This window comes from Methylomicrobium sp. Wu6 (assembly GCF_035916875.1).
In the GTDB taxonomy this organism is placed as follows: domain Bacteria; phylum Pseudomonadota; class Gammaproteobacteria; order Methylococcales; family Methylomonadaceae; genus Methylomicrobium.
On sequence record NZ_JAXUHN010000072.1, the window covers coordinates 1 to 57671 of the forward strand.

At 53.7% G+C, this 57671-nt stretch carries 55 protein-coding genes (1 of these 55 running past the window's edge); 31 read left to right on the top strand and 24 right to left on the bottom strand.

What is annotated here, in order from left to right; translation table 11 throughout:
- Window positions 1-127, bottom strand: a 127-nt coding sequence (locus tag U2W12_RS09230) for a transposase (protein WP_326500446.1), incomplete at its 3' end; no start/stop codon positions are given.
- Window positions 128-619: 492 nt separating this feature from the next.
- Here U2W12_RS09230 and lepA point away from each other — a divergent pair.
- From lepA to U2W12_RS09270, 8 genes are read left to right on the top strand one after another with little or no spacing between them, the layout of a single operon-like run.
- Entirely contained in the window at window positions 620-2419 is a 1800-nt protein-coding gene (gene lepA / locus U2W12_RS09235) for a translation elongation factor 4 (protein WP_326500385.1), read from the top strand.
- A gap of 41 nt (window positions 2420-2460) precedes the next feature.
- Entirely contained in the window at window positions 2461-3237 is a 777-nt protein-coding gene (lepB, locus tag U2W12_RS09240; RefSeq protein ID WP_326500447.1) for a signal peptidase I, read from the top strand.
- Window positions 3238-3280: 43 nt separating this feature from the next.
- Window positions 3281-3667 carry a DUF4845 domain-containing protein gene (locus U2W12_RS09245; RefSeq protein ID WP_326500386.1) on the top strand — a complete coding sequence of 129 codons (387 nt, stop codon included), beginning with the start codon at window positions 3281-3283 and terminating at the stop codon, window positions 3665-3667.
- The gene (rnc, locus tag U2W12_RS09250) at window positions 3664-4347 is read left to right on the top strand and encodes a ribonuclease III (protein WP_326500387.1); all 684 of its coding nucleotides are present in this window, start codon (window positions 3664-3666) and stop codon (window positions 4345-4347) included. The genes U2W12_RS09245 and rnc overlap by 4 nt, the downstream gene beginning before the upstream one ends.
- Window positions 4344-5225, top strand: a complete 882-nt coding sequence (era, locus tag U2W12_RS09255) for a GTPase Era (protein WP_326500388.1) — start codon at window positions 4344-4346, stop codon at window positions 5223-5225. Before rnc ends, era begins: the two co-directional genes overlap by 4 nt.
- Entirely contained in the window at window positions 5218-5925 is a 708-nt protein-coding gene (recO, locus tag U2W12_RS09260; protein ID WP_326500389.1) for a DNA repair protein RecO, read from the top strand. The genes era and recO overlap by 8 nt, the downstream gene beginning before the upstream one ends.
- Window positions 5926-5929: 4 nt before the next feature.
- Complete coding sequence (gene pdxJ / locus U2W12_RS09265; protein ID WP_326500390.1) at window positions 5930-6676, top strand: pyridoxine 5'-phosphate synthase; 747 nt, start codon at window positions 5930-5932, stop codon at window positions 6674-6676.
- 8 nt (window positions 6677-6684) lie between these two features.
- Window positions 6685-7425 (top strand): protein phosphatase 2C domain-containing protein, encoded by a 741-nt coding sequence (locus U2W12_RS09270; protein ID WP_326500391.1) that lies wholly within the window; start codon window positions 6685-6687, stop codon window positions 7423-7425.
- 59 nt (window positions 7426-7484) lie between these two features.
- Here U2W12_RS09270 and U2W12_RS09275 read toward each other — a convergent pair whose 3' ends face one another.
- The 3 genes from U2W12_RS09275 to pyrF all read right to left on the bottom strand — a co-directional run bounded on the left by U2W12_RS09275 (window position 7485) and on the right by pyrF (window position 9991).
- Window positions 7485-8447, bottom strand: coding sequence for a sigma-54 dependent transcriptional regulator (locus U2W12_RS09275; RefSeq protein WP_326500392.1), 963 nt, complete (start codon window positions 8445-8447; stop codon window positions 7485-7487).
- A gap of 12 nt (window positions 8448-8459) precedes the next feature.
- Window positions 8460-9185, bottom strand: a complete 726-nt coding sequence (locus tag U2W12_RS09280; protein WP_326500393.1) for a sulfite exporter TauE/SafE family protein — start codon at window positions 9183-9185, stop codon at window positions 8460-8462.
- 80 nt (window positions 9186-9265) lie between these two features.
- The gene (pyrF, locus tag U2W12_RS09285) at window positions 9266-9991 is read right to left on the bottom strand and encodes an orotidine-5'-phosphate decarboxylase (RefSeq protein WP_326500394.1); all 726 of its coding nucleotides are present in this window, start codon (window positions 9989-9991) and stop codon (window positions 9266-9268) included.
- Between the two features lie 672 nt (window positions 9992-10663).
- Here pyrF and U2W12_RS09290 point away from each other — a divergent pair.
- Window positions 10664-11608: a YfdX family protein gene (locus U2W12_RS09290; protein WP_326500395.1), complete on the top strand. Its 945-nt coding sequence runs from the start codon at window positions 10664-10666 to the stop codon at window positions 11606-11608.
- A 163-nt stretch (window positions 11609-11771) separates the two neighbouring features.
- Here the strand turns inward: U2W12_RS09290 and U2W12_RS09295 are convergent, their stop codons facing one another.
- The 3 genes from U2W12_RS09295 to U2W12_RS09305 form a co-directional block, all read right to left on the bottom strand.
- Window positions 11772-12329 carry a hypothetical protein gene (locus tag U2W12_RS09295; protein WP_326500396.1) on the bottom strand — a complete coding sequence of 186 codons (558 nt, stop codon included), beginning with the start codon at window positions 12327-12329 and terminating at the stop codon, window positions 11772-11774.
- 200 nt (window positions 12330-12529) lie between these two features.
- Entirely contained in the window at window positions 12530-12895 is a 366-nt protein-coding gene (locus U2W12_RS09300; protein WP_326500397.1) for a hypothetical protein, read from the bottom strand.
- A 47-nt stretch (window positions 12896-12942) separates the two neighbouring features.
- A complete protein-coding gene (locus U2W12_RS09305) occupies window positions 12943-13695 on the bottom strand; it encodes a VTT domain-containing protein (RefSeq protein WP_326500398.1) in 753 nt (250 codons plus the stop codon).
- A 303-nt stretch (window positions 13696-13998) separates the two neighbouring features.
- On the opposite strand from U2W12_RS09305, the gene trkA reads away from it, so the two are divergent.
- Together trkA and U2W12_RS09315 are read left to right on the top strand one after the other, a co-directional pair.
- Window positions 13999-15375 (top strand): Trk system potassium transporter TrkA, encoded by a 1377-nt coding sequence (gene trkA, locus U2W12_RS09310; protein ID WP_326500399.1) that lies wholly within the window; start codon window positions 13999-14001, stop codon window positions 15373-15375.
- Between the two features lie 13 nt (window positions 15376-15388).
- A complete protein-coding gene (locus tag U2W12_RS09315) occupies window positions 15389-16840 on the top strand; it encodes a potassium transporter TrkG (protein WP_326500400.1) in 1452 nt (483 codons plus the stop codon).
- Between the two features lie 33 nt (window positions 16841-16873).
- Here the strand turns inward: U2W12_RS09315 and xseA are convergent, their stop codons facing one another.
- Window positions 16874-18235, bottom strand: coding sequence for an exodeoxyribonuclease VII large subunit (xseA, locus tag U2W12_RS09320; protein ID WP_326500401.1), 1362 nt, complete (start codon window positions 18233-18235; stop codon window positions 16874-16876).
- 73 nt (window positions 18236-18308) lie between these two features.
- Between xseA and U2W12_RS09325 the strand changes: the two genes are divergently transcribed.
- A complete protein-coding gene (locus U2W12_RS09325) occupies window positions 18309-18680 on the top strand; it encodes a hypothetical protein (RefSeq protein ID WP_326500402.1) in 372 nt (123 codons plus the stop codon).
- Between the two features lie 35 nt (window positions 18681-18715).
- Here U2W12_RS09325 and U2W12_RS09330 read toward each other — a convergent pair whose 3' ends face one another.
- Window positions 18716-20668: a heavy metal translocating P-type ATPase gene (locus U2W12_RS09330; protein WP_326500403.1), complete on the bottom strand. Its 1953-nt coding sequence runs from the start codon at window positions 20666-20668 to the stop codon at window positions 18716-18718.
- Window positions 20669-20865: 197 nt separating this feature from the next.
- Here U2W12_RS09330 and U2W12_RS09335 point away from each other — a divergent pair, with 197 nt between their 5' ends.
- Entirely contained in the window at window positions 20866-21333 is a 468-nt protein-coding gene (locus tag U2W12_RS09335) for a hypothetical protein (protein WP_326500404.1), read from the top strand.
- Between the two features lie 76 nt (window positions 21334-21409).
- On the opposite strand, the gene rpiA is transcribed toward U2W12_RS09335, so the two are convergent.
- The 3 genes from rpiA to thpR are packed head-to-tail and all read right to left on the bottom strand — an operon-like array spanning window position 21410 to window position 23077.
- On the bottom strand, window positions 21410-22087 hold the full coding sequence (gene rpiA / locus U2W12_RS09340; RefSeq protein ID WP_326500405.1) for a ribose-5-phosphate isomerase RpiA: 678 nt from the start codon (window positions 22085-22087) through the stop codon (window positions 21410-21412).
- Window positions 22088-22138: 51 nt separating this feature from the next.
- A complete protein-coding gene (locus U2W12_RS09345; protein ID WP_326500406.1) occupies window positions 22139-22486 on the bottom strand; it encodes a phenylpyruvate tautomerase MIF-related protein in 348 nt (115 codons plus the stop codon).
- 6 nt (window positions 22487-22492) lie between these two features.
- Entirely contained in the window at window positions 22493-23077 is a 585-nt protein-coding gene (thpR, locus tag U2W12_RS09350) for an RNA 2',3'-cyclic phosphodiesterase (RefSeq protein WP_326500407.1), read from the bottom strand.
- 129 nt (window positions 23078-23206) lie between these two features.
- Between thpR and icd the strand changes: the two genes are divergently transcribed.
- Together icd and U2W12_RS09360 are read left to right on the top strand one after the other, a co-directional pair.
- Entirely contained in the window at window positions 23207-24517 is a 1311-nt protein-coding gene (gene icd, locus U2W12_RS09355) for an NADP-dependent isocitrate dehydrogenase (RefSeq protein ID WP_326500408.1), read from the top strand.
- 66 nt (window positions 24518-24583) lie between these two features.
- Window positions 24584-26236 carry a SulP family inorganic anion transporter gene (locus U2W12_RS09360; RefSeq protein WP_326500409.1) on the top strand — a complete coding sequence of 551 codons (1653 nt, stop codon included), beginning with the start codon at window positions 24584-24586 and terminating at the stop codon, window positions 26234-26236.
- Window positions 26237-26266: 30 nt separating this feature from the next.
- Here the strand turns inward: U2W12_RS09360 and U2W12_RS09365 are convergent, their stop codons facing one another.
- Window positions 26267-27433 carry a pyridoxal phosphate-dependent aminotransferase gene (locus U2W12_RS09365; RefSeq protein WP_326500410.1) on the bottom strand — a complete coding sequence of 389 codons (1167 nt, stop codon included), beginning with the start codon at window positions 27431-27433 and terminating at the stop codon, window positions 26267-26269.
- Between the two features lie 111 nt (window positions 27434-27544).
- Here U2W12_RS09365 and dksA point away from each other — a divergent pair, with 111 nt between their 5' ends.
- Together dksA and gluQRS are read left to right on the top strand one after the other, a co-directional pair.
- Complete coding sequence (gene dksA, locus U2W12_RS09370; RefSeq protein WP_326500411.1) at window positions 27545-27979, top strand: RNA polymerase-binding protein DksA; 435 nt, start codon at window positions 27545-27547, stop codon at window positions 27977-27979.
- Window positions 27980-27993: 14 nt separating this feature from the next.
- Entirely contained in the window at window positions 27994-28905 is a 912-nt protein-coding gene (gluQRS, locus tag U2W12_RS09375) for a tRNA glutamyl-Q(34) synthetase GluQRS (protein ID WP_326500412.1), read from the top strand.
- Between the two features lie 123 nt (window positions 28906-29028).
- On the opposite strand, the gene U2W12_RS09380 is transcribed toward gluQRS, so the two are convergent.
- Window positions 29029-29814: a hypothetical protein gene (locus U2W12_RS09380; protein WP_326500413.1), complete on the bottom strand. Its 786-nt coding sequence runs from the start codon at window positions 29812-29814 to the stop codon at window positions 29029-29031.
- Window positions 29815-30009: 195 nt separating this feature from the next.
- On the opposite strand from U2W12_RS09380, the gene U2W12_RS09385 reads away from it, so the two are divergent.
- The 3 genes from U2W12_RS09385 to U2W12_RS09395 are packed head-to-tail and all read left to right on the top strand — an operon-like array spanning window position 30010 to window position 33327.
- Window positions 30010-30432, top strand: coding sequence for an acyl-CoA thioesterase (locus tag U2W12_RS09385; RefSeq protein WP_326500414.1), 423 nt, complete (start codon window positions 30010-30012; stop codon window positions 30430-30432).
- Window positions 30429-31016: an outer membrane lipoprotein carrier protein LolA gene (locus U2W12_RS09390; RefSeq protein ID WP_326500415.1), complete on the top strand. Its 588-nt coding sequence runs from the start codon at window positions 30429-30431 to the stop codon at window positions 31014-31016. The genes U2W12_RS09385 and U2W12_RS09390 overlap by 4 nt, the downstream gene beginning before the upstream one ends.
- Complete coding sequence (locus U2W12_RS09395) at window positions 30991-33327, top strand: MMPL family transporter (RefSeq protein ID WP_326500416.1); 2337 nt, start codon at window positions 30991-30993, stop codon at window positions 33325-33327. The genes U2W12_RS09390 and U2W12_RS09395 overlap by 26 nt, the downstream gene beginning before the upstream one ends.
- A gap of 434 nt (window positions 33328-33761) precedes the next feature.
- On the opposite strand, the gene U2W12_RS09400 is transcribed toward U2W12_RS09395, so the two are convergent.
- The 3 genes from U2W12_RS09400 to metH form a co-directional block, all read right to left on the bottom strand.
- On the bottom strand, window positions 33762-34022 hold the full coding sequence (locus U2W12_RS09400) for a glutaredoxin family protein (RefSeq protein ID WP_326500417.1): 261 nt from the start codon (window positions 34020-34022) through the stop codon (window positions 33762-33764).
- A complete protein-coding gene (locus U2W12_RS09405) occupies window positions 34022-34528 on the bottom strand; it encodes a TIGR00645 family protein (protein WP_326500418.1) in 507 nt (168 codons plus the stop codon). The genes U2W12_RS09400 and U2W12_RS09405 overlap by 1 nt, the downstream gene beginning before the upstream one ends.
- Before the next feature lie 64 nt (window positions 34529-34592).
- Window positions 34593-38267 carry a methionine synthase gene (gene metH / locus U2W12_RS09410; protein ID WP_326500419.1) on the bottom strand — a complete coding sequence of 1225 codons (3675 nt, stop codon included), beginning with the start codon at window positions 38265-38267 and terminating at the stop codon, window positions 34593-34595.
- On the opposite strand from metH, the gene U2W12_RS09415 reads away from it, so the two are divergent.
- Window positions 38266-38547, top strand: coding sequence for a DUF2970 domain-containing protein (locus U2W12_RS09415; RefSeq protein ID WP_326500420.1), 282 nt, complete (start codon window positions 38266-38268; stop codon window positions 38545-38547). The two genes, metH and U2W12_RS09415, sit on opposite strands and share 2 nt — an antisense overlap.
- A 99-nt stretch (window positions 38548-38646) precedes the next feature.
- On the opposite strand, the gene U2W12_RS09420 is transcribed toward U2W12_RS09415, so the two are convergent.
- The gene (locus tag U2W12_RS09420; RefSeq protein WP_326500421.1) at window positions 38647-39072 is read right to left on the bottom strand and encodes a hypothetical protein; all 426 of its coding nucleotides are present in this window, start codon (window positions 39070-39072) and stop codon (window positions 38647-38649) included.
- Window positions 39073-39100: 28 nt separating this feature from the next.
- Window positions 39101-39478, bottom strand: a complete 378-nt coding sequence (locus U2W12_RS09425) for a hypothetical protein (protein WP_326500422.1) — start codon at window positions 39476-39478, stop codon at window positions 39101-39103.
- A gap of 709 nt (window positions 39479-40187) precedes the next feature.
- Between U2W12_RS09425 and U2W12_RS09430 the strand changes: the two genes are divergently transcribed.
- The 7 genes from U2W12_RS09430 to glpK all read left to right on the top strand — a co-directional run bounded on the left by U2W12_RS09430 (window position 40188) and on the right by glpK (window position 50384).
- The gene (locus U2W12_RS09430; protein ID WP_326500423.1) at window positions 40188-40568 is read left to right on the top strand and encodes a hypothetical protein; all 381 of its coding nucleotides are present in this window, start codon (window positions 40188-40190) and stop codon (window positions 40566-40568) included.
- A gap of 75 nt (window positions 40569-40643) precedes the next feature.
- Window positions 40644-41360, top strand: a complete 717-nt coding sequence (locus U2W12_RS09435) for a tetratricopeptide repeat protein (protein WP_326500424.1) — start codon at window positions 40644-40646, stop codon at window positions 41358-41360.
- A 107-nt stretch (window positions 41361-41467) separates the two neighbouring features.
- The gene (gene smc / locus U2W12_RS09440) at window positions 41468-44977 is read left to right on the top strand and encodes a chromosome segregation protein SMC (RefSeq protein WP_326500425.1); all 3510 of its coding nucleotides are present in this window, start codon (window positions 41468-41470) and stop codon (window positions 44975-44977) included.
- A complete protein-coding gene (locus U2W12_RS09445) occupies window positions 44977-45702 on the top strand; it encodes a cell division protein ZipA C-terminal FtsZ-binding domain-containing protein (protein WP_326500426.1) in 726 nt (241 codons plus the stop codon). Before smc ends, U2W12_RS09445 begins: the two co-directional genes overlap by 1 nt.
- A 27-nt stretch (window positions 45703-45729) precedes the next feature.
- Entirely contained in the window at window positions 45730-47646 is a 1917-nt protein-coding gene (locus U2W12_RS09450; protein WP_326500427.1) for a helix-hairpin-helix domain-containing protein, read from the top strand.
- 130 nt (window positions 47647-47776) lie between these two features.
- Window positions 47777-48895 carry a diguanylate cyclase gene (locus U2W12_RS09455; RefSeq protein WP_326500428.1) on the top strand — a complete coding sequence of 373 codons (1119 nt, stop codon included), beginning with the start codon at window positions 47777-47779 and terminating at the stop codon, window positions 48893-48895.
- Between the two features lie 4 nt (window positions 48896-48899).
- A complete protein-coding gene (glpK, locus tag U2W12_RS09460) occupies window positions 48900-50384 on the top strand; it encodes a glycerol kinase GlpK (protein WP_326500429.1) in 1485 nt (494 codons plus the stop codon).
- A 15-nt stretch (window positions 50385-50399) separates the two neighbouring features.
- Here glpK and U2W12_RS09465 read toward each other — a convergent pair whose 3' ends face one another.
- The 5 genes from U2W12_RS09465 to lptF form a co-directional block, all read right to left on the bottom strand.
- Window positions 50400-50615 carry a hypothetical protein gene (locus U2W12_RS09465; protein WP_326500430.1) on the bottom strand — a complete coding sequence of 72 codons (216 nt, stop codon included), beginning with the start codon at window positions 50613-50615 and terminating at the stop codon, window positions 50400-50402.
- The gene (locus tag U2W12_RS09470; protein ID WP_326500431.1) at window positions 50612-50824 is read right to left on the bottom strand and encodes a DUF4177 domain-containing protein; all 213 of its coding nucleotides are present in this window, start codon (window positions 50822-50824) and stop codon (window positions 50612-50614) included. The genes U2W12_RS09465 and U2W12_RS09470 overlap by 4 nt, the downstream gene beginning before the upstream one ends.
- A gap of 264 nt (window positions 50825-51088) precedes the next feature.
- Window positions 51089-51613, bottom strand: coding sequence for a DUF1097 domain-containing protein (locus U2W12_RS09475; RefSeq protein WP_326500432.1), 525 nt, complete (start codon window positions 51611-51613; stop codon window positions 51089-51091).
- A 159-nt stretch (window positions 51614-51772) separates the two neighbouring features.
- Complete coding sequence (gene lptG / locus U2W12_RS09480) at window positions 51773-52843, bottom strand: LPS export ABC transporter permease LptG (protein ID WP_326500433.1); 1071 nt, start codon at window positions 52841-52843, stop codon at window positions 51773-51775.
- Window positions 52840-54000 carry an LPS export ABC transporter permease LptF gene (gene lptF, locus U2W12_RS09485; RefSeq protein WP_326500434.1) on the bottom strand — a complete coding sequence of 387 codons (1161 nt, stop codon included), beginning with the start codon at window positions 53998-54000 and terminating at the stop codon, window positions 52840-52842. The genes lptG and lptF overlap by 4 nt, the downstream gene beginning before the upstream one ends.
- A 104-nt stretch (window positions 54001-54104) precedes the next feature.
- Between lptF and U2W12_RS09490 the strand changes: the two genes are divergently transcribed.
- The 3 genes in view from U2W12_RS09490 to U2W12_RS09500 are tightly spaced (at most 52 nt apart) and all read left to right on the top strand, a layout consistent with a single transcriptional unit that may run on beyond the window.
- Window positions 54105-55592 (top strand): leucyl aminopeptidase, encoded by a 1488-nt coding sequence (locus U2W12_RS09490; protein ID WP_326500435.1) that lies wholly within the window; start codon window positions 54105-54107, stop codon window positions 55590-55592.
- 18 nt (window positions 55593-55610) lie between these two features.
- The gene (locus U2W12_RS09495; protein WP_326500436.1) at window positions 55611-56039 is read left to right on the top strand and encodes a DNA polymerase III subunit chi; all 429 of its coding nucleotides are present in this window, start codon (window positions 55611-55613) and stop codon (window positions 56037-56039) included.
- A 52-nt stretch (window positions 56040-56091) separates the two neighbouring features.
- Window positions 56092-57671: the 5' portion of a valine--tRNA ligase gene (locus tag U2W12_RS09500; RefSeq protein WP_326500437.1), read on the top strand. It continues 1216 nt past the right edge of the window; only the first 1580 of its 2796 coding nucleotides appear in the window; it begins with the start codon at window positions 56092-56094; its stop codon lies off the right edge, out of view.

Consider the following 57671-nt stretch of genomic DNA (forward strand, 5'->3'; position numbering starts at 1 on the left):
TCTGTCGTACCAAGTCTCTGACTCGTTCCGCTACCTCACCACTCAGCACTTTGTAACGATACTTGGTTACCCAAACAAAATGGTACTCAATTTGGTAAACCGTATGGCTGCCGTATCTATAATCCATCGCCACCTCCTTGGCTCAATTATCGCAGCTAAAGCTGACCGGCTAAAGCCGGTGGTTTAAACCTTATGATGGAAAATTAACCGGAAAGAAAGCCGATAGCCTGAAGGGAGGAAAGGCGAGAGCCGAGAAGCTCACGCCGGAAGAAAGGTCGGAGATTGCGAGGAAAGCGGTAAAGAAGAGATGGAAAGAAGAAAATACCGATTAATTAGATGGCGCGTCTAAGTACAATGTAAACTGCACAGGGAAACGACCATAATGGGTTACTGCCGTGAGCGTGATGGCAAAGCAAAATGCCGACCCCGAGGGTTCGCGGTTTTCCGATGTCGCAAATTAGGGTTTGCAGCCAAAGTCAGGTCGCCGTCCACATGAATCTGTTATAATGCAGCGTTTATATTGGCGTGCGGTCCGGCTTGCTCCAAAATCGCTGGACAATCATGTTTCGGCGTATCCAGCCTTCCGTTCCTCGGCCTCATTGACAGACTAGAAAAAACAGTGGATTTAAAACATATCAGAAATTTCTCGATCATCGCGCATATTGATCACGGCAAATCGACGCTGGCGGATCGTTTCATTCAGATATGCGGCGGGCTCAGCGACCGGGAGATGTCCGCGCAGGTGCTCGATTCGATGGATATTGAAAGAGAGCGCGGCATTACGATCAAGGCGCAGAGCGTAACCCTGGATTACAAGGCGAAAGACGGCGAAACTTATCAACTGAATTTCATCGATACGCCGGGACACGTCGATTTCTCCTATGAAGTGTCCCGCTCGCTGGCCGCCTGCGAGGGCGCGCTGTTGGTCGTCGATGCGGCGCAGGGCGTCGAGGCACAGAGCGTTGCGAACTGTTATACCGCGATCGAGCAGGGTCTGGAAGTAATGCCAGTGCTGAACAAGATCGATCTGCCGTCCGCCGAACCGGAGCGAGTGATCGCCGAGATCGAAGATGTGATCGGCATTCCGGCCGACGAGGCACTAAAGATCAGCGCGAAGACCGGTTTGGGTGTCAGCGATGTGTTGGAACAATTGGTTACCAAGATTCCTCCGCCCGAAGGTAATGCCCAAGGACCTTTACAGGCTCTGATCATCGACTCATGGTTCGACAGTTACCTCGGCGTGGTGTCGCTGGTGCGCATCGTTCACGGCAGTATCCGCCGCAAACAGAAGATCACGATCATGTCGACCGGCAAGTCGTTTCTGGTCGAGAAAGTCGGCGTGTTTACGCCGAAACGTTTGGAGAAGGAAATCCTCGATACCGGCGAGGTCGGCTTTGTGGTTGCCGGCATCAAGGATATTTTCGGCGCGCCGGTCGGCGATACGATCACCTGGACCGATAAGCCGGCCGCCGAGCAGTTGACCGGCTTCCAGAAAGTGCAGCCGCGCGTGTTCGCCGGCTTGTACCCGGTCAGCTCCGACGATTACGAGGAACTTCGCGAGGCGCTGAACAAACTGAATCTGAACGATGCTGCCCTGCAGTTCGAACCGGAAACCTCGCAGGCTTTAGGCTTCGGTTTCCGTTGCGGTTTCTTGGGCATGCTGCACATGGAGATCGTTCAGGAGCGACTCGAACGCGAATACAATGTCGATCTGATCACGACCGCGCCGACCGTGGTCTATGAAGTCGTCACCCACGGCAATCAGATCATCATGGTCGATAATCCGGCCAAATTGCCGGAAGCGGGCTCGATCGAGGAAATCCGCGAACCTATCATTCGCGCGAATATTTTCGTGCCGCAGGATTATCTGGGCAGCGTGATCAATCTGTGCATCGAAAAACGCGGCGTGCAGAAAGACATGCAGTTCGTCGGACGGCAGGTTGCGATTCATTACGAGATGCCGCTCAGCGAAGTCGTGCTCGACTTCTTCGACCGGCTTAAATCGGTCAGCCGCGGCTTTGCGTCGTTCGATTATGAGTTTTTGCGTTTTCAGGAAGCGCCCTTGGTCAAGCTCGACGTGCTGATCAACGGCGACAAAGTCGATGCGCTGTCCATCATCGTGCACCGCGATCAAAGCCAGAACCGCGGTCGCGATCTGGTCGAAAAAATGAAGGATCTGATTCCGAAGCAGATGTATGAGGTTGCGATTCAGGCTGCGATCGGCGCGAAGGTCATCGCGCGTTCGACGGTCAAGGCAATGCGCAAGAACGTGACCGCAAAGTGTTACGGAGGCGACATCACCCGCAAGAAAAAACTGCTCGAAAAGCAAAAGGCCGGCAAGAAACGGATGAAACAAGTCGGCAATATCGAAATACCGCAGGAAGCTTTCCTGGCGGTCTTGCAGCTTAATAAGGAATGAGCAGCGCCATTCAATTTTAATTATTACCGGACTGAATAATGATGGACTACGATTTTTCGTTTTTTCTGTTCGTGGCGACACTCGTCACGGGCGTCATTTGGGGTGGCTATGTCGTATTTTTAAAGGCTAAAGGCAAACCCTATGACGAGGAAAACGAACCCTGGCTGGTCGAATATGCACATTCGTTTTTTCCGGTGGTGTTAATCGTGTTTCTGCTAAGGTCATTCATTGCCGAGCCGTTTCGGATTCCTTCAGCCTCGATGATGCCGACCTTATTGATCGGCGATTTTATTCTGGTGAATAAATTTACTTACGGTATTCGCTTGCCGGTGATTAATCAAAAAGTGATCGAGGTGAATGAACCCAAACGCGGCGATATCGTGGTGTTCCGCTTTCCGAAAGATCCGACGGTTGATTACATCAAGCGAGTGATCGGTTTGCCCGGCGACAAGATCGGCTATTTCAATAAAACGCTTTCCGTGAACGGCACGCCGGTCAGCCAAGCGGCCATCGGCACCTATGAAGGTCACGGGCAGGGGCAGGACATGAGCGGGGCGGTGGAACTGAACGAGAATTTAACTGGCGTCGAACATAAAATTCTGGTTCGGCAGGAAGCGCCTTCTGTCGAAGGGGTGTTTGTGGTGCCCAAAGGGCATTATTTCGTGATGGGCGACAACCGCGATAACAGCAACGATAGTCGCTATTGGGGCATGGTGCCGGAACAAAATCTTGTCGGCAAGGCCTTTTTTATCTGGATGAGCTGGGATTGGCAGCATAAAGGCGTCGGTTTCGACCGCATTGGCACGACGTTAAAATAAACTAGACTTAGTGGATTCATTCATTAAGCCGTTAGGGGGCGTCATGCAAACATTGCCAAAATATCAGCGCGGTCTCACGTTTATTTCTTTATGCATCTTGCTCGCGATTTTAGGGTTTTTTGTGTTTTTGATCCTTAAAATCGGTCCGATTTACTTGGATCACAACAAGGTAAAAAGCGCGCTTTCTGCGCTGGAAAAAGATCCGGCTTTTCCATCAATGACCGAGTATCAAATCAGGAACAGTCTCGATAAGCGCTTCAATATAGGCTATGTCGATTTTATTGCCCCGGAAGACGTTAAAGTGAGCAAGAGCAACGACTATATCAAAGTCGAGATCGAGTATGAAGTGGTTAAGCCGATGGCGTATAACCTCAGCGTGTTGGTCGATTTTCATGATGAAATCGAAACCGGCGGAGGCGGCGGCATTTGATTAGGGATCCGAAGATCTTGTCGGGTAAATTGGGGTTGTCCTTTAATAATCCCGATCTCTTTTTAACCGCATTGACGCATCGCAGCGCCAGCGCGAAAAACAATGAGCGCTTGGAGTTTTTAGGCGATTCGATTCTAGGCTTTGTGATTGCTGAAATTTTATATAATAAATTTGCCGAGGCTCCCGAAGGCGTGTTGAGCCGGCTCCGCGCGAGCTTGGTCAATCAGGACTCGCTTGCCGAGTTGGCGCGCGAGCATCGGTTCGGTGATTACCTGTTGCTGGGTTCCGGAGAATTGAAAAGTGGCGGTTTCCGGCGTGAGTCAATCCTGTCCGATGCGCTGGAGGCGGTGATCGGCGCATTGTTTCTCGATCAGGGCGTGGATGTCTGTAAACAATGGATCGAGGGCTTGTTTCAGCACAGAATACAAGCCTTGTCGTTGGATAATTGGCAGAAAGATCCGAAAACACAGCTGCAGGAACTGATGCAGTCTAAAAAGATCGATTTGCCCGAATATACGCTGCTGACCATGTCCGGTCTGCCCCACGAACAAACTTTCAAGGTCAAATGCACGATTCCGCTGCTGAAGGATGCGTGCATCGGCACCGGTGTGTCCAGAAAACGCGCGGAACAGGCGGCGGCCGAAAAAATGCTGCAATTGCTGGAGAAAACAGATCAATGAAATGCGGTTTTGCGGCCCTGATCGGGCGCCCGAATGTCGGCAAATCGACATTGATGAATCATTTGCTGAAACAGAAGATCAGCATCACCTCGCGCAAGCCGCAGACAACCCGGCACCGAATCGTCGGAATCAACACCACCGAAGCCGGTCAGATCGTTTATCTCGATACGCCCGGCATGCATCAAAGCGAAAAACGCGCGCTGAACCGTTATCTGAACAGGACCGCCGACACGACCCTGCTCGGTGTCGATGTGGTGGTCTGGCTGATCGACGGCCTGGCTTTCCAGGACTATGATGAAGTGATCTTCAAAAAGCTCGAACAGGCGGGCTTGCCGGTGATCCTGGCGGTCAACAAGGTGGATAGAATCAAGGATAAGGAACTGATCCTGGCGTTTTTTGCGGAGGCGCAGCACCGCTTTCCGTTCAAGCATCTGGTGCCGATCTCGGCGTTAAAAAATACCAATCTCGAAGACCTCGAAAACGCGATCTTCGAGCTGTTGCCCGAGGGCGGGCTGATTTACCCGGAAGATCAAATCACCGATCGTCCTGAGCGTTTTTTATGCGCCGAAATCATCCGCGAAAAACTGACGCGACGACTGGGTGACGAATTGCCGTACGCGCTGACCGTCGAAATCGAACTGTTTCAGGAAATGCCGGGCATCACCAAGATTTATGCGGTGATCTGGGTCGAGCGTTCGGCGCAGAAAACGATCGTCATCGGCAAGGATGGCGAGCTGCTGAAAAAAGTCGGCATGGATGCGCGTCTTGATATCGAAAAGCTGATCGATCGAAAAGTCTATCTGCAACTCTGGGTGAAGGTCAAAAAAGGCTGGTCCGATAACGAACGCGCGCTGCACAGCCTTGGATTTAATGACTGAAAACCGTGTTTATCAGCAGCCCGCCTATATCCTTCAGCAGCGCAACTACCGCGAATCCAGCCTGATCATCGAGGCGTTTACCCGCGATTTCGGCAGAATCTCGGTCCTGGCGAAAGGCGTCAGGAAAGCCAAATCGAAATCGCAAGGCTTACTGCAACCCTTTATTCCTTTACGATTGGCCTTTCTCGGCAAGGCGGAGTTAAAGACGCTGACCGATGTCGAATTATCCGGGCAGTTTCAGCCGGTTAGCGGTTTTGCATTGTATTGCGGATTTTATCTGAACGAATTGATCACTGCTTTTTTGTACAAAGACGACCCGCATCCGGAATTGTTTGAAGATTATCGGCAGTGTCTGATCGATTTGCAGCGGGAAGGGGGACTCGAAGCCTTGTTAAGAAATTTCGAACTCAATTTGATCGAGAAGACCGGTTACGGGCTTCATCTTGCTTACGATGTTTATCACGACAAGCCGGTCGATTCAGCTAAAAGATATCGCCTTGATGCCGACCTGAGTCCGATCGAGGCTGAAGCTGGAATTTATTCAGGAAAAACCTTGTTGGCCATGCAGCTCCGGAATTTCGCCGACGCGGAAGTATTGGCCGAGGCGAAAGTATTGCTGAGGCGGGTGTTGGATCAATTGCTTCACGGCAAGCCGCTGAATAGCCGCAAGGTCCTCAATGAAGTCATTAAACGTTTATAACACAATGGACTACAGAGAAATATTATTAGGGGTCAATATCGATCATATCGCAACCGTGCGCCAGGCACGCGGCACGGTGTATCCGGAGCCCGTGCAGGCGGCCTTGGTTGCCGAACAGGCCGGCGCGGACAGCATTACCGCGCATCTGCGCGAAGATCGCCGACATATGCAGGACCGCGATCTGTTTTTATTGAAAGAGATGATTCAGACCCGGTTGAACATGGAAATGGCAGTGACCGATGAGATGGTCGGCATCGCGGAAAAACTCAAACCTGCCGCTTGCTGTCTGGTGCCGGAAAAACGCGAGGAGTTGACCACCGAAGGCGGCCTGGATGTTGCCGGTCATTTGTCCCATATTGCATCTGCCTGCGCCAGGCTGGCGGCGGTAGGCGTCGAAGTCTCGCTGTTTATCGACGCGGAGGAAGCGCAGATTGAAGCGGCGGTCAAAGCCGGCGCGCCGGTCATTGAATTGCATACGGGCAGCTATGCGGACGCCCAAAATCCCGCCGCGCGCGCTCAGGAATTGGAACGCATCCGCCAGGGCGCGCGCCTGGCCCACCGTGCCGGCTTGCAGGTCAATGCCGGTCACGGCCTGAATTATCATAACGTTCAGGCCATTTGCCGGATTCCCGAAATCGTCGAATTGAACATCGGTCATTCGATCGTTTCGAGGGCCTTGTTCAGCGGACTCGATCAGGCGGTTCGCGATTTGAAACAATTGATGCTGCAAAGTCGTCTTCCAATCCGATAAATCTGCGCATGAAACTGGCTTATCATCAACTGACATCGCAGGGCGACAGGGAAATCAACCAGGACTGCATGGCCTATCGCGTCGACGACGATTTTGCGGTGTTTGTTGTCGCGGATGGTCTCGGCGGGCATCAGGCCGGCGAAAAAGCGTCGCGCTTCTTTTGTCACGGATTGATCAAAAATGCGGACGCTTATGCTGGTTTAATAGATGCCAGACCGGCGGCTGCGATGTCGTTATGGATTGACGCCGCGGTGGAGGAAATGAGAAATCTGTTCGAGGATGATCCGCTGGCGCTTGGAGCGCACACGACCTGTGCGATCCTTTATCTCGATAAAAAGCGGGTTTTGACCGCGCATTGCGGCGATTCGAGGGTTTACCGGCTGAATCCGCGCGAGATCGTCTGGCGGACCCGGGATCATTCGGTTTTGCAGGGATTGCTCGAGGAGGGTAAGATTACCGAAATCGAAATGGGCGGCCATCCGGAACAGAATTGCCTATTGCGCAGCATCAATGTGGCGAAGGGGCACGAGAGCGAGATCAATGCCTACCCTGCTGCGCGATCGGGAGATACCTTCGTTCTGTGTAGCGACGGATTTTGGGAGAACGTGAAAGCTCAGGAATTGTTGCAACTGGCGCAGCCTGACAGCGGCATCAACGAACTGGGAAAAGCGGCCAAGCTGTCACTGTTGCGCGCCAATGGCAAGAGCGACAATATTACCGTACAGTGGGTCAGGTGCTTGTCGCCATGAGGGGGCTGCCCTGCCTTTGCCGCGAAAATGATTGGGGCAAAGGCTAATACCGTAGGATTTTACTGTGCGGCAAAGCCGTGTTTACGCATCCGATAAAGCAGGGTATCCCGGGACAGACCTAACAGTCGCGCCGATTGGCTACGGTTGCCTTGGGTGCGATTCAAAGCCTGATAGATCAGATCGGCTTCCAGTGTATCCAGTTGTACGCCGCCGTCTGGAAGTTTGAAGCCCGTTTCGATGTTGCGTTCCTCGCTAAAGCCGCGGGTAAATTCAAATGGCAGATTCTCTGGCTCGATCTTTTTGCCTGCCAGCAGGATGCATAGGCGTTCGCACAAATTGCGCAATTCGCGGATATTGCCGGGCCACGGGTAGGCCTTCAGAACTTTGAGCGATTGCCGACTGAATGTTGGCGGATCGATCGAATGAGTGTTTGAGAATACTGCCAAAAAGTGTTTGATCAACGGTTCGATGTCTTCAGGTCGTTGCGCCAGCGACGGCAGTTCCATCGGCACTACATTCAGTCGGAAATACAGATCCTGGCGGAATTCTCCTGCCACAATTTGCTGGATGAGATCGCTGTTAGTCGCGGCGATTACGCGCACATTGACCTTGTAAGGCTTGGTATCGCCGACCGCGAGACATTCCCCGGAATCCAGGAAGCGCAGCAATTTGGCCTGAATGGAAACCGGCAACGAATTGATTTCGTCGAGAAATAGGGTACCGCCGTCGGCCGCCTGGAACAGGCCTTGCTGATTTGCGATCGCGCCGGTGAAAGCGCCTTTCCTGTGGCCAAATAATTCGGATTCGATCAGGCTTTCGGGCAGTGCCGCGCAGTTCAGCGTGATGAACGGCTTATTCGCCCGCGGACTGGCTTTTTGCAGGGCGTTCGCCAACACTTCCTTGCCGGTGCCGGTTTCGCCCTTGATCAAAATCGTAACATCGGTCATCGCCACGATGCTGGCGCTACGCAATAAAGATTCCAATGCCGGGGACTGTCCAATGATCGAACTAAATGGGTTCATAAGCTGATCCTCTCAATGAATTGCGGAATGCGCCGTGTATGCCATCGGGTTGAGCCACGGCAGCGCGGCGAACAGTGCGAGCACGATCATGAACAGGCCTGCCGCCTGCTTGAAATAGCGCAATCTGGATAACCGCGTCAATAACCCCGTCATTATACCGACACCCATTACGGCGGGTAAAGTGCCGAGTCCGAAAAAAAACATCGTCAGCATGCTGTGCGTAACGCTGCCGGCGGTTGCGGCTAAGGCCAGCGCCGCATAGACCAGGCCGCACGGCAACCAGCCCCAAACCATGCCGAAAAAAAAAGCATGCAACCGGTTTTTGACCGGAATCAGTTTGCGTCCGTATGGCTCGATCAGCTTCCAGAAATGCAAGCCGGCTTTTTCGATATAAGCGAAACGCGGAAACCAGCCGGCGATATAAAGTCCCGAGGCGGTCATGATCATCGCGGAGAGAATTTGCAGAAGGCGGTAGCCGTCAACTTGGCCTATCGACAGCATGATCAGGTCGATTACGCCAGCCAACGCGCCAGCTAGCGCGTAGCTGGTGATACGGCCGGCGTTGTAATTGAAAACGTAAGGGATCAGCGAGGTTTTATTGGTGCGGATTTCGGCGTCGAGGCTGAGCGTCAATGTGCCGATGATCGAGCCGCACATGCCAATGCAATGCACGCTGCTAAGGAAGCCCATCATAAAGGCTACTGGATAGGAGGTAGGGAAGGCGGGATCAAGTACCATAACCTGCCTACATTACCACAGGGCCGGCAAGATACAAACCGGAAGGTTCAAAAAAATTCCGCCGACACAGCGGCACGGATTTACTGGAATTGCTCGCGAATCTGGCGCTGAATTTTTTCGGCCATCGTTTTCGGATTTTCGGCGTCACGAATCGGGCGGCCGACGACGATATAATCGGCGCCGTTTTGGAAGGCGGTTTCGACGGTCGCCACGCGTTTTTGATCGTCTTCCTCGCGGTTTTCGACCGGCCGGATGCCCGGCGTAACGACTAGGAGGCGCTGGCCCAGTTCCGCGCGCAGCATCGGCGCTTCGAGCCCCGATGAGACAACCCCATCGCAGCCGTGCTGCAAGGCGCGCCGGGCGCGCGACAGCACCAATTCGCGCACGTCGCATTGAAAGCCCAGGTCGTTCAGGTCGCCGCGGTCAAGGCTGGTCAATGCGGTCACCGCCAACACTTTCAGCGAGCCCTTATCCTTGGCGGCGGCTTCCATGATCGCGTCATTGCCGTGAATCGTCGCAAAATCGACACCCTTGCTGCTTAATGCCTTGATTGCGCGGCCAACAGTCGCGGGTACGTCGAAAAACTTCAGATCGACAAAGACTTTTTTGTTGCGTTGTTTCAACCATTCGATAAAACCGAAATAATCGCCCGACATGAATAATTCCATCCCGACCTTGTAAAACACGACACTGTCGCCGAGCGACTCGACCAACTGGCGCGCTTCTTCAAAACTGGGCACATCCAGCGCCATGATCAGGCGTTCCGCGTTTGGAATGGGTTTGGTTGACAGCAGCGACTCGGTCATGGCGATTGGTTTTATCAAATAAATTGGATGCGAAAAAATTGGGAATGCAAGAAGGCGCCTTTGAATCAGCGTTCTACAGCGATAAATTTAAAAATCTATTCTCGATGTAAACGAGCCGGAAGCGCCGGCAAGCTGTTCTAAAAAATGAAAACTTCAGCCGCGTCATGATACTCAGCTCGGAGCGGAAAGTCCATTGCTTGCCCACCTGAATATAATTATCGAGTGTACGGCCGCAGTATTGCGTGCGGAGGACCCGCAATCCCAAACAAGAGTGAATTGTTATGGTGACTTAACTTAAAGTTTGGGGGAAATGTTCGCCGGGCTCTGGTGGTAAACAACCGCTGCGGCAAGTTTATTCAACCCGTGGCGAGTGCATTTTACCGGGCTGGTCATGCTTTCGCGAGAGGATACCAAAGTAAGCAAACGTGCCGATTCCTGAACGAAAACAATGTCGTTCAAGGCTTTTCGGAACAACACGTCAAATAGAACTCGCCGCCTTGTAAACGATGCATATTATTGGCATAGAGTTTGCTTTTTTCATGTTGAGTTGTGAGACTCTTTATTTATTTTGTTTGGGATTACTGATCAACCTCGGTTTGAGCCAATTCGAGGATTAAAAAATGGATTGATCGGTCGGCTTATCGGTTGAGTCACTTAATTGAAGGGTAAAGCATGAATAGTCATAAATTGAAAAAATCCGCCGCAACGATTGTGATGGTATTAACTTCGGCTGCCAGCATTGTACAGCCTGTATCGGCGGCGCAGACTACGCCGGCAGCGGCAGTTTCTTCGGCAACAGCCGGAAGCAAAGAGACTCAGGCGGCTAAGCGTAAATTGCTGGGTGAAAAGCAAGTGCAAATAGAGCATGAAGCGTTGGAATCTATTACCGGCACTCAAAACGCTCTATTGGCGCTGCAAAAGCAGGATGGCAAAAAAGCGATGGCGTTATTGAAAGAAGTTTCGGGTAAGCTGGGTATTGTTTTGGCAAAATATCCTGCACTCAAATTAATACCGGCCAATGTGGAGGCCGATGTTGAGGATTTCGCAACAAGCGATCACGGCACCGACGTCAAACAAGTGCAAAATTTGCTCGATCAAGCCGGCGCTCTTCTTGACCAGCACAAAGTTCAGGATGCCCGTAAAATGTTGGCACAACTGGTCAGTGAAGTGCGCATTACAACGACGAGCATTCCTTTAGGCACATTCCCTGCGGCTATCAAAGATGCATCCGCTCTCATCGACAAAGGCAAAAGGGATGAAGCCGAAGCGGCTTTGTATGATGTTCTGAACATGTTGGTTAAAACCACGGAAATCATCCCGTTGCCGGTGCTGCGGTCGGAAGCGTTGTTGACCGAAGCCTCGGAGTTGGAACATAAAGAGGATTTATCGCAGCAGGCCAGCCGTGATGCAATCCTGAAATTGACCCAGGAGGCGAAAAATGAATTGCAATTGGCTCAAACTTTGGGCTATGGAACTCAGGATGACTATAAGTTGCTTTATACCGCCATCGACGATATGAAAGACGTTATTCATTCTAAAAAATCAGCGGCAGCTTGGGATAAAGTTAAAAGCACTTTCTTCGATCTCAAGAACAAGCTTATTTATCCAGCTAAATAAACCATTATTTAACCCGGGCTAATCGGAAAAAAGCGTCCACTGTGAGGCGACATATCATCAAAAACCACAGATATGGCCGGTAAATGGACGCTCAAAGAGGAAAGGCGGATGTAGACCCAACATTTTACCCCGCCTTTGTTCTCTGCCTTGCCGGCTGAGGACTTTATTTTACCAAATTCCACTTTCCCGTTTGGGGAGCGACACAAGCAACCCGGTTTTCGCGGATCTTTTTCCCGTCCGGCAGGGTTATGGTCTCCTCGAGATTCTGGCATTGTTGCTGGGTTTGCTCATTCAGGCTGAGCTGGCCGACCGGACTGATCGAGATTTGACTTCCGGTTTGCGGATTAAGCCATTGCTGTGTCTGATTGACCGAGCCCGCCTGCAACAGGCTGCCCAATTGCTGAAGCCGGAAATTTTGATCGGCAGGCGCGAGCTGTGAACCGATTTGCCCATTCAAAACACTGCCCGCCATGCCTTGAATGATCGCCGTGATCAGCGCGCCTTGCAGCGATCCGAGCGGGCTGTTTCCGGTCTGGGCGCCATTATTTTGATAACCGCCGTAAGGATAGCCTGCGTTGGGATAACCGGTATTCGGATAGCCCTGGTTGGGGTAACCGCCGCCAGAGTAACCGTTGTTATTGCCAAGGCCGCCCAAGCATCCTGAAATCAAGGTTACCGTTGTTAGCGAGGCGATTTTTCCGAATGTGTAGAATTTTTTCATAATATGACGAGAGTACGGTGAAATAAAAAACACTGCCGTGGGGCGCTCTTTATCGGCTAATGGCCCGCAGGGGACAAAGCATAATATTGACGGGCTGCGCTTTGTGCGAAGGCGATCTTTGTCGAGACAGCAGCCTTTAATAAATTGAATGCTATTATCAGTCGCTAAACTTAATGCTCCCTGAACGGCGAGGCAAGCGCTTAATGAGGTTCCGAATTGTCGTGACGCAGGGTTGCCAGTGCGATGATTAGAAAAATGATTGCCAGCAGGGGCCAGAAATAAGGTGCAATGATAACGGTAGCCGTCAATGCAAAACCTAGCGCAATCAGAAACATCAGTAGACTGAAACCAAGAAATATCAATACCGATAGCAGGATGGCAATGCCTAAAAATGCCAGGAATGTTGGGATGGCGGCAAATCGTATCAGTGGGTCGGCGACCGGTTTACCGTTGATCGTCAGGTTGAATTGCCCAACGTCGGGGTGAAATAAATAGCTCAGAATGGCGATCACGATGCCGAGGATGAGTACTTTAACGATGAGTTTTTTGTTTTGTTTGCTAGACATAAGGAACCAATCACAAAAAAATCCAAAACCGATTTTATTTCGAAGTTTTACTCGGATTTATCTAAATTTAATCGCTTTAATGTTTTATTTGCCGTTCTTGCCGCAAAGATCAGTAGCAGCAATAATAGCAGCATGCCAATGATCAGAAGCGGATATGAAGTGCTGCCTGGCTGAAGCCGTTCGGACATCAAGCCGGCAAAATGCTTCGCGGTGTAACCGAAATAAACCAGGCTGACGTTATATACCAAGACGCCGCTCGTAGAAAACAGATAAGGCCAGAACTCGACTTGCGTGACAGAGAAAGTATAGCTCAACAAAGCGAAAGGTGCCGGCGTAAGACGCAAGAGAAGCATCAGCTTGAACGCATTGTCAACGAGCAACGCATCTAGCACTGAAAACAATTTATGTTTTTTGATGAAGGCGAAGACTCGCTCTCGTAATAAATAACGTCCGATAAAAAAAATAACTGCCGCGGCCGCATAGGTGGCGATGATAACATAAAGTTCTCCGGCCCCCAGGGAGAATAATAAACCCGCCGCAAAACAGAGCGCATCGACTGAAACAAAAAAAGGAGACAAGACCACAAATAAAGCGATGAAGCCCAGCGGTGCGAAAACACCCAGTTTTCCTACCCAAATTTCAAGATCAGGCAGATACAGCTCAAGTTCATGGCCGATAAACAAGACCGCGCCGATAAAAGCAATCACAAAACATAATCGCTTGCCGAGGTGATACGAACTCGCCCGCATTGGTATTTCTCCTGCTAAGTTAATCGAGGCGGTTGCGGAAATAAACGCCATCCTGTCGATCTAAAAGAACAATTATGAAGAAGGCACAAGCCCTCCTTTCATTGCTCGAGCGAAGGCGAGAATTTTACTCTGTCGGCAATAAATCCGCATCGAGTTACATCGCTTAACATCATTAATGATGATCCTTAGTGCATAATACTTTCGTCTGGTCTTTAACAGGCGATTGATTCATATGAATAATCAATATTGCATATTGATGCGGCTCTCTTCAATCGGCATAATTTTAATGAAATATTTAAGGCGATATTTATAATAGTCCGCCTATTTCAGCGAGTTATTTTAAACAAACCAATTATGAAGATCCTCATTCTCGGAGCGGGGGTGACCGGCTCGTCGGTCGCCGAGGCCTTGGCCGGTGAAGAAAACGATATCATGGTAGTCGATTTCAAGCCCGAGCTTCTCGACTCCTTGAAGCAGCGTTTCGATATTGCGACGGTCGCGGGCAATGCCGCGCATCCCTGCGTGCTCGAACAGGCCGGCGTGCACAACACCGATATGGTGATCGCAGTGACCGACAGCGACGAGACCAACATGCTGGCCTGTCTGATCATCAACACGCTGTACAGCCGTCCGAAAACGATCGCCCGAGTGCGTGCGATCGAATATATGAAAAATCCGAATCTATTCAGTCAGTCCGGCATTCCGATCGACATTGTGATCAGTCCCGAGCAGATCGTGATGGAATCGATTCGCAATCTGATCGAGTTTCCGGGGGTGCTGCATATTTCCGATTTCGCGGGCGGCCTGGTGCGGCTGTTTTCAGTCAAAGTGGTTCCTGACGGCTTTTTAACCGGCAAAAAAATCAAATCCTTCAAGGATCATTTGGCCGATGTAAAAATTCGTGTCGTCGCGATATTTCGGAATGGCAAGCCCTTGGTCGCGAATGGCGACGCGGTGATCGAAACCGGCGACGAGATTTTTCTGGTCGCGCCGCGCGAGCAGGTTCGGCATGTTTTGAAATCGCTGCATAAACTGGAAGCGCCGTTGAAACGGATCATCATCGCCGGCGGCGGCCATGTTGGCAAACGCCTCGCGCTGGCGCTGCAGAGCAACCATCAGGTCAAGATCATCGAAATCAACCCGAAACGCGCGAACAAGATCGCGAATGAACTGGAAAAAACGGTCGTGTTGAACGGCGATTGCGCCGATGAAACCCTGCTGATCGATGAATCGGTCGGCAGCACCGATCTGTTCTGTGCGATTACCGAAAATGACGGCGTCAACATCATTTCCGCGTCGCTCGCGAAAAGCCTAGGCGTACGCAAATCGATCTGTCTATTGAATCATAAATCGTATAAGAAATTGTTGGCCGATACCGATATCGATGTCGCGGTACTGCCGAACCAGGAAACGCTGGGCAGCATTTTGAAGCATGTGCGCCGCGGCGATGTGGTGCAGGTGCGTTCGTTGTGCGGCGGCAGCGCCGAAGCGATCGAGGCGGTCGCCCATTACACCGGCGATAATGATCCGAATTCGGTGGTCGGTCGGCGCGTTGACAGCATTCATTTTCCACCCGGCATCGTGATGGGGGCCCTGATACGAAACGGCGAGGTGATTCCGATCCATCACGACGTGATTTTCGAGGAAGGCGATCATGTGGTGATGTTTGCAATGGACAAAAAGCTGGTCAGCAATATCGAGAAGATCTTCCAGCCGCTGAATAAAGCCTGATGCGGTCAGTTCCATGATTTTGACGATCCTGCATATTTTCGGCTTGGTCACGATGGGCTTCAGCGTTCTGATGTCCACATGCCTGATCACTTCTTTTTTGGCCGAAGACGGAGCGACATCGGCTTTTCTCCAGGGTATGTTAGCCAGTTTGCTGATCGGCGCGCTGCTGTTTTTTCCGACCCTGCGCGTCCCGAAAAAGGTATCGCGGCAGACCGGTTTTTTACTGGTCGCGATCACCTGGTCGGTGACTCCGATCTTTTGCACCCTGCCGCTGCTCTATTATTTTCCCGGCATGAGTTTTGTCGATGCGTATTTCGAAGTCACCTCGGGCCTGACGACGACCGGTGCGACCCTGATGAGCGGTCTCGATCAGATCCCGATGTCGATCAATCTCTGGCGCCATGAACTGAACTGGATCGCGGGGATGGGCATCATCATTTTCGCGGTCGCCATCTTGCCGATCCTGGGCATCGGTGGAATGCAGCTTTATATCGCCGAAACGCCGGGTTCGGTCAAGGAGTCGGATTTGCCGCCGCGTATCGCGCAGACAGCAAAAGCGTTATGGATGGTCTATGCCGGAATCTCGGTTGCGTGTATTTTTTCGTTGAAACTGGCCGGCATGAGCTGGTTCGACGCAGTATGCCATGCGTTCGCGGCGATGAGTCTCGGCGGCATGTCGACGCATGATCAGAATGTCGGTTTTTTTAACTCGTTGCCTATCGAGATCGTACTTACCGTTTTTCAATTGATTGCAGCCATCAATTTTGCGACCCACTTTATTGCGATACGGAAACTTTCATTTAAGCCGTATGCGGTCGATATGGAGGCGCGGGCCTTTTTGACGTTGGTGCTCGGCAGTTGCGTGCTGGCGGCTTCGGTCTTGTGGCAGAATGGCACCTATGCCGATTTTTGGACCGCACTGCGTCATGCGACGTTCAATCTGGTCACGATCGCGACCGATTGCGGTTTTGCGACCCAGGATTTCAATCAATGGCCGATTTTCGTGCCGATGTGGATGTTGTTTCTGAGTTGTCTTTCAGCTTCCTCCGGTTCGACCGGCGGCGGCATCCGGATGATTCGCACGATCATTCTGTTGAAACAGGCGCGCCTGGAATTGTTCAAATTCATCCATCCGCAGGCGATAAAACCGTTGAAAATCGGCGATCATGTGATTAACAACTCGATCGTAACCTCGGTGACCGGCTTCATTTTTCTATATTTCATGTGCATTGTCATCCTGGTGTTCACGCTGCTCCTGAGTGGCATGGACTTTATCAGCGCCTTGTCCGCGGTGATCGCCCTCTTCAACAACGCCGGTCCCGGTTTGAATCAGGTCGGTCCTGCGACCAATTATGCAAGCTTGACCGATTTTCAGACGGCCGTGTGCAGTTTTACGATGCTGCTCGGTCGGGTGCAGATCTTCTCGATCATCATTCTGTTTTTACCCGAATTCTGGAAGAAATAGTAGAGGCTCCAGTAACGTTACTCGGCATTCAGATTACAAGTCAACGATTTCGCTGACAAATTGCCCATCCGCAATCCGCGTCCGAATCCTGTCGCCAACCGCGAGCTGCCGGATCGAGCGAACGATGTTGCCACTATCCGGCATCGTCACCAGCGCATAGCCCCTGTTCAATGTCGCAAGCGGGCTGACCGCATGCAGTGTCTGGCTGGTGTTCGCCAGTTTGAGCCGGCTCTGCGCGAGTTTATGTTGCATCACCCGTTGCAGTCGCTGAGTCAGGTACTGTTGCCGCTGTTGTTGGCTTTGGATGCGGATGGCAGGATTGAACCGCGCTAATTTGGCGCTTTGGACGGCGAGCAGATGACGCTGATGTTGCTGTTTTTTCAACAGGCTTTGGGTCAGGCGCCGTTTCAATGTTTCCAACTGCTCGGCATTGCGCCGCAGTTTTTGTCCGGGATGCTGCTGCGCAAGGCGCTTGTCCAGCCAGTCCAGGCTCTGCCGAGTTCTGATCAGTTTGCGCTGCCAGCATTGTTCGAGACGTTTCTCGTATTGCATGAAGCCGTGCAGCCATTGTTGCTGATCCGGTGTGGCGTGTTCGGCCGCCGCGGTAGGCGTCGCGGCGCGGAGGTCCGCCGCGAAATCGGCGATCGTTACGTCGGTTTCGTGGCCGATGCCGGAGACGATCGGAATCGCGCTCGCGGCCATCGCGCGGGCGACGATTTCTTCATTGAAGGCTTGCAGGTCTTCGAGCGAGCCGCCGCCGCGCGCCACGATCAGAACATCGCAATCCGCGCGCCGGTTGGCGGTTTTGATCGCCTCGGCGATTTCGAATTTGGCATTGGCGCCTTGAACGGTCGTCGGATACACGATCACCGGAATCGCCGGGAATCGCCGCTTCAAGACGCTGAGCACGTCCCTGAGCGCCGCTCCGGTCGGCGAGGTGATGATGCCGATTGCTTTAGGCAAGGGAGGCAGGCTTTTTTTGCGCGCTTGGTCGAACAGGCCTTCTTCGGACAGTTTCAGCCGCAACGCATCGAAAGCGCGCCGCAAGGCGCCGTCGCCAGCCGCCTCCATCCGTTCGACGATTAATTGATAATCGCCGCGCGGTTCGTACAGGCTGACCTCAGCCCTGAGCAAAACCTGCATGCCATTGGCGGGTTTACAGCGCAGCTCGCGCTGCTGGTTTTTGAATAGCGCGCAACGCACCTGTGCGCCCGCGTCTTTCAACGAAAAATACAGATGGCCGGACGAGGGCGCGCTGAGATTGGATATTTCGCCTTCGACCCAGACCATCAAAAAATGTTCGCCGAGCGCCAGCGCGGCTTCGCGGTTCAGTTCCGAGACCGTATAAATTTTGGGTGGGGTGTTGATCGCATTCATCGCGCGGCATTCTATCATTTTTAAAATCGTTCAGTCTGGATTCAACTTGCCGCGGATACTCTATCGTCGTCATCAACTGAGGAGAAAGATCATGAAAATGATAAAGATTTTGGCGTTGTTGGCCGGTTTGAGTTTGATCGGCACCGCCGAGGCGCATTTTGATGCGTATTATCGGGATTATCACGGCCACGGCGGCAGGGTCAATGCCGAGCAGCGCGAGCAGCATCGGCGTATCGAAAGAGGTCTCGCGAAGGGGCTGTTGACGCCTTACGAATACGATCAATTGGCGCGGCAGCAGAATCGTATCGAGCGGGTAGAACGCCGTTTCAAGCGCGATGGCCGTCTGGATTGGCGGGAGCGGCAGATTCTGAAGCAAAAGCTGGCGCGTGCGTCGGAGGACATTCGCTTTTACAAGTACAATGCCAACGACTACAGAGATCCCCGCGCTTATGGTTATGATTGATCGGGACTGAAGGGGGAAACGATAGGTAATTTGGATCAAAAATCGGACAACGTTTTCGGCGGCAACGCGGCCCGCAGCGCATTCAAAATTGCGAGTACATCGATCAGCTCCTGTGCCAGGGCGCCGGCGACAGGGCTCAGATAACCCATGCCTGCCGCCCCCATGCCGACAACGCTCAGCGCCATCCCGCCGATCGCGCTTTGCAGCGCGATCTTGCGCATCCTTTCGCCGATATGAAACAGTTCGTCGACTTTCTGCAGTGAACTGTCCATGATCACCGCATCGGCCGCTTCACCGGTGATGTCGCTGTTTTGCCCGAACGCGATACCGATCGTCGCGGCGGTCAACGCCGGGGCGTCATTAATGCCGTCGCCGAGAAAGACCGTTTTGGCCTTGCCGGTTTCGGCCCTGACCAGCGCCAGTTTCTGTTCGGGGCTTTGACTGAAATAAACATGCCCGATGCCGACCTGTTCGGCCAGATAGCGGACTTCGGACTCCCGATCGCCCGACACCAGCATTACCTTGTCGAACAAATGGCTCGGCTGTAAATGATTGATGAATGAGGAACTGTCCGCGCGCACTTCGTCGCGAAACTGCAGGGTCGCTGCATACTGGCCGTCGATCAGGGCGACACATTCCAGGCCGCCGGTGATCTCGGGCAAGCGCTCAAGCGTTTCGGGATACTGTTTGGCAATTGAATGACGACTGGTGATCGAGACTTTTTTGCCGGCGACGATGCCCGAAATGCCTTGTCCCGGCAGTTCGGCGATCTCGGTGACGGGCAGCAAGGGCAATGCAGCCTTCTCTGCGGCTTTCAGAATGGCTCCCGATAAGGGATGCTTCGAATAGCGCTCCAGGCTTGCAACCAACGTTAAAACCTCGTGGGTACCGAGCGCTGTCTCGGTCTTCAGGTCAATCAAGGACGGGCGTCCGTAGGTCAAGGTGCCGGTCTTGTCGAAAATGGCGGTTCGGCACAGTCCCAGGGTTTCCAGTATCGCTGGATTCTTGATGATGATTTCGCGTTGTGCGGCCAGCGAGATAGAGCTGATAATCGTGACCGGAATGCCGATCAATAAAGGGCAGGGGGTTGCGATCACCAGCACGGCCAGAAAGCGCACGACCTCCCCGCTGTCGAACCAGGCGATGGCCGCGATCGCGAGTGCGAGCGGCGCGTACAAGGCGCCGAGCTGATCGCCAAGGCGGCGGATTTTCGGACGGTAGCGTTCGGAGGAGCGCATCACTTCCATGATCTTCGCATAGCGCGAATCCGAGGCCAGTTTATCCGCGCGTATCGTCAGCGCGGCGTCGCCGTTGATCGCGCCGGACAAAACTTGGGAGCCTGCGGTTTTCGACATCAGATACGGTTCGCCGGTCAAATACGATTCGTCCATCGTGCTCTGACCTTCGAGTACGGTGCCATCAACCGGACAAATCTCATGCGGAAGAATCAACAGCGTATCGCCGATGTGGATTTTTTCGACCGTAATGTCCGCCAGCGTGTCGCCGTTTTTTTTATGCGCGATTGTCGGCATCCGCTTGGCCAAGGCTTCGAGTACCGAAGACGCCTTGCGCAATGCATAGGTTTCGAGCACCGCACCGCCCGATAGCATCAATACGACCAGGCTGCCGGCCAGCCATTCGTCCAGCCATACCGCGGTCAAGATCGAAATTCCGGCCAACAGATCGGCGCCCAGGTCGCCATGCAGCAGCTTGACGAGCAGACGGTAGAGTAAAGGCAGGCCGCCCAATACCAGCACCGCGATCAGCGGCAATTGCGCCAGTGCAAAGGCATAATCGAAGCTTTGCTCGAAAAACGGCGACGCTACCGGCCCGAACGCGGCCGATAGTGTCAGGCGATAGGTTTGGCTGCCGATCAACGCTAGCCCATAATGGAGTAACAGATAAACGCCGATGCCGGCGAGACTCAGAAAGGCAATCCAGTGTTCGGAGGTTAGCTTGGCAGATTTGGCGTGGGGTGAATTCGGCATGGGTGTTCGAAATTGTTTAAGAAGGTAAGGCGTAGATAGAGTGAGCGATTGGATGATGTTGCTTTTCCGATATTTGATGAATATTGGGTATAATTCGGGCGGCTTTATGATAAATAATAAACTGCAATAGTGTAGGGTTTATTTTTTACAATTCGGCAACATTTTAATAAGTATAATTAAATTATTGGGTAGAAAATATGCGTCAAATCTTCTTAAAATCGCTGCTGACCGCAGCCGCGATGGTTTCATTTTCCGTGCATGCCGAGCCGTTGGGCAAAGACGGCTTGCCGGCCGCGGTGACTGAGCAGTTATATAAGAAACATCCGAATGCGACTAATATCAGCGCCCTGACCAAAAAGCATTTCAATCAGGACCTGTATCAAATACATTTCAAGGACGGCGAGGAATCCGTGATTGAATACTACCGCATGAATGGACATTTTTTTGTCAGTGCGCCAGTGATCGATGCTTCGGGTGTGCTGCCGCCGGCAACTCTGGATAATCTGAAGGCCGAGTTTCCGGCTTACGAAATACAGGAAGCGCTTCAGGTCGCCAATCCGAACGGGCCGGGCGAGGAATACGATTTTACGATCAAGGTTTCCGGCGTCAATTGGTCGGTGTCCGTCGACGGCGAAGGCAAGATTGCCGGTAAAGAGAGTTTTTGATCGCTTCCACGATCTTGCAGTGCGTCACTGGCTATGTTCCTCGTGAATACGGGGCGATTGATTCGCCCCGTAGCAATCAGGCAATTTGCTCTTCGACACGCCCATCCTTGGCGCAAAACACCGCGCTTGCCAGATGGCTGAAAATGCCGTGTTCAACGACGCCTGGAATCCCGTTCAACACCGTATCCAGTTTGTGGCTGTCGAATGTTTCCGCAAAAACGGTATCCAGCACCAGACTGCCGTGCGCAGTCACCACCAGCCCGTCTTTGTTTGCGGTTTGCCGCAGTTCGGCCTTGCCGCCAATAGCCGCGAGACTTTCCCTGACCATTTGCCAGGCAAAGGGAATCACTTCGACCGGGATTGGGTAGCGTTCGCCGATGCGGCTAACACGCTTGCCGGGATCGATCAACACCCAAAATTCCCGGCTCGCCCCGGCCAAAAGCTTTTCGCGCACCAGATCGAAGCCACGGCCTTTCAATAGCGTCATGTCCGGCGCAACCTCATCGGCGCCGTCGACATACACGTCGAGACCGGTCAATTGCTCGATCGCAATCAACGGCAGGCCGAGTTCGCGCGCCTTGATCGCGCTGACCACGGAACTGGAGACCGTCTTGACCTGTAAGCCTTCCTGATGATGGCGCTTGGCGAGCGCTTCAATGAAACAGTTCGCGGTCGAGCCCGTGCCGAGACCGACGATCATTCCTTCTTTGATTTTTTGCGCGGCATGGTGCGCGACCATTTCTTTGTCGTTCATGGTTCTCTCCCGGTTCAGGTATGCAACAAAATAAGACGTCAGAATATTCCGTTAATCAAACGTCGAGCCGTTCCAGCCCCAGAATTCGGCCGGGCAATTACTGAATTCGATATAAATCCGCTCTGGTGGAATCGTCAGCGTTGTCCAGAGTAATTGACTCAGCGCGGCGGACAATGACTTTGCCTGTTTTGCCGATAAGCCGATGCTCTTGCATTCGAGAAAGGCTAAAGGGTCGCTGCTGCCCGCAAAAAGCATCGCTTTTTCAGCGTTTAGTTCGACCAAGACATAGCGCTCGGGCTTGCCGGTTTCCTTGGCCACTAATTGGGACAATTGGCTTAGCAGCTTCGGCGATTGCGAGTCTTCGATGGCAACATTGGTATTTAGTTTCAAATAGGGCATGGCGTTTCAGGAATGGTCAGCGGAAGATGTGTCGTCGATTATAATCGCACCTTCCGGCTGTGTTAATCCGGGATGCGGTTCGGTTTCAGGCGTTCGCCAGGTTTTCAGCACGCGATAGGTTACGCCTTCCGACCCTCCGCAGGATTCGACCAGGCAAAAAGAATCGCTCTGCCAGACTATCGGCTCAAAGGTCAAGGAAGGTAAGGTGTTGGCTTTTCGGAGCAAGGTCACATGCGCCTGATAAGGTCGGTCATCGACCGGAATACTTAATGAGGCCGCGAGCGTATTCAGTTGATCGACCAGATTTACGGTCGCGGAATCTGCCGGTTTACCGGTCAGGCAAATGATGCGGGGTTTGCGCCAATAATTCAACGCCGCAAATTTAATCGTGATAGGGCGGAAATTTATCAACGCCGCCGCTTCGACCAGCTTCATTTCGGTCGCATCTTCGATGCCGCCCAGAAAAACCAGCGTGACATGCAGATTGTCGGCGTGTACAGGACGTCCGGCCTGTTTGAGCACGGAAGCCACGGCGGCGCATTTTGCCCGCGTTTCAGCATCGGGCCATAAGGCAAAAAATAAGCGTTTCAATCTTGTTATCTCAGGTAAGACAAATGCATTCCCTTTTGCTATGATGCGAGTTCAGCGCTTTTTACAAATGCCGCAAGCCATGCCAACGGCGGCAATCCAGTCAGTTTATTCGATTTCGAAGGAGTCGTCATGACAGGTCCCACGCTCATCCCGCCTCCCGGCGGCAGCCCGATTATTATGCAGAACGGCAAACTGACCGTTCCGGACAATCCGATCATACCCTATATCGAAGGCGATGGCACCGGTCCCGATATCTGGCGGGCGACCGTGCGCGTGCTTGATGCGGCGGTCGCGAGCGCCTATGGCGGTAAACGCAAGATCCACTGGCTCGAAATCTTCGCCGGCGAAAAGGCCTTTCGCCAGTTCGGTACCTGGCTGCCGGACGCGACGGTCGACGCCTGCCGCGATTATCTGATCTCGATCAAGGGGCCATTGACCACGCCTGTCGGCGGCGGCATTCGCTCGTTGAACGTGGCGCTCAGGCAAATGCTCGATCTTTACGTCTGCCTGCGTCCGGTGCGTTGGTTCAAAGGCGTGCCTTCGCCGGTTAAAAAACCGGAATCGGTCGATATGGTGATTTTCCGCGAAAATACCGAAGACATTTACGCGGGGCTGGAATTCGAGCAGGGCAGCGAGGAGAACCAGCGTTTTCTGGCTCTGTTGCAGGAACATTTTCCGAAGCACTATGCGAAGATTCGCTTCCCCGCGACTTCCGGCATCGGCATCAAGCCGGTTTCGCAGGAAGGAACCGAACGTCTGGTGCGCGCCGCGATCGATTATGCCCTGGTCAACCAACGCAAAAGCGTGACGATCGTGCATAAAGGCAACATCATGAAGTATACCGAAGGCGCGTTCCGCAATTGGGCCTATGCGCTCGCCGAGCGGGAATACCCCGAGCGGACCTACACCTGGGTGCAATGGGAAAAAACCAAGGCCGCCCAGGGCGAAGCGGCCGCGAATAAGGAACAGGCCGATGCCTTGGCAGCGGGCAGGGTACTGATCAAGGATGCGATTGCCGACATTACTCTGCAGCAGGTGTTGACCCGCCCGGACGATTTCGAGGTGATCGCGACCTTGAATCTGAACGGCGACTACCTGTCCGATGCCTTGGCCGCGCAGGTCGGGGGCATCGGCATCGCGCCCGGCGGCAACATCAACTACCAAAACGGCGCGGCGGTTTTCGAAGCCACCCACGGTACCGCGCCGAAGTACGCGGATCTGGACAAGGTCAATCCCGGATCGTTGATTTTATCCGGCGAGATGATGCTGCGCTACCTCGGTTGGACCGAAGCGGCCGACTTGGTGATCCGCGCGATGGATGCCGCGATCGCCGGTAAACAGGTGACTTACGATTTTGCCCGTCTGATGGAGGGTGCGACCGAGATCAAGTGCAGTGAATTTGCCGATGTGATGATTGCCCAACTTGGCGGCAAGCCGTAAGAAAAATTCCAGTGCCTGTGCGACTTTGCAAGGGACTGTCCTAATCCACCAAAACGAGGTTTATTGATGACTATGCAATCTGGAATGCCGCACGAAACCGGCCTGGATGCCTTAAAGACAAACTGGCGCAGCGACCTTTTCGCCGGTTTTTTTGTGTTTTTGATTGCGTTGCCGTTATGCCTCGGTATCGCCGTCGCCTCCGGTTTTCCGCCGTCGGCGGGCATTATCACCGCGATTGTCGGCGGCCTCCTGGTATCGCGGGTGAACGGCTCTTATGTGACGATCAACGGACCTGCCGCGGGTTTGATCGTCGTGATCCTCGGCGCGGTGCAAACGCTCGGCGACGGCGATGTGCTGGCCGGCTACCGTTATACCCTCGCCGCGATCATGCTGGCCGGCGCCTTGCAGGTATTGATGGGTGTTTATAAGGCCGGCCAGTACAGCGCATATTTTCCGCCCGCGGTCGTGCACGGCATGTTGGCGGGGCTTGGCATCATCATCATCGCGAAACAAAGCCATGTGATGCTGGGGGCGAGTCCGGAACCCGGCAGCATCTTCGCGACGATCGCGCAGATTCCGCACAGCTTGTTGAATCCAGATCCGGTGATTGCCTTCATCGGCCTCAGCGGGCTGGCGGTGTTGATTTTTTGGCCCCGGCTCAAACATCCGAAATTAAAAGCGATTCCCGCGCCGTTGGTCGTGCTGTTGACCGGCATGGGGCTTGGGCAGATTTTCGGCGTGCAGCATGAACATTGGCATCCATTCTTATCGGACGCGGAGATACAAGCCGACCATGCGCATGCGATCGCGCCGCGTTTTTTGGTCGATATTCCCGACGAATGGTCGTCTTTTTTCCAATTTGCCGATTATTCGAAGGCGCTGACGTTGGAGTTTTGGAGCGCGGTGCTCAGCATCTGCCTTGTCGGCAGCCTCGAGACCCTGTTGAGCGCGACTGCGGTCGACAAGCTCGATCCGTATAAGCGCAAATCCGATCTTGATCGAGACCTGGCCGCAGTCGGTTTAGGCAATACTGTCGCCGGTTTCATCGGCGGTTTGCCGATGATTGCCGAGATCGTGCGCAGTTCGTCGAACATCCAGTACGGCGCTAAAACCGGCTGGGCCAATTTTTTTCATGGCCTGATTCTGTTGGCGTTTGTCGCCCTGTTTCCGCACCTGATCCATAACATTCCGCTGGCGTCGTTGGCGGCGCTGCTAGTGTATACCGGTTTCAAGCTGGCGTCGCCCAAAACCTTCAGCCAGGTTTGGGCGATCGGTGCGGAACAACTGGGGCTGTTCGTGATCACGATGCTGGGTGTTTTGGCGACCGATTTGCTGATCGGCGTGCTGCTCGGCATCGCGGTCAAACTGGGCATCCACATCGCACGCGGCGTATGGCTGGAAAATATGTTAAAAATCCATTTTTCGATCGAACAAACCCGGCCCGACACGATCGTCGTCAAACTGTCGGGTTCGGCGCTGTTTTCGAACTACTTGCCGTTAAAACAGGCGTTGGAAGTTTTGGAAAAGGGCAAGACGATCATTTTCGATTTCTCGAACGGCTATCTGATCGACCATACCGTGATGGATTTTATTCATGATTTCAGCAACGATTACGCGGCGCAGGGCGGTATTTGCCATCAGGTCGGCCATGCGCTGGAGAAGTTTTCGGATCATGCGCTGGCGGCGCGGTTGATGACCGAAGATGACAGGAAAAAATAAAGCCCGGAATGATGTTGCGGCTGTCTTGAGTTACTTTTTGTTGATGAAGCGCTCCAGGCGCCGCATCGCGTCCGCCAATCTGTCCAGCGAGGTCGTGTAGGCGAAGCGCAAGGCATGATGGGCCTCATGCGTGCCGAAATCCTTGCCGGGGGTGACCGCGACGCCTTCGCTTTCGAGCAGATCCATTGCGAACTTGAAGCTGTCGTCGGTGAATTTTGCGCACCGTGCATAGATATAAAAAGCACCTTCCGGTTTGATAGGGATCTCAAAACCGAGCCTCAGCAGCGCGTCGTATAGGAAATCGCGGCGTTTTCCGAACTCCAGGCGCCGGTTTTCCAGTTCGGCGAGTGTGGATTCGTCGAATGCGGCCAACGCGGCATGCTGGGCATCGCTGGAAGTTGAAATGAAGATGTTCTGGGACAGTTTTTCGGTCGCGTCGATAAAGATTTCCGGCACGATCAGCCAGCCGATACGCCAACCGGTCATCCCGAAATATTTCGAAAAGCTGTTTATCACGAAGACTTCGTCGCTGAATTCGAGCGCGGTTGCGGCCTGCGCGCCATACACGAGGCCATGATAAATCTCGTCAGAATAAAAGCAGCCGCACATCCGATTGGTCGTTGCGATCGTTTTTTTGAATTCGGCGCGCGGAATCATCGTGCCGGTCGGATTGGAAGGCGAGGCGATCAATACGCCTTTGGTATTGGCCGACCAATGGCGCTCGATTAAGTCGGCGGTCAATTGATAATGGCTGGACGCGTCGACCGGGATCGTGCGCGTTTTACCGTCATAAAGCTGCACGTAATTAGCGTTGCAGGGATAGCAAGGGTCGGCCATCAACACCTCTTCGCCCGGATTCAGGCTTGCGCCCAATGCCAGCAAAAAGGCGCCGGTTGCTCCCGGTGTCACAAAGATGCGCCGTGCCGGGATCTTCACGCCATATTTCAGGCGGTAGAATGCCGCGATTTTTTCTCTGAGTTCAGGTAATCCCGCTGCCGATGTGTATTTGACATCGCCGGTTGCGGTATGAGCTATCGCCGCCTTCAGAATCGTTTGGGGTGTCGTAAAATCCGGCTCCCCGATTTCCATATGGATGATGTACCTGCCTTCTGCTTCCAGTTCCTTGGCGCGCCTTAACAGTTCCATCACATAAAAAGGCTGAATGCCCGAAATCCGCTCCGCTACCCGTAAGCTCATGCTGTTGCCGTTCGTTTCTAAAATTCAGATGATACCAATAAATCTTGCCAACCCGTAACTATTCTGCTAAAAATGTAGGATTTATTTAGCCTATCCTTTGGGAGTTATTGGATGATAGAAAGTTCTAAAGTTGGTGCATCGCCGTTCAGTTTTACGCCTTATGTGGAGCAAGAAGGCGAAGAATACATGAATGATGCTCAATTAAAGCATTTCGAGAACATTCTAAGAAATTGGAAAGCAGAGTTGATGAAGGAAGTGGACCGCACCGTGCACCACATGCAGGATGACGCGGCCAATTTTCCGGATCCGAACGACCGGGCCACGCAGGAATCCGAATTCAGCCTTGAACTGCGGACCCGCGACCGCGAGCGCCGATTGATCAAGAAAATCGACGAAGCGCTGAAAGAGATAGAATCGGGCGGTTATGGTTTTTGCGAATCTTGCGGCATCGAAATCGGCATCCGCCGTCTGGAAGCGCGTCCTACGGCGACCTTGTGCATCGATTGCAAAACCCTGGATGAAATCCGCGAAAAACAAATGGGTTGATCTTTCGCCGCGCCGTGGCGGACACTAAGCCCTATGTCGGCCGGTTTGCGCCATCGCCGACCGGACCCTTGCACCTCGGTTCTCTCTATACGGCGCTTGCGAGCTTTCTTGATGCGCGTGCCCGCCACGGCTTTTGGCTGCTGCGTATCGACGACATCGATACCCCGCGCAATGTACCTGGTGCCATCGACAGCATAGTAGAGACCCTGGACGCTTACGGCCTGCATTGGGACGGCCCTGTTTATTACGAAAGCCAACATTTGGCTGACTACGAACAGGCGTTGGTTCGGTTACAACAGGAAGGCCTGGTCTATCCCTGTATTTGTAGCCGCAAAATGCTGGCCGAGCTGGCCAGCGTGGGTGTCTCGCACGATATCTATCCGGGGCTGTGCCGAAACCGTGCCGTTATTCCATCCAGCCAGCCTTACGCCTTGCGCATCAGAAGCGATGAGCGCGACATTGTCTTCGAAGATAAACTGCAAGGCCTCATTCGCCAAAACCTTGGGGCCGAGCATGGCGACTTTATCCTGAAACGCAAGGAGGGCATCGTCTCCTATCAACTCGCCTGCGTAATCGATGACTATTTGCAAGGCATCACGCATGTCGTTAGAGGATTCGACCTCGTCGATTCGACTCCCAAACAGATTTTTCTGCAACAACTGCTCGGTTTGCCGGCGACCTCCTACCTGCATGTGCCGGTCGTCATCGACAGCCATGGGTACAAGCTCAGCAAGCAAACGCTGGCCGAAGCCGTTACCCTGCGGAGTACGAACGTCGTGATGTTTAAATTGTTGCAATTGTTGCAGCAAAAGCCGCCGGTTCGGCTTGAGCAGGCATCTTGCTCGGAACTGCTGGATTGGGCGGTGCGGAATTGGGATCCCGTGCCATTAATAAAAACCCATGCGATTCAGCCGGAAATAAATTAAAGAAAACGTGTTAAGTTAGTCGGAGGTCGAGCGCTGCGATGCAGGAAGCTGAGTAGCGCCAGAAGAAACGCCATGCAGGCCGCACTGTATGACCTGTTAAATGTCCTTTTTCTAGGCGAAATCCTAAACCGGCACGAAATCCACATTGGTCGCGCCGGACGTTTGGATTTTTTCGGCGAGCGCTTCGGTTACGACAACATACAGCGTCGTTCTGAGCAAAAAAATCGGCTGCCCCCGCCACATCTCTTCGCGCATGACCAATTCGCGTTTTTCGTCATCGATCGCTTCGTGTCTACATACCGGGCACACCGAAATCGGCGCGCCGCCTTTCGGGTAATCCGATACTGCGCGCACCAGAATCTGATAATACGGTTCGATCGTTGCCGGTCCATGAATATGATTTTCCGGATTGACGGAGTCGGGGGCGGAAGGCGATGTCGAGCCGTTGCGTTTGCCGATTTTGCGGGGACTGACCGGAACGATTTCGACGTCGCCGGCCAACTCGTCAAACACCATTTGCTTCATCCGTGCCGAGACGACAAAGCTGCGGATGTTCGGCCATAAAAAATCGGTATGGGGAATCGAAGGGCTGTCGTAATAGGCGGGCTGAAAATTGTCACCCGGCCTGAAGGTTTCGAAGGCCGCGAAATCGGTATCGAGATAAGCGGCAACTTCCTGCTGCATTGCGGCATGTTCCTCTTCCGAAATCGGCCAGCGGCTGCGGAAGCGTTGGTCGTTGCGGATTTGCGGCGGCGCCTCGAAGGCGAGAATGCGGCTACCGCCATAGGTTGCTTTGCAAGCGTTACAACTGACACCGGGGAAGCGGTAAACATACTCCAGATTGCCATTGATCGATAAGTCCTGGCTATCGGAACTGTATTCCGGTGACTGCATCCGAAAAAATTGCATGAAATACCTCTTGCATCAGTTCATCGTTGGCGGCCGGGTTCGTTAATGCCCGGTGGTTCCTTTTATGGATTCGCCGGAGTCTAACGCAACGGCATTCGACATGCAAGACGATGCGATGACGTTTCTTTCCTGCGTTGCGGCAAATTAACATAAAATAGCCGGCAATTCTCGGCTTTTACTTTCAGGAAATTTAACTTGCAGAAACCGACTCACCACGCCGAAATCGATCTTAAAATTCCTTTTCACGATGCGGATATGATGGAGATCGTTTGGCATGGCCATTATGCCAAATATTTCGAAATCGCCCGCTGCGCGTTGCTCGACCGGATCGATTACAACTATCTCGCGATGCGCGATTCGGGCTATGCCTGGCCGATTATCGATCTGCGTATCCGGTATGTGAAGTCCGCTGTGTTCGGGCAGAACGTAAAGGTCAGAGCCGAAATCGCCGAATGGGAAAACCGCCTGAAGATCGAATATTTGATGACCGATTCAATGACCGGCGTCAAACTGGTCAAGGGACATACGATTCAAGTTGCGGTGAATATGTTGAATAAAGAAATGTGCCTGGAGTCGCCGCCGGTGTTGTTCGAAAAATTGGGAGTCAAGGCGCCGTGAGATTGTTGGCTATTATTTTATTACTGCTGCCCCTGCAAGCCAGTCAGGCGGCCGATCTGCTCGTCGACATCAGCGCGCGCCTGGTCAAAAACGAGATCACCGAAGGCCGCTTCCGCCAGGAAAAAAACATCAAAATCTTGAAAAAGCCGCTGATTTCAACAGGTACGTTTACCTATCACCGTAAGCAGGGCGTGATCTGGCAAACGCTGTCGCCGGTGCCTTCGGTGCTGTTGGTCAATCAGACGCGTTTATTGACGACGCAGGGCGAACAAAACCTGCCGCCTGCGTTCGGCCGGGTGTTTACCGCGATGTTCGGCGGTGATTTGCAGTTGATGAACGAAGGCTTCGCCATTGCCGGCGCGAACGGCCAAGGCGCATGGCAGTTGCAATTGCAACCGAAGGACCCGTTAATGCAAAAGATCATCACCGGCATGCAATTGACTGGCGACAAGGAACTGAAACAGCTCGACATCCGCGAGGCGAACGGCAATTTCACTCGCATCACCTTCGAACAGATCACCCATCCCGAAACTTTGACACCCGCACAGGTAGTCGATTTTGAACGTTTATCATCCCCGCGTTAGCGCGTGTGTCTGGCTGATTGGGATGCTGCTGCTCGGCGCCCTCGGCCTCAAAACGTTGAGCCGGGACTGGCTCGAAACTGGCTTTCTGGCATTATTGCCGAAAATCGAGCAACGCCCCGAAATCGCCGAGGCTATCGAGCGGCATAGTCAATTGATCAACCGCAAGGTGATCTGGCTCAGCGGCGCGGCCAGTGCCGAGGCGGCGATCGCGAATGCCAGAAAGCTTGAGCGGCAGATGAGCGACAGCGGGCTGTTCGGCAAAATTACGTTGAAGATTTCGCAGGATCAGGCCGTCAATCAATACAAGCAACTGTTCGCTTATCGTTATCAATTGCTCGATGCGAAAACGCGCAATCTGCTGGAGACGAATCCACAAGCCCTGCTCGACCAGAACCTCGAAATGCTGTACAGCCCGGTCGGTCAGATGCAGGCCGCGATGCTGGAACGCGATCCGCTGCTCTTGTTCGGGCGCACCATGAATTCGCAAAAACCGAACAATTTGAATCTGGAGCAGGGTGTCGTGGTGCTTCGGGACGGGCAAAAGGTTTGGGCGTTGCTGCTGGCCGATCTCGACAACAGCCAGTTGCCGCTGGAAAAGCTCGAAAATCTGCTGCAACTGACCCAAAACGCGACGGCCGAGATAAAAAAGGCTGGCGGCGAATTGCTGGTTTCCGGCTTGCCACTGTTCACCGCTTACGGTTCAGAATCGGCCAAGCAGGAAATCTCGACGGTCGGTGCCGGCTCCAGCATCGGCATCATTTTATTGTTTTGGTTTACATTTCGAAGCGTCAGGCCGTTGTTGCTGTCAGCAACCGCGATCGCCAGCGGTCTGGTTGCTGCCTTGATCATCAGTATCTGGGTATTTGGCAAGATTCATATCATCACCCTGGTGTTCGGCGCGAGCTTGATTGGCGTGGTAGATGACTACGCGCAGCATTATCTTTGCGACAGTTTCGGCGAACGGGATTGGAATCCACGCAAAGGACTCGCCGCGATTTTTCCGGCGCTATTTCTGGGTTTGATTAGCAATTTGTTGAGCTATGCGGGCCTCGGTTTTTCGCCGTTTCCGGGCCTTCAGGAAGTCGCGTTGTTTTCCGCGGTTGGACTGTTCGCCGCCTGGCTGACAGTCGTGTTATTGTTTCCAATGTTGTTGACCGGGTTTCAGTTCGCGCATGAACCTGCCTTGCTGAAGCTGGCCGTGATTTGGGAACGTGATTGGCCCGCGTGGGTTGCCAAAAATCGCAGTTGGCTTGCTCCTACGCTGCTGATTGTGTTGGCCTCCGGGATTTGGAAACTGACCCCGCGTGACGATGTGCGCCTGCTTCAGTCCGCGCCGCCGGCATTGCTGCAAAGCGCCGAAAAAATCAGCCAGCTTTTGCAGGTCAGGGACAGCCAGTTTTTTCTGGTTTCTGGCAAGGATCAGAAGGAATGGCATCGCAACGAGCAACAGTTGCTGGAAAAACTCGAAACATTGGTGCAGAACAAGGCACTGAAGTCTTACGAAGGTCTCAGTCGTTACTGGCCCGATCCTGAAGCTCAGCGGAACAATTATCGGTTAGTGAAACAGAAACTTTTCGATTCCGGCCTAGCCGAACGTTACATGACCAATCTTGGCTTTGACCGCGCTGCCGTCGCCGCCGAAGCGAAAGCCATTATAGATGCCGAACGCAACACACTGAAGCTGGAAGATTGGCTGGTGATGGCCGATGAAGGCAAACAGTCATTATGGCTCGGCTGCGCAAAAGATCGCTGTTCCGGCATCGTGGCTTTGAGCCAAATCCAGGACTTCGCCGCGTTGACCTCTTTACAGCAATTACCCGGCGTTGTCTGGGTCGATCATGTCGAAGAATTGTCATCGCTTTTCGCGCGCTATCGGATCAGGGCCAGCGTGTTGCTGTTCTCGGCATTCGCGCTGGTGTTAACCGGCTTGTGCTTCAAATTCGGCTGGCGCGGCGCTGCGACCGTGATGGCTATCCCGCTTGTCTCGGCGCTGGCAGCGCTCGCGATGACCGGTTGGTTCAATCAACTGTTCAGCCTATTCAACCTGTTTGCCTTGCTGCTGGTCTTGGGGATCGGCGTCGATTATGCGGCGTTTTTTTTCCTTGCCGGCGAAAGGCGGCTCAGCACCTCGCTGGCCGTTACCCTATCCGGCCTGACGACCTTGCTGTCCTTCGGCCTGCTTGCGGTCAGTTCGACAGAGATCGTGCATGCGTTTGGGTTTACTGTCGCGGTCGGTATCATCACCGCGATGTTGACTGCGCCGTTGATCGGAACGCGTGCCAAAGCAGTTTCAGATCAAAAATATACTTGACATGAAAAAACACAATGGAAAATTCTCGCAGGCTTCATATCGGCATCTTGCCTTTGACGATGGTCGGTGCGTTGGCTGTATGGGACGCCCTGCGACATTGAGTTATGACAACTGTCAGCAATAAATCCGCCACCAGAGCTTCGGCAAAAAAAGCTATGCTGTAGATTCCGAATTCGCGGAGCGACAAACAAATTCGATTTGGCCGGCAGCCTGCCGCCTGGTGCAGCGGCTATTGATATCGCTAAGGCCGCCTGAAGGTTATTGTTCGGGTACCTATGTTTTATTTTAAAAACCAGTCTGCTGGCGGCTATCTTCAGCTCATCCGCTCATGCGGATAAAGCCAGTATGACCGATTTTCAAAGCAATCGATTGAATCAAATTTTGAATGAAGACGGCAGGGAATGCTTACCAGGCACCGCGGAAATGGCGCTATATTAGGGTGAAGCGGTCTTAAATATAAGTAGAAAATAGGTTACTTGATCATGATCAAACGGCCAGTTGAGCTCGCGGCCGCTTACGGGTTCCAATAGGACCGGGATTTTGATCGCATAGTCCGGCTGCCATTGTGTTTGTTCAGCGATGTCGATCGGTTCAATGCTGCAATCCGGCGCGATCTCGTTCATGCACGCCGTTATAATCGATTGCGCGTCTTCGCAGAGGTGGCAGCCTTCGGTACCGAGCAATAAGAGACGCATCAGTGTTTGCTCAGTTTGTCCTGAATACTGAGCAGCAGCGCCGAAACGACCAGAGTCAGATGTACGACGACGTACCACAACAGTTTGTCGTTATCGGTCGCCTGGATGTTCATGAACACTTTCAATAAATGAATCGACGAAATCGCGACGATCGATGAGGCGACCTTCGTTTTTAAAGAACCGTAGTCGTGGGTGCCGAGCCAGTCGAGTTTTTCGGTCGATTCGTCGATATCGAGGCGCGAGACGAAGTTTTCATAGCCGCTGAACATCACGATCACGATCAGGCTGCCGACCATGGTCAGGTCGATCAAGGTCAACAGTTTAAGAACCAAGTCCGATTCGTTCATCTCCAGGATGTACGGCAAAAAATGGTAAAGTTCCTGAAAGAATTTGATAAACAGTGCAACGACGGCCAGGCTCATGCCGACATAGATCGGGGCCAGAATCCAGCGGCTTGCGTACATAACGCGTTCGAGGGTGTGTTCGGTTTTTTCTGTAAATGACATGGGATGAATTCAGTATTCGGTTCAGGGTGTTTTGAAGAATGTTCCCTGAACTTTGGAACTATTATTAGTGGTTCAGATGCGCTGAAAGCCAGCGTTCTGCAACTTCTTCGGCGATACCTTTGCGTTTGGCATAGTCCCGCAACTGGTCTTTGCCGATCTTGCCGACGTTGAAGTATTGTGATTCCGGGTGCGAGAAATACCAGCCGCTGACTGCGGCAGCGGGATGCATCGCATAGCTTTCGGTCAACACGATGCCGACGTTTTCGGTTGCGTTCAGCAGCTCGAACAGTTTGCCCTTTTCGGTATGGTCAGGGCAGGCCGGGTAGCCGGGGGCAGGGCGGATGCCTTGATAAGCCTCCTCGATCAACTGTTCGTTGCCGAGTTTTTCGCCCTTTGCATAGCCCCAATAATCGGTTCTGACCGCCAGATGCATGTATTCGGCAAGGGCCTCGGCCAGGCGATCGGCCAGCGCCTTCAGCATGATTGAGTTGTAGTCGTCATGATCGCGTGCGAATTCGGCAAGCTTGGCCTCGATGCCTATGCCGGACGTGACCGCGAAGGCGCCGATATAATCGGCAATACTTTGACCTGCCGGGGCGATGAAATCGGACAGGCAATAGTTCGGCCGGCCCGGCGCCTTCACGTTCTGCTGGCGCAGATGATGCAGCACTTCCCGGACCTTCGTGCGGGATTCGTCTTCGTAGACGATCACATCATCGCCGTCGCTGTTGGCCGGAAAGAAGCCGATCACCGCGCGTGCGGTCAGCCAGTCTTCGCTGATGATCTTGTGCAGCATCACCTGGGCATCGTCGAACAGTTTGCGTGCTTCAATGCCGACCACGCTGTCGTCCAGGATTTTCGGATAGCGTCCGGCCAGTTCCCAGGTTTGAAAGAACGGCGACCAGTCAATGTACCAGACCAGGGTCTCGAGCGGGAAGCGGTCGATCACCCGGACGCCGAGGAACGACGGCTTGACAGGGACATGGCCGTCCCACGCTGGTTTGTTGCGGCGCGCTTCCTCCAGAGGGTGATGCGGGGTCCTCGCTTCCTTGCCTTTGTGGCGCTCGCGGACCTCAAGGTATTCGGCGCGCACCGCCGCGACATAATCGGCCTGCAAGTCGGCGCTGAGCAGGCTGCCGGCGACGCCGACGCCGCGCGAGGCGTCCGGCACATAGACCGTCGCGCCTGCGTAATTCGGCTCGATCTTGACCGCGGTATGGGCGCGGGAGGTGGTGGCGCCGCCGATCAACAGCGGAATCGTGAAGCCCTGGCGCTGCATTTCTTTGGCGATATGCACCATTTCGTCGAGCGACGGCGTGATCAGCCCGCTGAGTCCGATGATGTCGACGTTTTCCTTGCGCGCGGTCTGCAATATGGTTTCGGCCGGCACCATCACGCCGAGGTCGATCACTTCATAGTTGTTGCATTGCAGCACCACGCCGACGATGTTCTTGCCGATGTCGTGCACGTCGCCCTTGACCGTCGCCATCAAAATCTTGCCGTTGGTTTGGCGTTCGCCGGATTGTGAGGCCTCCATAAACGGCATCAGATAAGCGACCGCTTTTTTCATGACTCGGGCCGATTTGACGACCTGCGGCAGAAACATCTTGCCGGCGCCGAACAGGTCGCCGACCACGTTCATGCCGTCCATCAAAGGGCCTTCAATCACGTGCAGCGGTTTTTCGGCTTCCAGCCGCGCCTGTTCGGTGTCTTCGTCGATAAAGTCCGCGATGCCCTTGACCAGCGCGTGTTCAAGCCGTTTTTTGACCGGCCAGCTGCGCCATTCCAGTTCCTCCGGTTTTGCCGCGCCCGCCGAGCCGTCGCCGCGGTAGCGTTCGGCGATTTCGAGCAGCTTTTCGGTCGCGCCGGGGTGCAGATTCAGGACCACGTCCTCGACCGCGGCGCGCAGTTCGGCCGGAATGTCCTCATAGATCGCCAGCTGGCCCGCATTCACGATGCCCATGTCCATGCCGGCCTGAATCGCATGGTACAGAAATACCGCGTGAATCGCCTCGCGGACAGGATTGTTGCCGCGGAACGAGAACGAGACGTTCGAGACGCCACCGGAGATCAGTGCATGGGGCAGGGCAGCCTTGATCTCGCGCGTCGCATCGATGAAATCGAGTCCATAGTTGTTGTGGTCGTCGATGCCGGTCGCGATCGCGAAGATATTCGGGTCGAAGATGATGTCCTCGGGCGGAAAGCCGATCTGTTCGGTCAGTATCCGATAGGCGCGGGTACAGATCTCGACCTTGCGTTCCTTGGTGTCGGCCTGGCCGGCTTCGTCAAACGCCATCACGATCACCGCCGCGCCGTAGCGCCGGACCTTTTTCGCGTGTTCGATAAAGAGCGCCTCGCCTTCCTTCAGCGAGATCGAATTGACGATGCCCTTGCCCTGGATGCATTTGAGGCCGGCTTCGAGAATCTCCCACTTGGACGAATCGAGCATGATCGGCACTTTCGCGATGTCCGGCTCCGCGGCCAGCAGCATCAAAAATCGGACCATCGCGTCCTTCGATTCGAGCATGCCTTCGTCCATGTTGATGTCGATTACCTGCGCGCCGTTTTCGACCTGCTGGCGCGCCACTTCGAGCGCGGCTTCGTAGTCACCGGCGACGATCAGCCGCTTGAAGGCCGCCGAACCGGTCACGTTCGTGCGTTCGCCGACATTCACGAACAGACTGTCGGGGCCGATCGTCATCGGTTCAAGGCCGGACAGACGGCAGGCTTTCGGGATGTTCGGAATGACCCGGGGCGGGAAGGGAGAGACCGCCTTGATGATCGCCTTGATGTGCGCGGGTGTAGTGCCACAGCAACCACCGATGATGTTCAGATAGCCCTGCCGCGCCCAGTCTGCGATTTCTTGTGCCATCGCCTCGGGGGATTCGTCGTACTGGCCGAATTCGTTCGGCAGGCCCGCGTTCGGGTGCGCGGAGACATGGGTGTCCGCGATCGTCGACAGTTCGTCGATGTATTGACGCAGTTCCTTCGCGCCGAGCGCGCAGTTGAAGCCGAACGAGATCGGTTCGACATGCTTCAGGGAATGCCAGAACGCGGCGACGGTCTGCCCGGACAGCGTCCGGCCGGAGGCATCGGTAATCGTACCGGATATCATGACCGGCAACTTGTAGCCGATGCTTTCGAAATAGGTATCGACCGCGAATGCGGCGGCTTTCGCATTCAGGGTGTCGAAAACCGTTTCAATCAGAATAATGTCCGCGCCGCCGTCGATCAAGCCTTTGGTTGCCTCGGTATAGGCCTCGACCAGTTCGTCAAATGATATATTTCGGAAACCCGGATCGTTTACGTCAGGCGACATCGAGGCAGTGCGGTTGGTCGGGCCTAAGACGCCCGCGACGAAACGGGGCTTTCCTGGCGTTTTCAGCGTATAGTCGTCCGCAGCCTGACGCGCAAGTCCAGCTGATTCGACATTGATCTCGTAAACCAAGGATTCCATCCGGTAATCGGCCATCGCGACGCGCGTCGAATTGAAGGTATTGGTTTCGATGATGTCGCAGCCGACTTCGAGATAGGCGCCGTGAATCGCCTTGATGATTTCGGGCTGTGTCAATGACAAGAGGTCGTTATTGCCCTTCAGGTCGATATCCCAATCGGCGAAGCGCGTCCCGCGGTAATCCTTTTCTTCCAGCTTGTAGCTCTGGATCATCGTGCCCATCGCGCCGTCAAGGAATAAAATTTTCTGGGATAGGAGTTGTTTTAAATCGCTGATTTTGTGCATGGGCAAAGATAAAGGATCTGACTGGGGCATCGAAAAATTGCGGGAGACGGGCTCGATCTATATGATTGGAGTTTTCAGAAGAGGTGTGTTTATGTCGAAGCCGTCGATAGTCGATGTCATAAAAAGTGTTTTGTCCGCCGCGGTGGGGGTGCAAAGCGAAAAAAACAGGCAAAAAGATTTTACCCAGGGCTCGCTGCCGATGTACCTGATTGCGGGGCTGATCTTTACAGTGGTTTTTGTGTCCGCGATCATCTTCCTGGTGCGGATGGTCATCGGATAACCGGTTTTTCGCAAGGCATCGGCGCGGCAATCGATGCCGGAAACTAAAAAGCTCAAGCTAGGCTTGAGCTTTTCAATCAGGCCGACGCGGGTATATCGCTTATTCTGGTGACTTGAAGCTTTGCGAAATGCTGGTGAACATTTCCTTGATGCCGCTAAACAGATTACCTATAGAAAAACTTTCTTTGGTAATGAACTTGAGTCGCAGGACGGCAACTGCCAGCACGCCAGCGATCGGCGGCATCAGTTCGAAAAATACCGACAACAAATAACCACCTATGCCTTGGAAGCCGCCCTGATTTTTTCGGTCGCCGACGCTGAGCAGATCTCTTTCGTAATCGCCGCTGGACTCGCTGCCCCGGATTGCTTCGAGGATAAATACGTTGCCCTGTACCAGCAGCATCTGGACGACAAAAAAGACGCCCGCCGCAATGCCGACCCACATCAACGGATTACTGACTTTTGCTTTGTTTGCCGTCTGATAGACCCAGATTACGGCAAGCACCATTAAAATACCACCAATCATAGTTTCACCTTCTTTATTTTCTTAGTTATTATTTTTTTAGGAAAAAGTAATTGAACGAGCATTTGAGCGTCATGCTGTCGGCGGTTTTTTCGACGGCCTGGCATGATTCAAACTTGCCGCGTCCCGGCGACACTTCTTTTTTCAACACTCCGTCCTCAATCATATATTTTACTTCTATTTTCATCTCATTGGTACGGCCCAGCGAGTCGGTCGCGATTGTGTGCAGGATACCGCCATCCGCGAATTCCCAGACGATATTGACATTTTTCTTTTCGCCGTCCAGTTTCGCCGACTCCGCATACAAAGTCCATTTACCCAGAATCTCGCTGGCATCCTTTAACTCGACATTAGCGTTTGCCGTGAATGATGCCAACAACGCTACCGATGATAATAAATAGTGGCGCATGAATCTACCCTCAGTCCAAATCAAATACACAGAATCCAAACTATACCACACTCACCACCCAAGGTCATGCGGGTACAGCAAAAAGAATGCTGCGAGCCAACGCTTTGTTGTTTATCCGTCAATAAACCTTGACTTTAATGACGCCTAAAGTATCATGTAACTTCCATTTGCTACTAACCTGGCAATTTTCAAAAAAATATTAACAATTATAGGTAGGACTAATATGGGGTTCATCTTAGATTTAACTGAGACATTGAAAACACCAGCTGGTATAGTTGGATTGCTGGTGGTAATTGGTGCGGTCCTTGCTTTGGTAAAATGGGTTTTTGCTCCACATCCAGACGACCAACAATAAATCTCCGTCTCCACCCGCTCAACTATAAAAAAGTATTTAGGCCGCTTGCACCGATCTTAAGTTCATTAATGATCGGCAGCGGCCTGATTATAATCCGCGTTTTATTCCCCCGCTCGAAATTTACCTGAAGCGCCCTTTGTTTAAGGTAAGTCTTTAAAAATAACTTTCCATATGGGTTGATCTAAGGGTCACTACGCAAACCCCGGACTGATCCCGTTGCAAACAAGTCCTGGATTTGAGTGTGAGGCCTTGTCATTATCTGACGGGGCGGGTTAAATTGCCCATTCATTAACCTCGATATTGTTGAAAATCATGCCCCGATTCCCAGACCCAAAAACGTCGGAGCTTCGCCAAGTGGAACTCAGTGAATGCGATGCGCTTGTCGATCCCGCCAAAAGTAGACGGTTGCGCGAGATGGTGAACGGCAAACATGCCGATGCGCAAGCCCAGCGATCCATTGCTGCCTTCGAACCGGAAAACAGGTTTGATCTGCCTGTTGAGTCATGGCTGGAATTGCAGCAGGCGAGGCGGATAATTGATGATGAAATCGCGCGGATCACCAGCTTTTTTCCAGAAGGTAGGAAAAATAGCCTGTTTAAGATAAGATTCGGCACACTGGAAGAGATCCGGACGATGGAAATTCAGGCTATTTTTAAGCGACTGAAATTCGATGACAAGCGCGTAAATTTGAGTCGGTTGCGGAAGATCAATTATCATGGGGAAAAAATTTCCTGACTGCACCGACTGTATAATGGCCTGAGTTTTTTTACGATAGTGGCGCTTTTTCACCGCGCACCAAATGAGAAATCAATGATGCAAAAACGTTTTATTTTATTCGTTGTGCTGCCGGTGGTTTTACCCGGTTGTGCGGGACTTTACGATCAACAACATCCCGCGCCAGTCTATACGGGTCCTGCACCGGTCTACAGGCAACCGCCTGTGCCGCCTCCACAGCCACAAGTTCAGCTCCCGGAGCCGACCGTAAAAACGACACCGATTCCGGAATTTAATCAGCAATTGATTCCGATTGCTCCGGCGCCAATGACCGGAGGCACCGGCGATTCTTTGCCATCAATGCCGGATGCCGGAGCGCCATTGGCGGCCGGCGTTGCTCCAACTCCGGTGACTCCGGGCGCGGCTTTGAATGTTCCTCCGCCGGAAACGTTTACGCTGACGCCTTTTCAGCCGATAGAGCCTGCGGCCTCATCTTCGCCGGCCGTCGGCGCTCTGGTGATGGCCGCTAATCAGAATAGCCAATCGGGCAATCTGGATTCCGCGATTGCGACAATTGAGCGGGCCAGGAATATCGAGCCTAACAATGCGGGCCTCTATTACAAACTGGCGCTGTTGCGCATCAAACAATCCAAACCCAAAATGGCCGAAGAGCTTGCGAAAAAAGCCGCGCTTTTGGCGGGCGGGGATAGGAATTTGAAGAAACACAGCTGGCTGTTGATTGCGCATGCGCGCGAATTGCAAAAAGATTTCCCGGGCGCGAAAGCCGCGCGCGACAAGGCAGCCGGATTTTAGTTTGAAGGGTCCGGCTGCACGGCAGCGATGAAAACAGTCGCGGCCCGCTTCATAATCGCCGATAATACGCGCTTATTTCGCTAAGCGTTAGACTTCTCATTCCCGTAATGAAACTGGAAAAAATCAAGCTGTCGGGTTTCAAGTCGTTCGTCGACCCGACGACCATTCCGATCCACGGCAATCTGACCGCGATCGTCGGCCCGAACGGCTGCGGCAAATCGAACATCATCGATGCGGTGCGCTGGGTGATGGGCGAAAGTTCGGCCAAGCATCTGCGCGGCGGCAACATGGCCGACGTGATCTTCAACGGCTCCTCGACACGGAAGCCGATCGGCACCGCCTCGGTCGAACTGGTGTTCGACAACAGCGAAGGGAAACTCGGCGGCGAATATGCGAATTATTCGACCATTGCGATCAAGCGTCAGGTCAGCCGCGACGGCCAGTCGCAGTTTTTGCTGAACGGCTCGAAGTGCCGGCGCAAGGACATTACCGACATCTTTCTGGGCACCGGCCTCGGCGCACGCAGTTATGCGATCATCGAACAGGGCACCATTTCACGGATAGTCGAGGCGAAGCCGGACGATTTGCGCCTGCATATCGAGGAAGCAGCCGGCATTTCCAAGTATAAGGAAAGGCGCCAGGAAACCGAGTCGCGGATGCAGAATACCCGTGAAAATCTCGACCGATTGCAGGATCTTCGCGATGAAGTCGAAAAACAGCTGAAGCATTTGCAAAAACAGGCCGAAAAGGCCGAGAAATACACCGAATTGAAAAAGCAGGAGCGTCAGTTCAAGCTGGAATTACTGGCGATGCGCTGGCAGTCGCATCAGGACGCCGCGGCTGCGCTCGATACGCAGATGCAGGAGGCGGCGAGCGAGCACAATCGGGTCTTTGTCGAATTGCGCGAACTGGAAGGCGCGCTCGAAACCAAACGCGGCGACCATAAAAATCAGCAGCAGGCTCTGAACAAGGCTCAGGGCGAGTATTACGGCGTAGTCGCCGAGGTCGGCAGCCTCGAGCAGGCGATTCGGCATAACGAGCAGTCGCATCAGGAAACACAGGTCGAAATCGAGCGCACCCGCCGCCAGGCCGACCAGGCGCAGGAAGAAATCGATGCCGACCGGCAGCAGCTGGAAACGCTGAAACAGGCGCAATTGCTGGCCGAGGAAGCCCTGGAGGTCGCCGAGCAACAGTTGGAAGAAAGCCTGCAATTGCAGCAAGGCGTCCAGCAGAAACAGAGCGACTGGCAGGCAGAGTGGGAGGCCTACCGTACCGAAAGCGCGCGCTACCAGGAGCAGGCCGAGGTCGAGCGGGCCAAAACCCGGCAGTTGGAAAATCAGACCCGTCAGTTGCAAGCCCGACGCGAGCAATTGCAGATCGAGCGCGACGAATTGTCCGAGAATGAACTCGAAGACGAAATCGAAGCCTTGGCCGAAGAGATCGATCTGCTCGAAGCGGAACGCGCCGAATTGCACGAAAAGATCGAAGAGGCGCAGCGGCGGATTCGCGAACGGCGGGACGAGATCAAAAGCCTGCATGGCGACCTGCACAAGCAGCGCGCGGAACTGCACGGCATCCGGGGCAAGATCACCTCACTCGAATTGCTGCAGCAGCATGCGATGGGCAAGGACAACAAGAAGCTGAACGACTGGCTGAACTCGGTGCATCTCGGAGGACGCCAGCGTCTGGCTGAAGGATTGGAGGTGCAGCCGGGCTGGGAAACCGCGGTCGAAACTGTGTTGGGCGGCTATCTGGAAGCAATTTGCGTCGAGGATGCCGATGCGGTGATGGCGGAATTGCCGCGTTTGCAGGGTGATTCGCTCGCGCTGTTCGAGACCGCTTTCAATGCGCGGTTCGAGATCATGCCGAGCGGCGAGCCTTTGCTGAATAAAGTCTCGGCGCCCTGGAACCTGAGCGCGATGCTTGCCGGCATCTACTGCGCCGGCGATCTGGCCGCGGCCAGGCATCTGGCGGTGTCACTCAAACCGCATGAATCGGTGATAACGCCGGACGGCGCCTGGTTCGGTCCGGGATGGATTAGGATCATCCGAGCCCAGGACAGCAAGACCGGGGTCTTGCAGCGCGAGCGCGAGTTGCGCCAGCTAAAACAGCGTCAGGACGCGTTGCAGACCGAAATCGCCGCCTTCGAGGAGCGTCTCGAAACCGCCGAGGATGATCTGAAATCGGCAGAACGCAGCCGCGATACCCAGCAGCAGGAAGATAAAACCTTGCAGAGCCGGCTGTCGATGCGCAGCGCCGAACATAGCGCGAAAAGCGCACGCTTTGAGCAGCAGCTGCGCCGGATCGAGCAACTCGGCCGCGAGTTGGGCGACATCGACGCGCATACCGCCGAAAATTCTGAACAGATCGCCGAGTCCGCGCAGTTGGTGCAGGAAGCCGAGCAGATTCTCGAACAAAAGGCGCGGCAAAAGCAGACCCTCGAAAGCGTCAATCAGGATCTGCACGGCCAGCAAAAGACCATCGAACAAGCGGTTCATGACGCCCGGCAGAAAGTCTTTACGCTCAAATCCCAGGTCGAGTCGTTGCTGGCTTCCGAAAATCATACGGCGAAACAGGTCGAGCGTCTGGAATTGCAATACCGGCAATTGCTCGAACGCAAGGTCGAGCTGGAGAAAAAACAGCAGGAGACCTTGCAACCGCTCGACGAAGAAAAACTGCAATTGCAGGAGCTGATCCTCGACCGCGAGCGCCTCGACAAACAATTGAAAACGCAGCGCGAATTACAGGAGCAGATTGAGGCAGACATCAGCCGATTTGCACAGGAACAGATCCGCCTGCAACACGCGCTCGAAAAACGCAAGGAGATGCTCGACAAGATTCGTTACGAATTGCAGGAAAGCCGGGTGCGTCAGCAAACCGTGAACGAACAGTTGAGCGAGATCGAAGCCGATGCGGCCGAGGTGTTGAAAAATTTACCGGAAGCCGCCGAAGAAGCGGTCTGGAAGAAAAAAGTCGATGAGCTGACCCAGCAGATCGAGCGCCTCGGCGCGATCAATCTGACCGCGATCGAGGAGTTCAAGTCGCAGACCGAACGGATGAGCTTCCTGAATGCGCAGCATGCCGATCTGGTCGAAGCGCTAGAGACACTGGAGCTTGCCATCAGTAAAATAGACAAGGAAAGCCGGCTGCGCTTTAAGGAAACTTTCGATAAAATAAACGGCGGCCTGCAGGAAAAATTTCCGAAATTGTTCGGCGGCGGTCAGGCCTATCTGGAACTCAACGACCAGGATTTGCTCGAATCGGGGGTGAACATCATTGCGCGTCCGCCCGGCAAGCGCAACAGCTCGATTCATTTGCTGTCCGGCGGCGAGAAGGCGCTGACCGCGGTCGCGCTGGTGTTTTCGATTTTTGATCTGAATCCGGCGCCTTTCTGTTTGCTCGACGAGGTCGATGCGCCGCTCGATGATGCGAACGTCGGTCGCTTTTCGAAAATGGTCGAGGAGATGTCTTCTTCGGTGCAGTTTTTATATATTTCGCATAACAAGGCCACGATGGAAATCGCGCATCAGCTGGCCGGCGTCACGATGAAAGAACCGGGCGTATCCCGTATGGTAGCGGTCGATTTAGAAGAAGCAGTCAGTCTGGCGGAAACTTGATGGATAAAGAATTATTGAGAATTGTGATTATTGCAACCGGTCTGATCATCATTACCGGCATGCTCGCGTGGGCGTTCTTCAAGAGCAAGAAATACCGGCAGAGCCTGGACGATTTCGATGACGGAATACCGGTAAATACCGAGCGACACTTGAGAGAGCCGATTGACGATGATGATTTTCCGGACATCTTCGACGAGGAGGTTGCGGTAACGCTCGCCTCCGCCGCACCGCAGGGGGGCGAGGCAAGCAAATCGGGACGTTATCAAGCGCCGGCGGCTAGCGATGACAGAGTTGAACATGACGACGAGGAAGATTACGTGCCGGAGCCCCGCTTTGCCGCACCCAGCATCATCCAGTTCACCCTGGTCGCGAATCAGGAAGAAGGCTTTAACGGCCTCGATCTCGCGCATGCGTTCAACATTGTGGGCCTCGAGTACGGCAACCTGAATATTTACGAGCGGCTCGATGCTAATCGGCTGGTCGATTTCGGCGTCGCGAGCATGGTGAAGCCGGGAACTTTTCCCGAACACGACCTGGAGGCGTATTACTGTCCGGGTGTCGTGTTTTTCATGCAACCCGGCGAATTGGACGATCCGGTGGCGGTGTTTGATGATTTCGTGCAGACGGTCGTATTTGTGGCGACCGAACTCGATGGTACCGTGCTCGATCATGAACACAAGCCATTGAGCGAAACGACGGTGGAGTTGATACGCCACAGTTTGTAGGCTATTGGTATACTTACAATGACGAGGATGACAGTAGCAACCGCGGCTAAGATTGCCGCAGAAGCGCAGCCTAACATGCTGTCCGATGCCGAATTGTTGGCGTTTTTGCAGCTCTGCAACGACAGCTATCGGCGCGGTAAACCGATTATTTCGGACTATTTGTACGATTTTGTTTTTCTTGAGGAGCTTAAGAAACGAAATCCTGAGCATTCTTTTCTGAGGGTATATCCTTCCTATGCTTTCCTGACTCAAATAGAACCCGAAAAAGCGTTTGCCGGCAAAACGGTCAAGTTGCCCAAGCTGATGCTCTCGACCGAGAAGACTTATTCGAAGGACGGCATCGAAAAATGGCTGCAGCGGATCGAAAAGGCAGCTGAAGAATTGGGGAGGGAGTTTTCCAAACTGATTTTTCGCGCGACACCGAAACTCGACGGTTACGCAGCTTATGATGATGGGAAAATCCTCTATACGCGAGGCGATGGCCGCAAGGGCACCGACATCAGCCGGGTGTTCGAGCGCGGCCTGATCGTTGGTGGCAATGGTAAGCGCGGGCAGGGCGCCGGCGAGATCGTGGTCAGCAAAAGTTACTTCAATCAGCATCTGGCCGATTTTTTCGAAAACGCGCGTAATTTTCAGGCCAGCATCATCAAGGAAAAGGAGCTTGAAGAGCACGCGCTGGCGGCGATACAAAACCATGCCGCGGTATTCTTTCCGTTTGCGCAACTGCCGGCTTGGCAAGGCTCGCCCCGGGAAATTCTGGATCATTTCGAAAATATCATCGATAAGGTGCGGGTGAAGGTCGATTATGATGTGGACGGTGTGATCTTTGAAGTAGAAGATGATCAGATCAAAAACTTCATGGGTGCGACCCGCCACCATCACCGCTGGCAGATTGCCTATAAAAGCAATGCCGAAACCGCGGTCGTCAAGGTATTGCGCGTGACGCCGCAAACATCGCGCTCGGGCAGGGTCAATCCGGTCGCCGAACTGGAGCCGACCAAATTGAGCGGTGCGGTGATTTCGCGAGCGACCGCGCATCATTACAAAATGGTCAGGGAAATGGGTATCGGCGAAGGCACGGTGATCGAGTTGACCCGCTCGGGCGAGGTAATTCCGAAGATCGAGCGCGTGATCATTCCCAGGACACCGCAAATTCCAGGCGTCTGCCCGAGTTGCGGCACCGAACTGGTATGGGACAGCGATTATTTGTACTGTCCGAATACCGTGCAATGCCCCGCGCAAATCGAAAACACAATCGAGCATTTTTTCAGAACGCTGCGTAATATCGACGGTTTCGGCGAGAAGACGATCGAAAAACTGCATGCCGCCGGCATCCGCTCGGTCTATCAAATCTATCAACTGGATGCAGAGCGTTTGCAGGCACTCGGTTTTGGAGAAAAAATCTCGCAAAATCTGCTCGATCAACTGTTACGCAGCCGCACTGAACCGCTCGAAGATTGGCGCTTTCTCGGCGCCTTCGGCATTTACCGGATGGGTCTTGGCAATTGCGAACGGCTGTTGCAGAATTTTCCCTTGCTCGCAATCTTCGATCTGACTTTGAACGACATTGTTTCGATAGAAGGCTTTGCAGAAAAAACCGGAGAAGCAGTAATTTCAAGTCTCGCGAAAATTAAGACTGATTTCATGCGCATTCATGCGCTCGGATTCAATCTGCTCAGGACGCCGTTGCGCAGCGAGCAGGCACAATCGGTCAGCCCGATCGCTGGCAAAACAATCGTCTTCACCGGCGCGATGCGGCACGGCACCCGCGAGGACATGACTCGTGAAGCAAAGCGGCTCGGCGCGAAGGTCGGCAGTTCGGTCAGCGGCAAGACCGATTTTCTGGTTACCGGCGACGATGTCGGCGCGGCGAAGATCAATGCGGCGCAGGAAAAAGGCGTCAAGGTGATCAGCGAGGCGGAATACTTGAAAATACTTAAATAAATCTTATTTACAGATTAGTATGGCATGAAATAAACTTCTAGCGAAGTGGGAGAATAATCGGCTAAAAATTCAACACGATACTTATGACAACCTGCGAACTTGGTGTGGAGAGATTATGTTGGAAAATGACTTGACAACAGATTTGATCGTACTGGAAAGCCACATCAGTAGCCTGTTCGATACTGTTAGGAAAAGCAGTTTGATGTTTAAGGACTTTCAGTCGTTTGAAATGCGCTTGTTCAGTCTGAACTCACTGGCGGATATGATCGGGTATTTTCTCGACAACGCGAAAGCGGTTTTCGATCTCGATCAGGTCACGCTCTGTTTACATGATGAGTACGGTGACTTCAGCCGAATACTCGGCGAAGAGTCTTGCAATCTAAGCGATAAGCAAGGCATGGTTCTGCTTTGCGACAAGGATTTATTGAAAGCGAAATTCGGCTACATGGCTCACTCCTATGTGGGCTCTTTCGATCTGGAGCATTTCGGGCATTTTTTTACTCCTCTTCTTGAGGCGTCTCCCTCGAGTATCGCTATAATCCCATTGTACCGGCGTGGTCGATATTTTGGAACGCTGAATTTGGGTAGCTGTCTGTCGGACCGTTTTTCCTGCACGAAAACGACCGATTTTATCGCATACCTGGGCATGGTCATCGGTATCTGCTTCGAAAACCATCTCAATCTCGAAACGATCCGACGCACCAGCTATATCGATACGCTGACTGGCGTCAATAATCGGCGCTTTCTCGAACAGAGGATCGGCGAGGAACTCGACCGTTGCCAGAGAAACGACGACCCTTTGACCTGTCTTTTTCTGGACATAGACTATTTCAAATCGGTCAATGACAAGTACGGTCATCAGGTGGGGAACAAAGTTTTGTCGACCGTCGCCAAAACAATCAAAAGTCAGCTAAGAAACAACGATGTGCTGGTCCGATACGGCGGCGAGGAATTCATTGCGCTATTGACCAATATCAACCAATCCAAAGGTTTTGAAATTGCCGAACGGATTCGTAGAAACGTACAATCGCTAAAGATTACTTTTAACGAAACCACGGTACCGGTCACCTTGTCGATAGGTTTATCCACTTATCAGTCCGATCGAAAACATCCGATGACGACCGCGGAGGCTGCGGCGCGTTTGATCGACACGGCCGATTCGGCAATGTATCAAGCCAAAAATAAGGGCCGTAACCGAATCGAATGTACTGAAATAGCGTTGGATCGGCCGCTTGCACTGAATGGGTGAAACCATGCGCTATGTGATGGCCATCGATCAAGGCACCAGCAGTTCGCGATGCATGCTTTACGATCTTGACGGCAATACGCAGGCCGTTGCCCAGCGAGAAATCAGGCAAATTTTTCCGGAGCCCGGCTGGGTCGAACATGATCCCGAGGAAATCTGGCAAACCCAGGCCGCGGTATGCCTGGACGCGATGCGGCAACTGAATCTTCAACCGGCCGATATTGCCGGGATAGGCATCACTAATCAGCGCGAAACGGTCGTCGTTTGGGACAGAAAAAACGGCAAGCCAATCTACAATGCGATCGTATGGCAGGACCGGCGCACCACCGAACATTGCGCGCGGCTGAAAGCTGCCGGCTGTGAACAAAACGTGCAGGTTAAAACCGGCTTGCTGCTTGATCCGTATTTCTCCGCGACCAAGATTCGCTGGATTCTCGAGCATGTGGACGGCGCGTTAGACAAAGCTCGGCAAGGCGAACTGGCATTCGGAACCATCGACTCCTGGCTAGTCTGGAAGATGACGCGGGGTGAACTGCATATCACCGACGTTACGAATGCTTCGAGAACCTTGCTGTTCAATATCGATACCTTGAATTGGGATCAGGAATTGCTGGATTTGTTCGAAATTCCGGCCGCGATGCTGCCTGAGGTCAAATCGTCGAGCGAATGCTATGGCTTGATGCGTGATCCCTTGATCGGCGAAGGCATCCCGATCGCCGCTATCGTCGGCGACCAGCAGGCATCATTGTTCGGACAATTGTGCGTGGAGCCGGGTATGGCCAAATGCACCTACGGTACCGGATCTTTTCTGGTCATGAATACAGGTTCCGAAAAAATCGTATCGAACCATCGACTGCTGACTACGATTGCCTGGAAGATTGGCGAGAGGATCGACTATGCGCTGGAAGGCAGCGTTTTTGTCGCTGGCGCGGCGATCCAGTGGCTGCGCGACGAACTGCATTTGTTCGCGGATGCAGGCGACAGTGAAAATCTCGCGGCATCGGTCAGCGACAATGGGGGCGTTTATTTCGTACCTGCCTTTACCGGGCTCGGCGCGCCTTTTTGGGACCCTGCCGCGCGCGGCGCGATCTTTGGCCTAACCCGCGGCACAACCGCGGCGCATATCGCCCGCGCCGCACTTGAAAGCGTGGCATTTCAGGTGGATGACATCTTACGAATTCTAGCCGCGGACAGCGGCAGGCCGATCAGTCAATTACGTGTTGACGGCGGCGTCGCGGCCAATCAATTCCTCGTCCAATTTCAAAGTGATATTTCCGCGCTCAAAGTTGTGCGTCCTGCGTATCTCGAAACGACTGCGTTGGGCGCGGCCTATCTTGCGGGTATTGCCGTGGGTGTCTGGACTTTAGAAGAGCTTGCCAATAGATGGCGCGCCGATCGCTTTTTTCATGGAACAATGCCGGTAGAAGAAATCGAATCGCACGAAAAACAGTGGCGGAAGGCGGTAGAAAGAGTCAGAAATTGGGCTGAGTAAAATAAAAAAGGACGGCTAGCTATCGATATAACCGTTATCCTTCATTTTTTTCTCCTCAATATACTCGCGCCTCACCAGAGAAACACCCAGCACAACGACAAATAGTGCGCCGGCGGTCACCGTCAATTTCCAGAATATTTCCCCGCTCAACAGATCGAACCATAATTGCAGCAGCGCGACGAAGACCCAGGCAACGAAAATGCCCAGACAGGTAATTGCGCCGGTTCTCATCGATCCCGCTCCATGATGACCAAATAAGCTTCGCGGCGCCAAAGCAGCAGCATGCGGCGGATGTCTTTTTCCATCGTGACCACGCGCCAACCTTGCAGCGCGTTACTATTCAAAAACTCGCTGAACCGGATCGGATCGACTTTCGACGCGCCGAGCAGCAGGGAGCCGATCAGGCCTTCCTGATAAATCACGACTTTATATTCTTTCATTCTGTCTCCAATTGCATCGTTCAAAGGGCCGAGCATTATCATAAGTCGTGGGGGGCTTGGCAGCGTGGCGTATAATCAAAATTCCCTCGTGACATCCCGAAAATCTCTGGCACAGAATATTTTTCATTTTTGAAAAAGCAGGATTTTTACTTCGCAAAACCTGCTGAGGGTCGCGATTTGCGGCGTTCCCAATTTAGCCGCGCCTGTTCCGACCATGTTTCCGCCTCGAAAAGTCGAGGTGGAGTTCGCCAAATTCTTAACTGTTTATTGTGTTGTCGTCCATTTTTCGGCCAATTGCGCGGAAAGCTTGCCGAGATAAACTCCGATCACGATCGAAACCGAAATCACTACGAGCGGATTGTTGAACGAAATGCCGAGCAAAACATCCTTCGTCATTTTATCCGGCGTTTGCAACAGATAGGCAAAGGTCATCGAATAGCCGAACACGCTGGCCGGGATCGCGGACAGTTGCGGAATACTGGCGGCGAGACACATCACGATTACCGCAACGGTTACGGTCAAGGCCGCCATCAGCGGAAATCCGAGCACTGCATCGGAGGGCACATTCAGAAGCAGGAAAGCAGTGATCCAGGCCATCACGACGCCGAAAATGCTGCATATAATCGCGCCCTTGAAGGCCGTTTCATTGGCGCCGAGTGCGAAATACGTGGCCCAAGGAATCGTCGCTGCCCAGATGAAAAAGTATCCGTTGAGGGGGCCTACCGCAAAGAATGTCGCGGCGCCCGCCAGAATGCCAATGCTGAAGGAAAGTGCTGTGAGTTTGTTCATACGTGTGATTCCAAAAAACGCCTCGAAGGGATGATGTCAGCGGATTTGATAGGGGAGGCGATCCGATCAGAATCCAAACGGTGTCTTAATAGTTCAGACGAAACTGCCGCCTAACACCGATGTTACCAGAAATTCCCGGTCAGTTAAATTAGCGAAAAGTCAGGTATAACTGCGCCGCAAGGTCAAGTAAGCCACTATGAAAGTGAGTAGACTCGGCAACAGTGCGATAAAAGGGGCGTTGAGTTCATAAATAAGCCCCAAATGCCCGACTATTTTGTCGAGTATGTTGAATCCCAAGCCGATGATCACGCCGAGGATCATCCGTGCGCCGACGCTGATGCCGCGTCTGACGCCGATCACGAATGGCGCCGAAATCATCAACATCACAAAGGTCACGAAGGGATTGATCAGGCGTCCCCATAAGGCCAACTCGAACACCTGGGATTTTTGATGATTGTGCTTCAGGAAGTCGACATATTTGGCCAATTCGAGTATCGACAGATTGTCCGGGCTGACCACGGTAATGTTCAGAATGTCCGGCGCGATCGAAGAGGTCAGGCGTTGTTCGGAGAAGGCGGCCGCCTGCATCTTTTCCTTAGAAATGTCCGATTGCCGGATCTGTTTCAGTTGCCATTGTTTGTTGCCCAAGAAGCTGGCCCGGTCCGCGTGCAACTCGCTCTGTAGCCGGTTGCGCTCATTCAGCGTATATATGCTGATGTCGGCCAGATCGCCATTGTCCTCGATCTTGCGCACATTGATGAATTTATTGTTTTCGCGCAGCCAGATACCGTACAGCGAATGCATCGGAGTCAGGTTGTGCTGGGCTGTCGACTTGATCAGTTGCGCCTTGCGCTCGGCGATCGGCGCGACATACTCGCCGACAACTATCGAAATGATCACCAGGATCGCGCCGGCGGTCATCACCGCGCGAATGATGCCGGGCACCGATAAACCGGCCGCCTGCATCGCAATCAGTTCCCGGTTGTTGGCCATCGCACCGAGGATGAAAAGACTGCCGAGTAGAGCCGAGGCGGGCACCAGTTCGTAGAACACCCGCGGAGAGGTTAGGGCAAGGTATAAGCCGATTTCTTTCAGTCCATAACTGCCTTTGCCCAAATCCTTCATCTCGTCGGTAAAGGTGAACAGATTGAACAGAGTCAAAAGGAACACAATCGCCAGAAATGAGCCTTTCAGGATTTCTTTGGCCATATAGCTAGTCAATACGTTCATTGGGATCTTAATTCCTTCATTTTGAACATCAGCCACTTCCAGCCGAAAAACCGGGCCAGATAGATCAGGCCGATCAATATCAGCAATCCATACACACTGGTCGGGCCGAGCCAGGGCGCAATCTTCGCGTTCATGACCCAGGCCTGGCTGACGCGTTCGAGGTTGCCGTAAATAAAAAAGATCAGAAAGCCGGTCAGGATATTGCCGTAAACGCCGCCGCGAGGAGATAACTGGGCCAGGGGAACGGCAATGAAGCTAAGCAGGAGGGCGCCTAACGGAATCGCGAGGCGCCGCTGCAGCTCGGCGATGTCGGGCAGTTTGTCCGAACCCCACAGCTGGCGGCTAGGCGCCGCTTCGCGTACCTCGCGTGCAAGAGCTTCCTTGCCCTCGATTCTGACCGCGTATTCGGCAAATTCTTCGATCACATGATTCAGCTCGCCGGGGTGCCCCTGAATGCGCTCGCCCTGTTCCAATATCATGTAGCGGCCGTCCGGCAAATCCTCCAGGCGGCCGGATTCGGCATTCACGATGGCGAGAGTCCCGCCGTGCTTCTGCCGATGCTGTACAAAGACCTTGTACATTTTTTTATCCTTGTCAATGTCCTCGACATAAAACACCAGATCGCCGCCGCTGTATTCGCTGAATTTGCCGGGCGCGATGCCGCGGATATCGGCGGTTTGTTTGTCCTTGCTGATCAATTGTTCCGTCATCGCTTCCGCCCAGGGCGCGGCATAGAGCGACAGGCCGGCGGCGGCAAGGCTCATTGGAATCACGAATTGAAACACCGAACGGTAAATCGCGCCGGCGCCGGCGCCGGCGGATTGTATCGCGGACATTTCCTGATCGCGGTACATGCGGCCCAGCACCATTAATACCGCCATGAAGGTGGCGGCAGGCAAAAACGACACGCCGGCGACGATCGTTTTTAGGCCGAGAATCTTGAGCAGCGCATCATTCGAAATCTGCCCATCGATCGCCTGGTCGAGCACCTTGATGAATTTACGGCTGACGATAATCACCACGATCACCGACCAGACCGACAGCATCGTTTTGAGCAAGTCTTCCGAGATCATCCTGTCCAGCACGCCAAACAGTTGCCGGCGTACCGCATAATTGCCTTGCGGCCAATTTGCCTCCAAGCGCGTCTCCTCAATCATATTCGTGATAAGTGGTGTATAATCGCTGCAAATTTTGACCCGCGCGGACTCTGTTTTCCGGCGCGGAAGACGACCCGAAAGCGATTAGGTAGAAAGAAAAAGCCATGGATTATTTTATAGAAAGTGCGCCCATAGAAAAACTGCAATGTGATTGTATCGTTGTCGGCATCTATCAGGATGGCCTGCTGACGCCTGCTGCGGCCGCACTCGACAACTTGACCCACGGGCTTGTCAAGAAAATAGTCGAACGCGGCGATCTTTCCGGCAAGAACGGCGAAACGGTGCTGGTCAATGCGTTGCCCGAGTGCGGCATCGAGCGGCTGCTGCTCGCCGGACTCGGAAAAAAAGACGCCCTGTCGGCCAAAACCTATCGCAAGGCCTTGGCGTCCGCGGCCAATGGACTCAAAAAGACGATCGTCAAATCGGTCGTTTGCTGTCTTGCTGAAGCCGAGGTCAGAGGCGCCGATTTGACCTGGAAGACGCGGCAGATCGTCGAAGTCTTCAACGATTCAGTTTATCAGTTTACCCAGTTGAAAGCCGAAAAGGAAGCCGATTCGAAACTGCAACGCATCGCGATTACCGCTTCGGCTAGCGAGTTTAGCCAAGCACAGTCCGGTTTGACGCAGGGCAAGGCGATTGCGGCGGCGATGGATTTGACCAAGTTGCTCGGCGATTTGCCCGGCAATGTCTGCACGCCTTCCTATCTAGCTGAACAGGCCCTGGAGCTCGGCCGCTTCGACAAATTGACTGTGAATATCCTCGAGGAAGCCGAAATGGAGGCATTAGGCATGGGGTCTTTGCTGTCGGTCTCGCGCGGCAGCCGGCAACCGGCCAAATTGATCGTGCTGGATTATCAGGGCGGCGAGCGCAACAGCAAACCGGTCGTGCTGATCGGCAAGGGCCTGACCTTCGACGCGGGCGGCATTTCGCTGAAGCCGGCGCTCGGCATGGATGAAATGAAATACGACATGTGCGGCGGCGCGACCGTCCTAGGCGTGCTGCAGGCCGCCGCCGAAATGGAGCTACCGCTGAACGTGATCGGCCTGGTGCCGTCTTCCGAAAATTTGCCGGACGGCGATGCGAACAAGCCGGGCGACATCGTGACCAGCCTATCCGGCAAGACGATCGAAATTTTGAATACCGATGCGGAAGGCCGGCTGCTTCTCTGCGATACCCTGACCTATGCGGAACGCTTCAATCCGGACGTGGTGATCGACATGGCGACCCTGACCGGCGCCTGCCTGGTCGCGCTCGGTCGCGTGCCGAGCGGTTTGCTCGGTAATGATGACGATTTGTGCAATGACCTCATCGCAGCGAGCGAAACCGCGGTCGACTGCGTCTGGCGCTTGCCACTCTGGGAAGAATATCAGGAATTGCTGAAGTCGCCGTTTGCGGACATGGCCAATGTCGGCGGCAAGGATGCGGGCACGATTACCGCCGCCTGTTTCCTCGCGCGCTTCGCCGAAAACTTCCGCTGGGCGCATTTGGACATCGCCGGCACGGCCTGGCGCACCGGTTCTAACAAAGGCGCGACCGGCCGGCCGGTACCGCTGCTGTGCCAGTATCTGATCAACCGCAGCCAAAAGGCCTAGATCTATATTTCAGGATCGATGCCCGAAGTTACGTTCTATGTGCTGGCTTCCGACGCCGAACCACAGCGCTTGCTGTTCGCCTGCAGACTGGTCGAAAAGGTTTACCGTAGCGGCAGCTATTGCTATGTGCTGACCGATAACGATGCCCAGGCTGAGCGGCTCGATGATTTGCTGTGGACTTTCCGGGCGGGCAGTTTCATTCCCCATCAACGCTATGAAGGGGAATTGCCCGCCGTCGACAACGTGATTTTGATTGGTTCTCTCGTGCCGCCGGAGCGTTGGCAAGGGGTGATCATCAACCTGTCCATGCAAGGGCCGCAGCAGATCGATCGGGCTGAACGCATCCTGGAAATTATCGACGACAATCCCGAAATTAAAGCGGAAGGCAGACTGCGTTACCGCCGCTATCAACAGTCCGGCATCGCGGTCGTCACCCACGACATTTGACTCCGCCTCCGTAACTGATCCCATTTTTTGCTTCGTAAATCATAACTCGTTAATGGATAAAACATACGCCCCTCACGCAATCGAACAACGCTGGTATAACACCTGGGAAGAAAGCGGCTATTTCGCGGCCGAACCCGAAGGCGAATCCTACTGCATCATGATTCCGCCGCCGAATGTGACCGGCAGCCTGCACATGGGGCATGCGTTTCAGGACACGATCATGGACGCCTTGATCCGTTACCACCGAATGCAGGGCCAAAGTACCTTATGGCAGGTCGGCACCGACCATGCCGGCATCGCGACGCAGATGGTCGTCGAACGCCTGTGCAATGCCGAGGGCAAAACCCGTCACGATTACGGGCGCGAGAAATTCGTCGAGCGGATCTGGCAATGGAAGGAAGAGTCAGGCGGCATGATCACCCGACAACTGCGCCGGATGGGCTCGTCGGTCGATTGGAGCCGGGAACGGTTTACGATGGATCAGGGCATGTCCGATGCTGTGCAGGAAGTGTTCGTTCGACTTTATGAGGAAGGCCTGATTTACCGCGGTAAGCGCCTGGTCAATTGGGACCCGGTGCTGCATACCGCGGTTTCCGACCTCGAAGTGCTTTCGGAGGAAGAAAACGGCTCGATGTGGCATATCCGCTATCCGTTGTCGAACGGGCAGGGGCATTTGATCGTCGCGACCACGCGACCTGAAACCTTGCTCGGCGACGCGGCGGTCGCGATCCATTCCGGCGACGAGCGCTATAAACACCTGCTCGGCGAATTTCTGGAACTGCCGTTGACCGGGCGCAAGATTCCGTTGATTGCGGACGACTATGTCGATCCCGAATTCGGCACCGGTTGCGTGAAGATCACGCCGGCGCACGATTTCAACGACTACGAAGTCTGGAACCGGCACCGGGCGAACACGGTAATCCAGAACCTGCCGCACGGCGGCCTGATCAACATCTTCACCCGCGATGCAAGCGTTGCGGATGATGAGCTGATTCCGGAAAAATACCGCGGCCTGGACCGCTTCGAGGCGCGCAAGCAGATCGTCGCGGACCTCGAAGCGCAAGGCTTACTCGAAAAGATCGCCGACCACAAGCTGATGGTGCCGCGCGGCGACCGCACCGGCGCGGTGATCGAGCCGTTCCTGACCGATCAATGGTATGTCAGGGTGGCGCCGCTCGCAGGGCCCGCGATCGAGGCGGTCGAGAACGGCGACATCAAGTTCGTGCCGGACAACTGGAAAAACACCTATTTCGAGTGGATGCGCAACATCCAGGACTGGTGCATCTCCCGGCAGATCTGGTGGGGGCACCGGATTCCGGCCTGGTATGACGAGGCCGGCAATACCTATGTCGGCCGCTCCGAACAGGCGGTCCGCGAGCAGCATCATCTGCCGGCGGATTATCCGCTGCGCCAGGACGAAGACGTGCTGGATACCTGGTTCTCGTCGGCGTTGTGGCCGTTCTCAACCCTGGGCTGGCCGGAGCAAACTCCGGAGCTGGCGCGCCATTATCCGACCAGTGTCTTGGTCACCGGCTTCGACATCATTTTCTTCTGGGTGGCCCGGATGATCATGATGGGACTGAAATTCCAAGGCCAGGTGCCGTTCAAGGAAGTTTACATCCACGGCCTGGT

Bases quoted from the DNA above. Each gene is read 5' to 3' on its own strand.
- lepB (WP_326500447.1), top strand. From the start codon at position 2,461: ATGGACTACGATTTTTCGTTTTTTCTGTTCGTGGCGACACTCGTCACG.
- U2W12_RS09245 (WP_326500386.1), top strand. From the start codon at position 3,281: ATGCAAACATTGCCAAAATATCAGCGCGGTCTCACGTTTATTTCTTTA.
- era (WP_326500388.1), top strand. From the start codon at position 4,344: ATGAAATGCGGTTTTGCGGCCCTGATCGGGCGCCCGAATGTCGGCAAA.
- recO (WP_326500389.1), top strand. From the start codon at position 5,218: ATGACTGAAAACCGTGTTTATCAGCAGCCCGCCTATATCCTTCAGCAG.
- pdxJ (WP_326500390.1), top strand. From the start codon at position 5,930: ATGGACTACAGAGAAATATTATTAGGGGTCAATATCGATCATATCGCA.
- U2W12_RS09270 (WP_326500391.1), top strand. From the start codon at position 6,685: ATGAAACTGGCTTATCATCAACTGACATCGCAGGGCGACAGGGAAATC.
- U2W12_RS09275 (WP_326500392.1), bottom strand. From the start codon at position 8,447: ATGAACCCATTTAGTTCGATCATTGGACAGTCCCCGGCATTGGAATCT.
- U2W12_RS09280 (WP_326500393.1), bottom strand. From the start codon at position 9,185: ATGGTACTTGATCCCGCCTTCCCTACCTCCTATCCAGTAGCCTTTATG.
- pyrF (WP_326500394.1), bottom strand. From the start codon at position 9,991: ATGACCGAGTCGCTGCTGTCAACCAAACCCATTCCAAACGCGGAACGC.
- U2W12_RS09290 (WP_326500395.1), top strand. From the start codon at position 10,664: ATGAATAGTCATAAATTGAAAAAATCCGCCGCAACGATTGTGATGGTA.
- U2W12_RS09295 (WP_326500396.1), bottom strand. From the start codon at position 12,329: ATGAAAAAATTCTACACATTCGGAAAAATCGCCTCGCTAACAACGGTA.
- U2W12_RS09300 (WP_326500397.1), bottom strand. From the start codon at position 12,895: ATGTCTAGCAAACAAAACAAAAAACTCATCGTTAAAGTACTCATCCTC.
- U2W12_RS09305 (WP_326500398.1), bottom strand. From the start codon at position 13,695: ATGGCGTTTATTTCCGCAACCGCCTCGATTAACTTAGCAGGAGAAATA.
- trkA (WP_326500399.1), top strand. From the start codon at position 13,999: ATGAAGATCCTCATTCTCGGAGCGGGGGTGACCGGCTCGTCGGTCGCC.
- U2W12_RS09315 (WP_326500400.1), top strand. From the start codon at position 15,389: ATGATTTTGACGATCCTGCATATTTTCGGCTTGGTCACGATGGGCTTC.
- xseA (WP_326500401.1), bottom strand. From the start codon at position 18,235: ATGATAGAATGCCGCGCGATGAATGCGATCAACACCCCACCCAAAATT.
- U2W12_RS09325 (WP_326500402.1), top strand. From the start codon at position 18,309: ATGAAAATGATAAAGATTTTGGCGTTGTTGGCCGGTTTGAGTTTGATC.
- U2W12_RS09330 (WP_326500403.1), bottom strand. From the start codon at position 20,668: ATGCCGAATTCACCCCACGCCAAATCTGCCAAGCTAACCTCCGAACAC.
- U2W12_RS09335 (WP_326500404.1), top strand. From the start codon at position 20,866: ATGCGTCAAATCTTCTTAAAATCGCTGCTGACCGCAGCCGCGATGGTT.
- rpiA (WP_326500405.1), bottom strand. From the start codon at position 22,087: ATGAACGACAAAGAAATGGTCGCGCACCATGCCGCGCAAAAAATCAAA.
- U2W12_RS09345 (WP_326500406.1), bottom strand. From the start codon at position 22,486: ATGCCCTATTTGAAACTAAATACCAATGTTGCCATCGAAGACTCGCAA.
- icd (WP_326500408.1), top strand. From the start codon at position 23,207: ATGACAGGTCCCACGCTCATCCCGCCTCCCGGCGGCAGCCCGATTATT.
- U2W12_RS09360 (WP_326500409.1), top strand. From the start codon at position 24,584: ATGACTATGCAATCTGGAATGCCGCACGAAACCGGCCTGGATGCCTTA.
- U2W12_RS09365 (WP_326500410.1), bottom strand. From the start codon at position 27,433: ATGAGCTTACGGGTAGCGGAGCGGATTTCGGGCATTCAGCCTTTTTAT.
- dksA (WP_326500411.1), top strand. From the start codon at position 27,545: ATGATAGAAAGTTCTAAAGTTGGTGCATCGCCGTTCAGTTTTACGCCT.
- U2W12_RS09380 (WP_326500413.1), bottom strand. From the start codon at position 29,814: ATGCAATTTTTTCGGATGCAGTCACCGGAATACAGTTCCGATAGCCAG.
- U2W12_RS09400 (WP_326500417.1), bottom strand. From the start codon at position 34,022: ATGCGTCTCTTATTGCTCGGTACCGAAGGCTGCCACCTCTGCGAAGAC.
- U2W12_RS09405 (WP_326500418.1), bottom strand. From the start codon at position 34,528: ATGTCATTTACAGAAAAAACCGAACACACCCTCGAACGCGTTATGTAC.
- U2W12_RS09415 (WP_326500420.1), top strand. From the start codon at position 38,266: ATGGGCAAAGATAAAGGATCTGACTGGGGCATCGAAAAATTGCGGGAG.
- metH (WP_326500419.1), bottom strand. From the start codon at position 38,267: ATGCACAAAATCAGCGATTTAAAACAACTCCTATCCCAGAAAATTTTA.
- U2W12_RS09420 (WP_326500421.1), bottom strand. From the start codon at position 39,072: ATGATTGGTGGTATTTTAATGGTGCTTGCCGTAATCTGGGTCTATCAG.
- U2W12_RS09425 (WP_326500422.1), bottom strand. From the start codon at position 39,478: ATGCGCCACTATTTATTATCATCGGTAGCGTTGTTGGCATCATTCACG.
- U2W12_RS09435 (WP_326500424.1), top strand. From the start codon at position 40,644: ATGATGCAAAAACGTTTTATTTTATTCGTTGTGCTGCCGGTGGTTTTA.
- smc (WP_326500425.1), top strand. From the start codon at position 41,468: ATGAAACTGGAAAAAATCAAGCTGTCGGGTTTCAAGTCGTTCGTCGAC.
- U2W12_RS09445 (WP_326500426.1), top strand. From the start codon at position 44,977: ATGGATAAAGAATTATTGAGAATTGTGATTATTGCAACCGGTCTGATC.
- U2W12_RS09450 (WP_326500427.1), top strand. From the start codon at position 45,730: ATGACAGTAGCAACCGCGGCTAAGATTGCCGCAGAAGCGCAGCCTAAC.
- glpK (WP_326500429.1), top strand. From the start codon at position 48,900: ATGCGCTATGTGATGGCCATCGATCAAGGCACCAGCAGTTCGCGATGC.
- U2W12_RS09465 (WP_326500430.1), bottom strand. From the start codon at position 50,615: ATGAGAACCGGCGCAATTACCTGTCTGGGCATTTTCGTTGCCTGGGTC.
- U2W12_RS09470 (WP_326500431.1), bottom strand. From the start codon at position 50,824: ATGAAAGAATATAAAGTCGTGATTTATCAGGAAGGCCTGATCGGCTCC.
- U2W12_RS09475 (WP_326500432.1), bottom strand. From the start codon at position 51,613: ATGAACAAACTCACAGCACTTTCCTTCAGCATTGGCATTCTGGCGGGC.
- lptG (WP_326500433.1), bottom strand. From the start codon at position 52,843: ATGAACGTATTGACTAGCTATATGGCCAAAGAAATCCTGAAAGGCTCA.
- lptF (WP_326500434.1), bottom strand. From the start codon at position 54,000: ATGATTGAGGAGACGCGCTTGGAGGCAAATTGGCCGCAAGGCAATTAT.
- U2W12_RS09490 (WP_326500435.1), top strand. From the start codon at position 54,105: ATGGATTATTTTATAGAAAGTGCGCCCATAGAAAAACTGCAATGTGAT.
- U2W12_RS09495 (WP_326500436.1), top strand. From the start codon at position 55,611: ATGCCCGAAGTTACGTTCTATGTGCTGGCTTCCGACGCCGAACCACAG.